This is a genomic window from Phenylobacterium sp., assembly GCF_004299445.1.
Classification (GTDB): Bacteria; Pseudomonadota; Alphaproteobacteria; order Caulobacterales; family Caulobacteraceae; genus Phenylobacterium.
The window spans coordinates 1-57,671 of the sequence record NZ_SCTC01000021.1; the positions used below are offsets into that span (position 1 = coordinate 1).

General features: G+C 68.8%; 43 protein-coding genes. 27 read left to right on the top strand and 16 right to left on the bottom strand.

The features are described 5' to 3' along the window. Positions 1-522 (bottom strand): shikimate kinase (locus tag EPN98_RS05555; protein WP_293361342.1); only part of this gene is annotated, 522 nt, incomplete at its 3' end. A 67-nt stretch (positions 523-589) separates the two neighbouring features. On the opposite strand from EPN98_RS05555, the gene EPN98_RS05560 reads away from it, so the two are divergent. Next, positions 590-1,780: a hypothetical protein gene (locus EPN98_RS05560; protein WP_293361344.1), complete on the top strand. Its 1,191-nt coding sequence runs from the start codon at positions 590-592 to the stop codon at positions 1,778-1,780. Then, positions 1,777-2,691 carry a site-specific tyrosine recombinase XerD gene (locus EPN98_RS05565; RefSeq protein ID WP_293361346.1) on the top strand — a complete coding sequence of 305 codons (915 nt, stop codon included), beginning with the start codon at positions 1,777-1,779 and terminating at the stop codon, positions 2,689-2,691. Before EPN98_RS05560 ends, EPN98_RS05565 begins: the two co-directional genes overlap by 4 nt. Before the next feature lie 86 nt (positions 2,692-2,777). Here EPN98_RS05565 and EPN98_RS05570 read toward each other — a convergent pair whose 3' ends face one another. Then, on the bottom strand, positions 2,778-3,776 hold the full coding sequence (locus EPN98_RS05570) for a glycine zipper 2TM domain-containing protein (protein ID WP_293361348.1): 999 nt from the start codon (positions 3,774-3,776) through the stop codon (positions 2,778-2,780). Between the two features lie 161 nt (positions 3,777-3,937). Here EPN98_RS05570 and EPN98_RS05575 point away from each other — a divergent pair, with 161 nt between their 5' ends. Then, the gene (locus EPN98_RS05575) at positions 3,938-4,900 is read left to right on the top strand and encodes an acetyl-CoA carboxylase carboxyltransferase subunit alpha (RefSeq protein ID WP_293361349.1); all 963 of its coding nucleotides are present in this window, start codon (positions 3,938-3,940) and stop codon (positions 4,898-4,900) included. Positions 4,901-5,026: 126 nt separating this feature from the next. On the opposite strand, the gene EPN98_RS05580 is transcribed toward EPN98_RS05575, so the two are convergent. From EPN98_RS05580 to EPN98_RS05595, 4 genes are all read right to left on the bottom strand, one after another. Next, positions 5,027-7,981, bottom strand: a complete 2,955-nt coding sequence (locus EPN98_RS05580) for a TonB-dependent receptor (RefSeq protein ID WP_293361351.1) — start codon at positions 7,979-7,981, stop codon at positions 5,027-5,029. A 323-nt stretch (positions 7,982-8,304) separates the two neighbouring features. Next, positions 8,305-9,315: a beta-eliminating lyase-related protein gene (locus EPN98_RS05585; RefSeq protein WP_293361353.1), complete on the bottom strand. Its 1,011-nt coding sequence runs from the start codon at positions 9,313-9,315 to the stop codon at positions 8,305-8,307. 84 nt (positions 9,316-9,399) lie between these two features. Beyond that, complete coding sequence (locus tag EPN98_RS05590) at positions 9,400-10,551, bottom strand: epoxide hydrolase family protein (protein WP_293361355.1); 1,152 nt, start codon at positions 10,549-10,551, stop codon at positions 9,400-9,402. Between the two features lie 60 nt (positions 10,552-10,611). Then, positions 10,612-11,214: a TetR/AcrR family transcriptional regulator gene (locus EPN98_RS05595; protein WP_293361357.1), complete on the bottom strand. Its 603-nt coding sequence runs from the start codon at positions 11,212-11,214 to the stop codon at positions 10,612-10,614. Between the two features lie 117 nt (positions 11,215-11,331). On the opposite strand from EPN98_RS05595, the gene EPN98_RS05600 reads away from it, so the two are divergent. The 3 genes from EPN98_RS05600 (at position 11,332) to EPN98_RS05610 (ending at position 14,627) form a co-directional block, all read left to right on the top strand. Next, positions 11,332-12,726 (top strand): carotenoid oxygenase family protein, encoded by a 1,395-nt coding sequence (locus EPN98_RS05600; protein ID WP_293361359.1) that lies wholly within the window; start codon positions 11,332-11,334, stop codon positions 12,724-12,726. A gap of 167 nt (positions 12,727-12,893) precedes the next feature. Then, the gene (locus tag EPN98_RS05605; protein WP_293361361.1) at positions 12,894-13,943 is read left to right on the top strand and encodes a DUF2855 family protein; all 1,050 of its coding nucleotides are present in this window, start codon (positions 12,894-12,896) and stop codon (positions 13,941-13,943) included. Between the two features lie 93 nt (positions 13,944-14,036). After that, positions 14,037-14,627: a hypothetical protein gene (locus EPN98_RS05610; RefSeq protein WP_293361363.1), complete on the top strand. Its 591-nt coding sequence runs from the start codon at positions 14,037-14,039 to the stop codon at positions 14,625-14,627. Here EPN98_RS05610 and EPN98_RS05615 read toward each other — a convergent pair. Continuing rightward, on the bottom strand, positions 14,624-16,132 hold the full coding sequence (locus tag EPN98_RS05615; protein ID WP_293361365.1) for a serine hydrolase domain-containing protein: 1,509 nt from the start codon (positions 16,130-16,132) through the stop codon (positions 14,624-14,626). The two genes, EPN98_RS05610 and EPN98_RS05615, sit on opposite strands and share 4 nt — an antisense overlap. 124 nt (positions 16,133-16,256) lie before the next feature. Between EPN98_RS05615 and EPN98_RS05620 the strand changes: the two genes are divergently transcribed. Continuing rightward, on the top strand, positions 16,257-18,131 hold the full coding sequence (locus EPN98_RS05620) for an alkyl sulfatase dimerization domain-containing protein (protein ID WP_293361367.1): 1,875 nt from the start codon (positions 16,257-16,259) through the stop codon (positions 18,129-18,131). 37 nt (positions 18,132-18,168) lie between these two features. Here EPN98_RS05620 and EPN98_RS05625 read toward each other — a convergent pair whose 3' ends face one another. After that, on the bottom strand, positions 18,169-19,014 hold the full coding sequence (locus tag EPN98_RS05625; protein ID WP_293361369.1) for an NF038132 family protein: 846 nt from the start codon (positions 19,012-19,014) through the stop codon (positions 18,169-18,171). Between the two features lie 366 nt (positions 19,015-19,380). Between EPN98_RS05625 and EPN98_RS05630 the strand changes: the two genes are divergently transcribed. Further along, positions 19,381-20,604 carry a PLP-dependent aminotransferase family protein gene (locus EPN98_RS05630; RefSeq protein ID WP_293361371.1) on the top strand — a complete coding sequence of 408 codons (1,224 nt, stop codon included), beginning with the start codon at positions 19,381-19,383 and terminating at the stop codon, positions 20,602-20,604. On the opposite strand, the gene EPN98_RS05635 is transcribed toward EPN98_RS05630, so the two are convergent. Next, the gene (locus EPN98_RS05635; protein WP_293361373.1) at positions 20,577-21,953 is read right to left on the bottom strand and encodes an NAD(P)-binding domain-containing protein; all 1,377 of its coding nucleotides are present in this window, start codon (positions 21,951-21,953) and stop codon (positions 20,577-20,579) included. The genes EPN98_RS05630 and EPN98_RS05635 overlap by 28 nt on opposite strands. 123 nt (positions 21,954-22,076) lie before the next feature. Here EPN98_RS05635 and EPN98_RS05640 point away from each other — a divergent pair, with 123 nt between their 5' ends. Further along, positions 22,077-22,742, top strand: coding sequence for a hypothetical protein (locus EPN98_RS05640; protein WP_293361375.1), 666 nt, complete (start codon positions 22,077-22,079; stop codon positions 22,740-22,742). Positions 22,743-22,782: 40 nt separating this feature from the next. Then, complete coding sequence (locus EPN98_RS05645; RefSeq protein ID WP_293361377.1) at positions 22,783-24,408, top strand: GMC family oxidoreductase N-terminal domain-containing protein; 1,626 nt, start codon at positions 22,783-22,785, stop codon at positions 24,406-24,408. Positions 24,409-24,421: 13 nt separating this feature from the next. On the opposite strand, the gene secA is transcribed toward EPN98_RS05645, so the two are convergent. Then, a complete protein-coding gene (gene secA / locus EPN98_RS05650) occupies positions 24,422-27,178 on the bottom strand; it encodes a preprotein translocase subunit SecA (protein ID WP_293361379.1) in 2,757 nt (918 codons plus the stop codon). 263 nt (positions 27,179-27,441) lie between these two features. Here secA and EPN98_RS05655 point away from each other — a divergent pair, with 263 nt between their 5' ends. Beyond that, positions 27,442-28,209: a class I SAM-dependent methyltransferase gene (locus EPN98_RS05655; protein WP_293361381.1), complete on the top strand. Its 768-nt coding sequence runs from the start codon at positions 27,442-27,444 to the stop codon at positions 28,207-28,209. Positions 28,210-28,225: 16 nt separating this feature from the next. On the opposite strand, the gene EPN98_RS05660 is transcribed toward EPN98_RS05655, so the two are convergent. Next, entirely contained in the window at positions 28,226-28,828 is a 603-nt protein-coding gene (locus tag EPN98_RS05660) for a hypothetical protein (RefSeq protein WP_293361383.1), read from the bottom strand. Positions 28,829-28,994: 166 nt separating this feature from the next. Then, positions 28,995-30,164 carry an acetyl-CoA C-acyltransferase gene (locus EPN98_RS05665; protein WP_293361385.1) on the bottom strand — a complete coding sequence of 390 codons (1,170 nt, stop codon included), beginning with the start codon at positions 30,162-30,164 and terminating at the stop codon, positions 28,995-28,997. Positions 30,165-30,394: 230 nt separating this feature from the next. On the opposite strand from EPN98_RS05665, the gene EPN98_RS05670 reads away from it, so the two are divergent. After that, positions 30,395-31,339, top strand: a complete 945-nt coding sequence (locus EPN98_RS05670) for a peptidylprolyl isomerase (RefSeq protein WP_293361387.1) — start codon at positions 30,395-30,397, stop codon at positions 31,337-31,339. Beyond that, a complete protein-coding gene (argJ, locus tag EPN98_RS05675) occupies positions 31,336-32,772 on the top strand; it encodes a bifunctional glutamate N-acetyltransferase/amino-acid acetyltransferase ArgJ (RefSeq protein WP_293361389.1) in 1,437 nt (478 codons plus the stop codon). Before EPN98_RS05670 ends, argJ begins: the two co-directional genes overlap by 4 nt. Here the strand turns inward: argJ and EPN98_RS05680 are convergent. Both EPN98_RS05680 and EPN98_RS05685 read right to left on the bottom strand, forming a co-directional pair. Further along, a complete protein-coding gene (locus tag EPN98_RS05680) occupies positions 32,750-34,657 on the bottom strand; it encodes a glycosyltransferase family 2 protein (protein WP_293361391.1) in 1,908 nt (635 codons plus the stop codon). The two genes, argJ and EPN98_RS05680, sit on opposite strands and share 23 nt — an antisense overlap. A gap of 36 nt (positions 34,658-34,693) precedes the next feature. Next, a complete protein-coding gene (locus EPN98_RS05685) occupies positions 34,694-36,118 on the bottom strand; it encodes a DEAD/DEAH box helicase (protein WP_293361393.1) in 1,425 nt (474 codons plus the stop codon). Between the two features lie 292 nt (positions 36,119-36,410). Between EPN98_RS05685 and EPN98_RS05690 the strand changes: the two genes are divergently transcribed. From EPN98_RS05690 to EPN98_RS05715, 6 genes are all read left to right on the top strand, one after another. Continuing rightward, a complete protein-coding gene (locus EPN98_RS05690; RefSeq protein WP_293361395.1) occupies positions 36,411-37,640 on the top strand; it encodes a serine hydrolase domain-containing protein in 1,230 nt (409 codons plus the stop codon). 162 nt (positions 37,641-37,802) lie between these two features. Next, a complete protein-coding gene (locus EPN98_RS05695; RefSeq protein WP_293361397.1) occupies positions 37,803-40,889 on the top strand; it encodes a TonB-dependent receptor in 3,087 nt (1,028 codons plus the stop codon). Between the two features lie 54 nt (positions 40,890-40,943). Next, complete coding sequence (gene ggt, locus EPN98_RS05700) at positions 40,944-42,713, top strand: gamma-glutamyltransferase (protein ID WP_293361399.1); 1,770 nt, start codon at positions 40,944-40,946, stop codon at positions 42,711-42,713. Between the two features lie 13 nt (positions 42,714-42,726). Beyond that, the gene (gene mutT, locus EPN98_RS05705) at positions 42,727-43,140 is read left to right on the top strand and encodes an 8-oxo-dGTP diphosphatase MutT (protein WP_293361401.1); all 414 of its coding nucleotides are present in this window, start codon (positions 42,727-42,729) and stop codon (positions 43,138-43,140) included. After that, positions 43,140-43,556 (top strand): secondary thiamine-phosphate synthase enzyme YjbQ, encoded by a 417-nt coding sequence (locus EPN98_RS05710; protein ID WP_293361403.1) that lies wholly within the window; start codon positions 43,140-43,142, stop codon positions 43,554-43,556. Before mutT ends, EPN98_RS05710 begins: the two co-directional genes overlap by 1 nt. 2 nt (positions 43,557-43,558) lie before the next feature. Beyond that, positions 43,559-44,578 carry a hypothetical protein gene (locus tag EPN98_RS05715; RefSeq protein ID WP_293361405.1) on the top strand — a complete coding sequence of 340 codons (1,020 nt, stop codon included), beginning with the start codon at positions 43,559-43,561 and terminating at the stop codon, positions 44,576-44,578. Here EPN98_RS05715 and EPN98_RS05720 read toward each other — a convergent pair. After that, entirely contained in the window at positions 44,567-45,466 is a 900-nt protein-coding gene (locus tag EPN98_RS05720; protein WP_293361407.1) for a hypothetical protein, read from the bottom strand. The two genes, EPN98_RS05715 and EPN98_RS05720, sit on opposite strands and share 12 nt — an antisense overlap. A 110-nt stretch (positions 45,467-45,576) precedes the next feature. Next, complete coding sequence (locus EPN98_RS05725) at positions 45,577-46,419, bottom strand: methyltransferase domain-containing protein (RefSeq protein WP_293361409.1); 843 nt, start codon at positions 46,417-46,419, stop codon at positions 45,577-45,579. Here EPN98_RS05725 and EPN98_RS05730 point away from each other — a divergent pair. The 8 genes from EPN98_RS05730 to clpB all read left to right on the top strand — a co-directional run bounded on the left by EPN98_RS05730 (position 46,419) and on the right by clpB (position 57,463). After that, the gene (locus tag EPN98_RS05730) at positions 46,419-47,192 is read left to right on the top strand and encodes a ComF family protein (RefSeq protein ID WP_293361411.1); all 774 of its coding nucleotides are present in this window, start codon (positions 46,419-46,421) and stop codon (positions 47,190-47,192) included. The two genes, EPN98_RS05725 and EPN98_RS05730, sit on opposite strands and share 1 nt — an antisense overlap. Positions 47,193-47,225: 33 nt before the next feature. Beyond that, positions 47,226-47,480 carry a glutaredoxin 3 gene (gene grxC, locus EPN98_RS05735; protein ID WP_293361413.1) on the top strand — a complete coding sequence of 85 codons (255 nt, stop codon included), beginning with the start codon at positions 47,226-47,228 and terminating at the stop codon, positions 47,478-47,480. A 141-nt stretch (positions 47,481-47,621) separates the two neighbouring features. Beyond that, a complete protein-coding gene (locus EPN98_RS05740) occupies positions 47,622-48,437 on the top strand; it encodes a carbon-nitrogen hydrolase family protein (protein WP_293361415.1) in 816 nt (271 codons plus the stop codon). Positions 48,438-48,447: 10 nt separating this feature from the next. Next, the gene (locus tag EPN98_RS05745; RefSeq protein WP_293361417.1) at positions 48,448-48,879 is read left to right on the top strand and encodes a DUF1178 family protein; all 432 of its coding nucleotides are present in this window, start codon (positions 48,448-48,450) and stop codon (positions 48,877-48,879) included. Between the two features lie 98 nt (positions 48,880-48,977). Next, complete coding sequence (locus tag EPN98_RS05750) at positions 48,978-50,924, top strand: S9 family peptidase (RefSeq protein ID WP_293361419.1); 1,947 nt, start codon at positions 48,978-48,980, stop codon at positions 50,922-50,924. Positions 50,925-50,935: 11 nt separating this feature from the next. Continuing rightward, positions 50,936-52,840, top strand: a complete 1,905-nt coding sequence (locus EPN98_RS05755) for a S9 family peptidase (protein ID WP_293361420.1) — start codon at positions 50,936-50,938, stop codon at positions 52,838-52,840. Positions 52,841-52,847: 7 nt separating this feature from the next. Continuing rightward, positions 52,848-54,770 (top strand): prolyl oligopeptidase family serine peptidase, encoded by a 1,923-nt coding sequence (locus EPN98_RS05760; protein ID WP_293361422.1) that lies wholly within the window; start codon positions 52,848-52,850, stop codon positions 54,768-54,770. A 107-nt stretch (positions 54,771-54,877) separates the two neighbouring features. Then, positions 54,878-57,463 (top strand): ATP-dependent chaperone ClpB, encoded by a 2,586-nt coding sequence (clpB, locus tag EPN98_RS05765; protein WP_293361424.1) that lies wholly within the window; start codon positions 54,878-54,880, stop codon positions 57,461-57,463. Positions 57,464-57,671 lie beyond the last annotated feature (208 nt).

A 57,671-nucleotide genomic window follows, 5' to 3' on the forward strand; every position in this document is an offset into this window, starting at 1 on the left:
GGTCAACGCCTCGATCACCTGGCCGACGGTGATGTGATGGGCGGCGTCGCCGGTCTCCACGGTCACGTCGGCCTGGGCGTAGACCGGATAGCGGACGGCGGCCTGCTCTTTCAGCACCTCCATCGGGTCCTTGCCGGCGATCAGGGGGCGGCTGTCCTTGCGGCCCACACGACGCGCCAGGATGTCGAGATCGGCCTTCAGCCACACCGAGACGGCGCGCTGCTTGATCAGGCCGCGGGTCTCGTCGTTCATGAACGCGCCGCCGCCGGTGGCCAGCACGTGTGGCGGCCCTTCCAGCAGGCGCGCGATCACCCGGCGCTCGCCGTCGCGGAAGGCGGGTTCACCCAGAGCGGCGAAGATCTCGGGAATCGAGCGGCCGGCCGCAGCCTCCACCTCGGCGTCCGCATCGCGGAAGGGAAGGTTCAGGGCGCTGGCCAGGCGTCGGCCCACGCTGGACTTGCCGACGCCCATGAGGCCCACAAGCGCGATCGTGCGGCGGCGTAGTGGTTCGTAGCGATCCATCGACGGCGCAGCCTTTACACGACCCTGTGTGCTCGCGCCAACGGGACACCGTGAGTAAGCTGTCGTCATGTTGCGTCTGACCCTCCTCGCCGCCGCCCTTACCGTCGCCTGCGCGCCTGCCGTGGCCCAGGTCGAAGTGACCCAGCTCGCCGCCCCCGACGCCTTCTCGGTGCCCGGCCGCGACACCGGATTGCCCCAGGACCTTTGGCGCGGGACGCCGCTGGACACCGCCCGGGTGGTGCTGCCGATGCTGAGCACGCGTCCGCTGTCGCCGGCGGCCGCCGCGCTTGCCCGGCGTCTGCTGGCCACCGGCGCGCCCGGTCCCACCGGGGCTGCAAACGACGAGATGCTGGCCGGAGCCCGGGTCAACACCCTGATCTCACTGGGAGATGTGAAGGCCGCGAGCCGCGTCCTGGAACGCACGCCCGGTCTCGACCGCAGCGCCGAGCTGTCTCGCGCCGCCGCTGAAAGCGCGCTCCTGGCCGGCGATGTCGCCCGCGCCTGCCAGCTGGCCGGCGGCCTCTCGACGGGGCGCGGCGACATCTACTGGCTGCGTCTGCGCGCGCTCTGCCAGGCCGAGGCGGGGCAGGGCGCCCAGGCCCAACTGACCTTCGACCTGGCCCAAGCCCAGGCCCGGGACGCCGTCTACGGCCGGCTGATGTCCGCGAAGCTGTCAGGCACGCCCGCCGGCGCCGCCTCGCTGCGCAATGGCCTGGACCTCGCGCTCTCGCGCGGCCTGAATCTCGATCTTGCGGCTGCGAAGCCTGCGGCAGCGGTGGCGGCCGTGCTCTCCGGCGCCGAGCCGGGCCTACCGACCTACGACACCACCGCCATCGACGCCCAGATCGGCGGGCTGGCCGCCTCGGTCGTGGCGGGCCTGCCGCCGCCGGCGGGCGTCTCGGCCCTGATCGCCGCGGCCAGCGAGGGGGATCCCAAGACCAAGGGCCGGCTGCAGTCCGCCGCCCTGCTGGTCGCCGCGCTGGCCAATGACCTGCCGCCGGCGGATCGGGCGCGGATCAGCGGCTTCCCGATCGGCGAGGGCAAGGCGCCCGTCGGCCGCAACCTCGCCCTCGAGACCGCCGCCGACTCGCGCCGCACGGGCGAGGCTGCGCTCCTGGCGCTGTGGACCTGCGCAGAGGCGGGGGCGAGCGGCCCGGCGCTGGCGGACCGGGTACGAATGATCCGGGTCCTGTCGCGGGTGGGTCTTGTCGACGAAGCACGGCTGCTCGCCCTCGAAGGGCTGGCGGGGCTCAAGTGAGCAAGGGGGCCGACTGGGCCGAGGCCTTCCTGGAGATGATGGCCGTCGAGCGCGCCGCGGCCCGCAACACGCTGTCAGCGTATGCCCGAGACCTGACGGACGCCTCCGGTTACCTGGCGGCGCGTGGCACAGGCCTGGCCGAAGCCGGCGCTGAGCACATCGAAGCCTACTTCGCCGACCTGGGCGTCCGCGGCTTGTCGCCGGCCACCGCGGCGCGGCGGCGCGCGGCGGTGCGGCAGTTCTATCGCTTCGTGCTGGGCGAGGGCTGGCGTGACGACGATCCGTCGCGCCGGGTCGAGGCGCCGAAAAAGGGCCGTCCGCTGCCGAAGGTGCTGTCGCGGGACGAGATGGACCGCCTGATCGCCGCCGCCGGCGCTCGCGACGGGGCCCAGGGGCTGCGGTTCGGCTGCATGGTGGAGCTGGCCTACGCCTCGGGGCTGCGCATCTCGGAACTCACGGCTTTGCCGCTTTCGGCGCTGGCGCGCGACCCAGCCTACCTGATCATCAAAGGCAAGGGCGGCAAGGAACGGCTGGCGCCCTTGAACGATGCGGCGCGCGCCGCCGTAAAGGCCTATATCGCCGCGCGTCCGGCCTTCCTGCCCAAGGGCGACAAGGCCAATCCATGGCTGTTCCCGTCACGCGGCAAAGCCGGTCGCCTCACGCCGCGACGCTTCGCACAGGTGCTGGACGAGGCGGCGGCGCGCGCCGGCATTGATCCCGAGCGGGTAAGTCCGCACGTCCTGCGCCATGCCTTCGCCACTCACCTACTCGAAGGCGGCGCAGACCTGCGCGTGGTCCAGAAGCTTCTCGGGCACGCCGATATCGCAACCACCCAGATCTATACCCACGTCGCCTCAGACCGCCTGCGCGAGATCGTGCAGACCCGCCATCCGCTGGCGAAGAAGCGCTGAGCGGGCGCGGCCAGAGGGGGAAGCCGGAGGCTCCCCCACCCTGATCGCTTCGCGATCCGTCCCTCCCCGGCGGGGAGGGAAAGGACCTAGCCGGTGATCCGATAGCGACCGTCGCTGTCCGGGCAGACCCGGACGTAGCGGACATCGCGGCCATAGGCGTCCACGGGCGCCGCGGCCAGACGGCACCGCTCGCGGGTGTAGTAGCTGCTGTCATAGGCCGACGAGTAGCGGCGGCGGCCCTCGCGGTATTCCACGGTGTCGTCGTAGCTGAAGTACGGGCCGCGGCTGTCGCACTTGTACTTGTCGTTGGCGTTGCCGACGGCGCCGCCGACGACCGCGCCCGCAACGCCGCCCAGCACGGCGCCTTCGGTCCGGTCACCGCGACCGGCGATCTGCGATCCCAGAACCGCGCCGGCCAGAGCGCCGATCAGGCCGCCCGCGACGGTCGAGTTGTTCGAGCGGGCGCCGCTGCCGCAGGGAATCGCCGTGGCCGTGGCTGGACGACCATAGTAGCCCGCGTAGGGCGGCGGCTGATTGGTGGTCCAGTAGGCCTGATCCCACGTCGGGCGCGGATACATGCGAGCATAGGCGCCGTACCCATAGCGGCGGTCGTAGATGGCCCGTGCACGGTTCCATTCCGCCAGGCGTCGATCGTAGTCGGCCCGCGCGGCGCGATAGTCGCGACGCGACTGGCGGGATTCGTATGTGGCCTGGCGATCATAGCGATCGGCGGACTCGGGCATTCGGTCCCATCCGGCGTCGTCCCAGGTCGGTCGGGCATAGACCCGAGCGTAGGCGCCGTATCCGTTGCGGGCGTCATAGGCGGCTCGGGCGTTCTCCCAGTCGGCCAGTCGGCGCTCGTAGTCGGCGCGCGCCACGGCGTAGTCCTGTCGGGCCTCGCGGTAGTTCTCTCGGGCGCCCTCGTTCTGGGCCTTCCGGTCTTCGTACCGCTCGCGCTCGTGATTGTAGTCCTGCTGCTGTCGCTGGTACTCGTCGGTGGGACGATACTGCTGAGCTGCGGCCATCGGCGCGGCGGTCGCGAGGGCGAGCGCCGAGGCCATTCCGATCTTCAGATGCATGTTCATGTGTGGGCTCCGGTCTCCTCGAGGCCACACAAACGGCCAGCAGGCTTGAGTGTTCCGCCGCGCCGGAACCGCTGCGATTTCTCATGCCTTGTGAGCGGGGCCGTTCCCGCCTAATTTCCGCCGCTTCCCGAGGCGGCTCGCCTCCCTGGACGGATCCCTGAATGGCTGCGCACTACCTCGAGTTCGAGCGCCCGATCGCCGACCTCGAAGCGAAGATCGAGGAGCTCTCCAAGCTCTCGGAAACCGCCAGTCCAGGCTCGTTCGACGACGAGATCGAGGCTCTGCGCTCGCGGGCCCAGGACATGCGCCGTGAGGCCTACGCCAACCTGGACGCCTGGCAGAAAACGCAGGTCGCCCGCCATCCCGACCGTCCGCATTTTGTGGACTATGTCGGCGCGCTGATCGACGAATTCCAGGAGCTGCGCGGCGACCGCAAGTTCGCCGACGACCAGGCGATCATGGGCGGCCTGGGCCGCTTCCGGGGCCGCGCGGTCGTGGTCATGGGCAACGAGAAGGGCCGCGACACCCAGAGCCGGGTGAAGCACAACTTCGGCTATGCCCGCCCCGAGGCCTACCGCAAGACGGTGCGCCTGATGGAGTTGGCCGAGCGCTTCACCCTGCCAGTGATCTCGTTCGTCGACACCCCGGCGGCCTATCCCGGCATGGCGTCGGAAGAACGCGGCGTCGCCGAGGCGATCGCGCGCTCCACCGAGAAGGCGCTGATGCTGTCGGTGCCGATGGTGGCCGTGGTGACGGGCGAGGGTGGTTCGGGTGGGGCCATCGCGACCGCCTGCGGCAGCCGCGTGCTGATCATGGAGCACGCCATCTATTCGGTGATCCCGCCCGAGGGCGCGAACTCGATCCTGTGGCGCGGCGCGCGAACCGCGGCCGAGGCGGCCAAGGCGATGAAGATCACCGCCCAGGACCTGCTGCAGATGAAGATCGTGGACCGGATCATCCCCGAGCCGCCGGGCGGCGCGCACTCGGCGCCGGAAGCGGCGATGGCCGCCGTGGGCGACGCCGTGGAGGAAGAACTGAAGGCGCTGGAAGGCCTGTCGGCCGAGGAACTCAAGGTGCGCCGCTCTGAACGCTTCTACGCCATCGGCCGCAGCGGGCTGCAGTAGGGGGCGCGCCCGCTTACATCCCGCCGCTCCGCGGGGAGGCAGACATAGAAAGAGCCGCCGGGGTCGCCCGGCGGCTCTTTCCGTATCTGCAGGAACCGGCCGGGTCCGGAGACCCGGCCGAAGCCCTTAGAACTCCATGTTCGCGCCGACGAAGAAGAACCGGCCGGCGTTGTCGTACTGCGACGAACCGGTGCCCGTGCCCGCGAAGGTCTCGGGCAGTTGCGGGGGCTTCTTGTTGAACGCGTTCACGACGCCCGCGCGGAGGCGGATATCGTCGTTCAGGCGGTAGGTGGCGCGGATGTCGTGACGGAAGTAGTCGCCCGTCTTGAAGGGATCGATGACGCCCGCTTGCTGCGCCTGGTTCGCGATCATGGAGCCGAAGTAGAGAGTGCTCCAGGTGAACGAGAACTTGTCGTAGGTCCAGCGCAGCGAGGCGTTGCCCTTCCACTCCGGCGTGGCGTTCGTGATGGTGTTCGCGAACTGGGTGTAAGCCTGGGTGGGCAGCCCTTGCAGGGCCCACTGGTACATCCAGGTGGCGTCGACGCGCATGGCGATCGAGCCATAGTCCTTGCCGAACAGATCTTCGGTCTGGAAGCCGTAGCTGACCGAGTAGTCCCAGCCCTCGACCTTCACCGACGCCACGTTCTGCTGAACGAGGACGACTTCGAAGATGCCGCCTTGCAGGCCGCCGGTGGTGGCGCCGGTGCGGTCACGACGAATCTGCTGACAGAACTGGTTCTGCTCGATCGGACGCGACGCGTCGTCATAGCAGAGGGCGCCGAGCAGCGTGTTGATCGGGATCGAACCCACCTGGTCGGTGATGTTGTATTTGAAGAAGTCCGCCGAGATCTGCAGGTTCGGCACCCAGCGCGGGTTGATCACGACGCCGTACTGGAAGGTGTGCGCCTTTTCCGCACCGAGGTCCGGGTTGCCGCCTTGCAGAAGGGCCAGCGAGGGACGGCCCGTGCCGATGTTCGACACGAAGGTCGTCGGGTTGTAGCCGGGGATCGCCGCCGCGCAGGTGACCCGGCGGGCCGCCTGTTGGGCCGCCGTGGCGGCACGGAAGTTGGCCGAGTCGCAGGGGTCGAGCGCCGTGGTCGTGAAGTTCCGGCCTTGCGGCGCGAAGAGTTCCACGATGTTCGGCGCGCGGACGGCGGTCGATTCCGTCGCCCGGAAGCGGACGTCCTTCACCGGGGCCCAGGTGACGTTGACGCGCCACTGATCGGTGCCGCCGATCGTCGAGTAGTCCGACACGCGGCCGGCGGCCTCGACGGTCAGTTCTTCGGCGAACGGCACGTCCTTCAGGAGCGGGATGCGGACTTCCGCGTAGGCTTCGCGAACGTCGTACTCGCCCTGACGGGTGCCGATGGCGTTGAAGAACAGCGCGCCCGAGGCCGACAGCGCGTCCTGGACGAACTGGCTCTTTTCCTTGCGGTATTCGCCGCCGAACGCGACGCCCACCGGGCCGGCCGGCAGATCGAACAGGTCGGTGGCGAAGTTGATGCCGGCGACCGTCTGGCTCAGCTTCTGGTCGGACGAGGCGACGCCGTTGGTCCACAGGATCGCTTCACGGCTGGCGCCGTTGACCAGGTCCCAGGGGGTGCAGCCGGCGGCGCGGGCGGCCGCGTCGCGGCAGACGACGGCGCCGTTCAGCAGCACCGCATCGGTCGCCTGCTGGACGCGGGCGACGTTCGGCACGTTGAACGAGATCGTGGTGCCCGTCACTTCCGAGTACTGGACGTAGCTGTCCATGCTCACGTCGCGACCGAAGGTCTGGAACTTGCCTTCGATGCCGCCCGTGTACTTGACCTGCTCGCGCTCGGCCTTCACGTCACGGCCGCCGAACTCCTGCCAGAACTTGCCGACCTGAGCGGTCGAGCCCTGGGTGAAGGTCTTGCCGGCGGCGAGCCATTCCGCACGCAGCGCCGCGGCGGTGGCGCCGGCGCCGTTCAGGTAGGCGTTGTCGCCGCGCAGGACGACCGGCATCGTGCCGCCGCCCGCGGCCGACGAGAACGCCGGCTGGAAGATGCCGTAGCCCGAGCCATGCAGGTACGACAGGTCGACAAAGGCCTTCCAGGTGTCGGTGATCTTGTAGTCGGCATAGCCGCGGATCACCTGGCGGTTACTCTTGCCCTGCAGCGTGTTGTACGCCGGGCCCGAGTAGAACAGCGCGGGGTCCTGGCAGTCCGGCTGGACCGTGGCGGTCGAGCAGGCGGCCGACAGGCGAACCACGTTGGTGGGGTTGCGGGCGTCCAGGGTGACGGAACGCGCGGTGCCCAGGGCGCCGCCGATCAGCTGGAAGGTCGCGAAGGGCGAGGTGTTGGCGCGCGAAGCCGGGATGATCGGCTGCGGCGTCACGCGGGTGTCGCGACGGATGCCCGGATTACCGAAGCTCCGGTCACGCTGCATGATCGTGTCCTGGCTGGCGACTTCACCGCCGATCAGGATGTTCAGCTTGTCGTCGAAGAACTTGGAGCCCCAGTTGAAGCCGGCGCGATACTCCTCGCCGTCGCCTTCCTGGGTGACGCCGCCCTGGATGTCGAGTTCCAGGCCGTCCTGTTCCTTCTTCATGATGAAGTTGACGACGCCCGCGATGGCTTCCGAGCCGTACACGGCCGACACGCCGCCGGCGATCGTCTCGATCCGCTCGACCATCAGCGAGGGGATGGTGTTGAGGTCGACCGCGGGCGAGCTGGCGTCCGAGAACGGCAGGCGGCGGTTGTCCATCAGCACCAGGGTGCGCGTCGGGCCCAGGCCGCGGATGTCGGCGCGGGTCTGACCGGCGAGGAACAGGGTGCCCGACGAGTTTTGCGAGTTCGTCGCGGGGTTGATCACCGGTTGATCGAGCAGGAGGTCGCCCAGCGACACCTGGCCCTGCTCGCGGATGGCCTCGGCCGACACGACGGCCAGCGGCTGCGGCGAAGAGAAGGTGTCGCGGCGGATCCGCGAACCGGTGACCACGATTTCGCCGACGTCGACCGTCGCTTCACCGGCGGTCTGAGCTTGGGCGATGGACGGCGCAGCGAGCAGGCTGGCCGAGGCGGCTGACATCAGCAGCGCGCTTCGAAGCATGGTGTTCATCTGGACTTTCATTGTTACGGCCCCCCGGCCTGGGAAACGTTTTTTGCAAGCGCGCCGGGCGGCGCCGACGCTTGTCCCCGACAGCGCGAATTCCTCCTCGCGGCGCCGCGTGAACGACGACGAATGAAGGGCTTCGCACCAGAAACGGTGAGCGCGGAAGCTGTCACGCAGGGGTCGGGCGAGCAACGAAAAGGCGTCACACTCGCGACGAGTGGTCGGGGAATGTTACGGATTTTCCACGATGTGCGGCGAAAGCGCCACACATTGGCCTGAATTCGGCAAGGGTTTGCCCGTAATCGGTAACAAACGCCGAAGCGTTGCCGTCAGACGATCCCGCGGAGGGCTTCCGCCAGTTCCTCGACCGCCGCTTCGGTTGTCGCCCACGAACACATGAACCGCACCGAGCCGTCGAGGAAACGGTAGACGAACCAGCCGGCCGCGTGCAGCGCCGAGAGCCTCTCCTCGTCCATCTGGACGAAGATCCCGTTGGCCTCGACCGGGTGCAGGATGGGGAACGGCATCGCCGCGGCCAGCTTCTTCGCCATGGCGTTGGCGTGGGCCGCGTGGCGGATATACGCGCCGTCTTCCAGCATGCCGATGAAGGGCGCGGCGTAGAACCGGCCCTTGGACGGCAGCTGGCCCGACTGCTTGAGGCGCGCGTCGAACCGCCGGGTCAGGGACTTGTCGAACAGCACGATGGCCTCGGTGGGCGTCATGCCGGCCTTGGTGCCGCCGATGACCAGCAGATCGACGCCCAGGGTCCTGATGGCCTTCAGGTCGAATCCGGCCGCCGCCGCATTGGCCAGCCGGGCGCCGTCCAGGTGAACGCCGTAGCCCATGGCCTTCACCGGATCGATCAGCGCCTTCAGAGTCGCTGCGTCGTACACCGTGCCGTACTCGGTGGAGTTGGTGACCGACAGCGCCGCCGGCGGCTGCCAGTGCGGCTGGTCGGGGGCGGCGAGGGGGGCGGCGAGGCTCGCGGGGTCGATCCGGCCGGATGCGCCCGGCAGCCCGGCGATCCGCAGGCCGTGCCCGAAGAATCCGGGCGCGCCGGTCTCGTCGGTGGCCACGTGGCTGTGTTCGTGCGCCAGCACCGCCTCGAACGGCCGGCACAGGGTGGCGAGGCAGATGGCGTTGGCCGCCGTGCCCGAGGTCACGAACCGTACGTCGGCGTCGGCGTCCAGCAACGTCCGCACCAGATCAGCGGCCCGCGCGCTGACCGTGTCGCTGCCATAGCCGGAGGTGAAGCCGGCCCCATTGGCGGCGATCAGCGCCGCCATCGCTTCAGGCGTGGCGGGGGCGGTGTTGTCGGACGCGAAATCGTAGCGGGCCATGCGCGCGGTTGTACGGCGTTGGACCGCGCGGACAAGCCGTCGCGATAACGTCCCTCCCGCCGCGGAGGCGGAGGGGGCGGAAGATCAGCCGTGCTCGCGGCCCCAGGCCCGCACCTCGTCCACGAACAGGTCCGGCTCCTCCATCGCGGCGAAGTGGCCACCCTGGGGCATCTCGGTCCAGCGGACGATGTTGTAGGCGCGCTCGGCGAAGGCGCGCGGTGGAGCCGAGTACAGCGGCTCGCCGGGGAAGTTGGCGAAGGCCGTGGGCGTCTCTACGCGCTCGCCAGGGCCGAACGCGACCCCACCTTCCTCGACCAGGCCGCGATAGTACCAGGCGCCAGTCGTGAAGCTGTTGGTCATCACGTAGATCATGATGTTCGTCAGCAGCCGGTCCTTCGGGTAGACCTCGTCCAGCGGCTTCTTCCGCAGGTCGGACCAGTCGTGGAAGCGCTCGGCGATCCAGGCCGCCTGACCCACGGGGTTGCCCGCCGCCATCCAGGCCAGCGACTGCGGCTTGGAGACCTGCAGGCGGAAATAGGCGCCCATCATCTCCATCGCCGCGGCGGATTTCTGGGCCCAGGCCACCTCGTCCTCGGCCTGTGGACCGCCGTGGGGCCGGAAGCCCATCATGTTGAGGTGGATGGCGCGGGCATGTTTGCCGTGGTCGCGACCCAGCCACGAGGTGACCATGGCGCCCCAGTCGCCGCCCTGGGCCAGATAGCTGTCATACCCCAGCACTTGCGTCATCAGCGTGTTGAACAGCCGCGCCGTCGAGCGCTGGCCGATCGGCCGCTTCGGCTTGGACGAGAACCCGAAGCCGGGGAGGGACGGGACCACCAGGTCGAAGGCGTCGGCCGCGTCGCCGCCGAACCGCGACGGGAACGCCAGCTTCTCGATCGATTGCCAGAACTCGTAGTGCGAGCCTGGCCAGCCGTGCGTGACGATGAGCGGGCGCTTGCCGCCGGCCTCGCCCACCACGTGCAGGAAGTGGAGGTCGAAGTCCTCGACGCGGGCCGTGTACTGCGGAAACCGGTTCAGATCGGCCACGGCGGCGCGCCAGTCGTAGGCGTTCGTCCAGTGCTCGCAGAGCCCCTTCAGCCAGGCTCCATCGGTTCCATAGGTCCAGCCGTCCGGCACATCGGGCTGCAGCGGCCACGGATAGGCCCGCACCTGATCCAGGACGCGGCCGACCTCGGCCTCGGTCCAGGTCACTTCAAAGGGTTTGATATCCGCCATGCGCGCCTCCCGTGAGGCCGTCACCCTCACAGGGTTCCCCGTGGGGCGGTCAAGCGGGCTTCACGCCCCCGGCTTCAGCCCCTTCGCCAGGGTCGAGCTGATCTGGTGGTGCAACTGGCGGGCCGCGCCTGGGGGCAGCTTGCCGGCCATCTCCAGCACCACCACCCCATGGGTCGCGGCCCAGAACATGGCGCCGATGGCCTCGGGGTCGCCGGCCATCTCGCCGGCGGCGATCTGGTCCTTGACCCAGGCGGTCTGGGTCTCGTGCGCGCGGCGGCCCGCCGCTTCCAGTTCGGGATAGTGGCTGTCGGCGATCGGCTGGTTCAGATCGAACATCAGCTTGTAGGTGTGGGGGTGGTCGAAGGCGAAACGGACATAGGCCTCGCCCACGGCTGCGGCTTTGGCCCGCGCGCTCTTGGCCCCCGCCCGCGCCGTCTCCAGCGCCGCGGCGAACTGGTTGAAGCCGTTCGTGCGCACGGCGGCCAGGATGTCGTCCTTGTCCTGGAAGTAGCGGTAAGGCGTCATCGGCGAGACGCCCAGCTCGGCCGCCAGCTGGCGCATGGTCACCGCGTCCGGGCCCCGCTCGGCGAACAGCCGCTCGGCCGCCGCGCAAAGGCGTTCGCGGAAGTCGGCGACGTCGGTCTCGGTCAGTACGCGTGGCATTCGACTCAAGCCCCAAGAAAGCCCTTGCCAAGGGGTACGGCCTGCATCATGAATTTACAACGTAAGTTGCACAAGTGCGACGTAACCAGCACGTAGCGACAAGGGAAGGGAACGGCGATGGACGGCGATGCACGCATCAATCCGTATCTGGCGGGCAATTTCGCCCCGATCCGCTCGGAGGACGATTTCGACCTTGTCGTAAAGGGCGAGATTCCGGCGGGCCTGCGCGGCGCCTTGTTCCGTATCGGGCCGAACCCGCAGTTCGACCCCCGCGATCCCAACCACCACTGGTTCGCCGGCGACGGCATGGTCCACGCCTTCTATGTTGCCGACGGCAAGGTGGGCTATCGCAACCGCTATGTCCGCACGCCCAAGTGGGAGCTGGAGCACGAGCACGGCCGCTCGCTGTTCGGCACGTTCGGCAACCCGATGACCACCGACCCGCTGGCCATGGGCAACGAGGGCGGGGTAGCCAACACGAACATCGTCTGGCACGCCGGTAAGCTCTTGGCGCTGGAAGAGGGCCATCACCCGTTCGCCATGGACCCGCATACGCTCGAGTCCAAGGGTTACGACCGCGAGTTCAAGGGCAAGGTCACTGCCCACCCCAAGATCGACCCGGTCACCGGCGAGATGATCTGGTTCGCCTACAACGTGGGCGAGATGCCGTTCTCGAAGGGCGTCAGCTACGGAGTCACCGCCGCCGACGGCCGCCTGGTCAGCCGCCAGGACCTCGAGGCGCCGTTCTCGTCCATGGTCCACGACTTTATGGTCACCCAGAACCACGTGCTGTTCCCGATCCTCCCGCTGACCGGCAGCCTGGAACGCGCGATGACCGGCAAGCCGCCGTTCGCCTGGGAGCCGGAGAAGGGCTCGTGGGTGGGCGTGATGCGCCGTGACGCCGACGTGTCGACCGTCCGCTGGTTCAACACCGAGGCCTGCTACGTCTTCCACCCGCTGAACGCCTGGGAGGAGGACGGCAAGATCCACTGCGACGTGATGCGCTACGACGTGGCGCCGCTGTTCCCGAAGGCCGACGGCTCGCCGGGAGAGAAGGCGGCGGCGCGGCTGGTGCGCTGGACCTTCGATCTGAACGGCGCGTCGGACGCGATCCAGGAGACCAAGCTGGACGACCTGGACGGCGAGTTCCCGCGGGTCGATCCGCGGGTGGAGACGCTGAAGCACCGCCACGGCTGGTACGCGGCCGACCCGACCGGCAGTGGCACGATCCGCCAGTGCGCCATCGCCCACCTCGACCTTTCCACCGGCAAGCGCCAAGTCTACGAGCTCAACGGCGGCGACCTGACCTCGGAACCCGTCTTCGTGCCCCGCTCGGCCGATGCGCCCGAGGGCGACGGCTGGCTGACGGCCACGATCTACCGCGCCGCCGAGAACCGGACCGACCTGGCGATCTTCGAGGCCCAGGACGTGGCCAAGGGCCCCATCGCCATCGCCGAGGTGCCGCGCCGCGTACCGTTCGGCTTCCACGGCAACTGGGCGGCCATCGACTAGGCTTTCGTTTGCGGCCCTCCTCCCCGCCGGGGGAGGGGGACAATGCGCAGCATGTGGAGGGGGCTTCGCCGAGAATGCGAGCTCTGGCCTTGCCCCTTTCCACCCCTTTGGGCGGTCCCCCTCCCCTGTGGCTGAGGAGGGGCCGTCGTCATTCTGGAGACTGTCTGATGCGTGGCTGGGATCTGCTCGTAGACCGGGGCGACCTGACGAAGACGGCCCTGGCCGAAACCGACCTGCAGGTTCCGCTCAGTGAGGGCGAGGCGCTGCTCGAAGTCGAGAGCTTCGCGCTCACCGCCAACAACATCACCTACGGCGCTGTGGGCGACCAGATCGGCTACTGGAAGTTCTTCCCTGCGCCGGCCGGGCAGGGGCGGATTCCGGTCTGGGGTTTCGCGCGCGTTGTGCGCTCCAACGCCGCCGATGCGCCGGAGGGCCTGCGTCTGTTCGGCTACTGGCCGATGTCGAGCCACACCGTGGCCCGGCTCCAGAAGCGGCCGTCCGGCTACGTCGAGACCTCGGCCCACCGCGCCGAGCTGCCCCCGACCTACAACGCCTACCAGGAGGCTGAGCCCAGCGACGACGACGACTGGCGCTCGCTGTTGCGACCGTTGTTCATGACCAGCTTCCTGCTGGACGACCAGCTGTCGGACACTCAGCTCGCCACGCTGGTGCTCTCGAGCGCCTCATCGAAGACGGCGATGGGCCTGGCTTGGCTGGCCCGCCGACGGGGCGTGAAGGTGATCGGCCTGACGTCGCCCGGCCACGCCGGCCTGCTGCGCGGCACGGGACTCTACGACCAGGTCGTGACCTACGAAGACATCGATGGCCTGAAGGGCGCGGGCCCCGCCGGCTACGTCGATTTCGCCGGCCGCGCCGCGGTCACCCGCGACGTGCATGCGGCCCTGGGCGATGCGCTGGTGCTCAGCCTCGGTGTCGGCGTCACGCACTGGGACGCCCTTGCGGCGCCCCGGCCGCAGGTTCCCGGTGTCGCGCCGGTGTTCTTCTTCGCCCCCGACCGCATCCGCCAGCGCGCCCAGGAGTGGGGCATGGCCGAGCTGGACGCCCGCTTCCAGGCGGCGCTGAAGGCCTTCGTCGCCGACAACGCCTGGCTCAAGCTGCGCCGCCACACCGGCCCAGAGGCGCTGCAGGCGCTCTATGCGGACGTCGTGGCGGGGGCGGTGAAACCCGACGAAGGCCACATCGTCCTCCCTGGCTAACGAGGTTCATAAAAACGTATTGCATAATTACTGGACTCGTTGATCGAGCTAAGGCACAGCTCCTCCCACATTCTTTTCCGTGTGTGAGGCTTCATGTCCCTGCTCGTCCTGTCCAACATCGTGTCGTCCGGCCGCCCGCTGCCGGCCGGTGACACCGTGATCCCGGTCGACGCGGTTCCCATGCCGCTGCCCATCGCCGCCGGCGAGCCCAACCCCGGCGGCCGGGTCCGCGCCGTCGTGGGTACGGAGGGCGACGACACGCTCGTCCTCGAGGGTGGCGCGACCGGCATCGGCGGGGGCGGCGACGATACTTTTGTGCTGGTCTCGAACGGCGACGCCAAGGGCGTTGAGCGCCTGGGCGCCATCCTTGATTTCAACGCCGGCGACACGCTGGACCTCAGCCGCCTGGGCGCAAACGCCCGCATCCTGGGCCGCGAGGACGACGACGGCGGCACGCGCATCTCGATCGACTACGACGGCGACGGCAAGGAGGACGGCTTCGTCCTGACCTTCGAGACCGGCCAGATCGCCCCGTCACCCGACGACGGCGAGTTCCACATCCTGCCGTTCCCGATGCCCGGCGACGGCGAAGTCGTCATCCTGCCCGTCGATTTCGATGGCGGCATCGGCGACGGCGAGTTCCACATCCTGCCGTTCCCGATGCCCGGCGACGGCTGGATCTAAGGGGCGATCCGGAACTCCAGGGTCTGCATCGAGGGCTTGGCTGTCGGCGCGAGGATCACCCGCGCCTGCAGCACCCCCTTGTCGCAGGGGAACGACAGGACCGTCGACATCGCGTTGTCGGCCACGATCGGGTCGGCGGCGCGGCAGGCGCCCAATTTGCCCTTCAGCGCCGCGATGTCGGCGTTGCGGCGCGCGGCGTCGCGGTCCAGCAGCATGTTCATGGCGAGCGCATCGCGCGCGGACAGCACGTCGCCTGACGCGTAGATCCGCTGCACGGTCGCCGCCATGGACTGAAGGGCGGGGCTCACCGGAGTGGTGCGAACCGGGAAGGCCCCGCTCTTCACCAGCGACACGGTCGCGGCCCGCACCGTCACGCTGACCGGCGCATAGGTCAGGTTCGAGAACGCGAACACGCCCACGCCCCGCTCAGGCAGCATCAGCACGTTCGAACCATAGCCCGGCAGCCCGCCCGAGTGGGTGAAGTGCGGGCCCAGCACGCAGTCCGCAAAGGCGATGGTGCCCATCCCGTAGGTTCGCGCCCGGTCGCAGTCGTCGGGGTTGCTTCGGTCCGCTCGCGTCACCACGCCGGCGAAGTTCTGCCCGCGCACGATCTCGCGCACGCTGGACCGCTTCAGGATGCCATCCTCGGCGCCGTCGCGCGGGGGCCATGCGGCCAGCTCCCAGGCCATGTAGCGGGCGTAGTCGCTGGCGCTGGTCATCAGCCCGCCCATCGCCCCGAAGGCGCCCGGCCCCAGCGCCGGTTCCTCGACCCAGCGCCCATCCTCCCAGCGATAGCCAACGGCCAGGCGTCCGGCCGGGGCCTTGGCCAGGTCGTAGCCGGTCGAGGCCATGCCCAGCGGCTTCAGGAACGCGCCTTCGATGTAGTCGGCGTAGTTCGCGCCCGAGACGTTGGTCACCACCCGTCCGGCCAGGGCATAGCCGTAGTTCGAGTATTCGAACGCCATCCCCGGCGCCCGCGAGAACGGGACGCCCGCCGCCATGAACCGCGAGAACTCGGCCTCGCTCATCGGCAGCTGCCGGTCGCCCCAAGGGTCGTCCGTCACGAACCCGCCCACGTGGTTGAGCAGGTCGCGCACGGTGATCTTGGGGCTGTCGGTGGTGGGGTACTTCAGTCCCTTCAGTTCGGGGATGATCGTCTCAGCGGGCGCATCAAGCGACAGCTTGCCCTCGTCCCGCAGCTTCAGCGCCGCCAGCGCTGTGAAGTTCTTCGACATCGAGGCGATGCGGAAGACCGTGTCGCGGTTCACCGGCGCGTTCGTTTTCGTATCCTGGACACCCAGGCTGCGCACGTAGGCCAGCTTGCCGTCCACCACGACGCCATAGACCAGGCCGGGCGCATGCCGCTCCTCCATGAAGCTCTCGAACAGCGGGTCGATCGCCGCGAAGGCCGCCTTCTGGGCATCCGTCTGCGCCAGCGCCGGCGGGGCCCACAGGACCAGAGGGAGGGCGCAGGCCAGGCCCGCCCATGACGTTCGCATACCCATCCGCGTCTCCCCCGAAATGTAACCCGCGTTGCGTTTGCGCCGCGACGCACCAGTCAAACTGGGTCGCCGCGCTGTTGCCAAGGGGCCTCGTCGGCGCGACCGATGGTCCGGGGAGGAAACGCACATGAAGTCGACGATTCTGGGGGCGCTGGCCGCCCTGGCTCTCACCGCGCCCGCCGTCGCCGCGCCGGACTTCGCCAACCGCCAGGACTTCGACTTCGCCGAGCGGGGCTTCGTCGGCACGCGCAGCGACCCCAAGATCCTCGCCGCCGACGGCCGAGTGGTCTGGGATCTGTCGGCTTACGATTTTCTGAAAGGCCCGGCGCCGGCCAGCGTGAACCCCAGCCTGTGGCGGCAGTCGCAGCTACTGGCCAAGCACGGCCTTTTCGAGGTGGCCAAGGGTGTGTGGCAGGTGCGAGGCTTCGACGTCTCGAACGCCACCTTCATCGCCGGCAAGACGGGCTGGATCGTCATCGACCCGCTGACGTCGGCCGAGGTCGGCAAGGCTGCGCTCGACCTCGCCAACGAGAAACTGGGCGCCCGCCCCGTGGTCGCGCTGATCTACACCCACAGCCACGCCGACCACTTCGGCGGCGCGCGCGGCATGGTCGCCCAGGCCGACGTCGATGCGGGCAAGGTCCAGGTGATCGCACCCGAGGGCTTTCTGGAGCACGCCGTCAGCGAGAACGTCATCGCCGGCGCCGCCATGCAGCGTCGCGCCACCTATCAGTTCGGATCGTACCTGCCGAGGGGTCCGATGGGTCAGGTCAGCTCGGGCATCGGTCCGGGCGTCTCCGCCGGGACCCAGACCCTGATCCCGCCCACGCTCAACATCGAACGCACCGGCCAGACCCTGACCGTCGACGGCGTGAAGATGGAGTTCCAGCTCACGCCGGGCACGGAAGCCCCGGCAGAGATGAACCTGTATCTGCCCGACCTGCGCATCCTGTGCCTGGCCGAGAACGCCAACCCCTCGATGCACAACGTGCTGACCCCGCGCGGCGCGCTGGTCCGCGACGCCAAGGAATGGGCGAGCTATCTGGGCGAGGCCGGGCGGCTGTACGGCGACCGTTCGGACGTGCTGTTCACCAGCCACGGCTGGCCGCGCTTCGGCCGAGCCGAGATCGCCGACTACATCGACAAGCACCGCGACGCCTACAAGTACCTCCACGACCAGTCGGTGCGGCTGATGAACGAGGGGCTGCTGCCGGCCGAGATCGCCAACCGGATCAAGCTGCCCGAGGCGCTGGATCGCGAGTGGTACAACCGCGGCTACTACGGGACGATGAGCTTCAACAGCCGCGCGGTCTACCAGCGCTACATGGGCTGGTATGACGCCAATCCGGTTCACCTGGCCCCGCTTGAGCCGGCCGACGAGGCGCGGCGCTACGTGGAGATCATGGGCGGCGCCGCCAAGGTCCAGGCCGCGGCCCAGGCCGCCTTCGACGCCGGCGATGACCGCTGGGCGGGAGAGCTTCTGAACCGACTGGTCACCGCCGATGCGGGGAACACCGCCGCGCGTGAACTGCTCGCCCGCGCCTACGAGCGTCAGGCCGCCACCGTCGAGAGCGCCATCTGGCGGAACATGTATCTGTCCGGCGCTCAGGAGTTGCGGGGCGGGGTGCGCACCAGCCCGGCGCAGGGGGCCTCGCTCGATTTCGTACGCAACACGCCCACGCCGATGCTGCTCGACCTGATGGCCGTGCGCGTCGATCCCGAGAAGGCCAAGGACGGCGATGTCGTGGTCGACCTGATCTTCCCCGACCGCAAGGAGCGCTTCCGCATCCGTATCCGGCGATCGGTCCTGACCTATGAAGCGGACCCGCCGGCCGGCAAGGTCGATGCGGTCCTCACCATGCCCCGCGCCCAGTTCCTGTCGGGCGCCTTGGCCGGCGCCGACCTCTCGGGGGCGACGACCTCGGGCGACCGGACCGCGCTGGCCCGGCTCCTCAGTTGGCTCACCCCGCCGAAGCCCGGATTCCCGATCGTGACACGATAGGCGGAGGATCGGGCGCCCGCGGGGCGAGCCGGTAACATCAGAAAGCGCAGATGGGCCGCCGACGACGTAGTATGGCTCCGACACCGCCAAATCCCAGGATCATGAGAGCCCAGGTCCCGGGCTCCGGGACGACGCCCGGACCATCGTCATCGTCGCCCTCGCCCTCGTGATCGGGCACGTCTCTGTCGCCGACCTTGATGCCCGCGAAAGCGAGGCCGGTGTCGTAGACCTCGTCCCCCCAGTTGGAGACCCCGAACAGAAGCCTGTAGTTTCCATCCTCGGTGATCCTGTAGTCCGCGGCCACCCAGCCGGTGAGGCCGCATCCCGGACCCCAGCACTCGCCCGAGAATCCGCCGAGAGGCGACCAGACCGGTCCGCCATTGGCGCCCGTGCCCAGCGTCAGCGGCGACGTGGGCGGGGTCAGGGTGACGCCGGGATCGATGGGAGGCAGCCCCGCGCCCGGGGAGATCAGGCCCGCCGGTTCCGTGCGGGCGTTGAAGAGCATTGCGATCAGATCGCCGCTCACCGCGTCGATCAACTGCACGAAGGCGTAGTCTTCGTAGATGAAGTTCCCCTCGCCGCTCTGGCCGTCCGACGAGACGAAGTTGAAATTGTAATGGAGGTTGTCCCCGGCCGTCGCCGAGAACGGGGAGGTGATGAAGCTGGAACCGTTGGTGCCGCCGACGGACGCGATCTGGCCCTCGCCCGTGACCCCACCGAACGTGGAAATCCACCCGTAACTGCCGCCCCCGGGCGGCGCAGTGACATCTCCGTCCGCGCCCAGTACGCCGCAGGCGCCGACGCAGACTGCGGCTTGGGCGCTGCCGCCGAGCAGCAGGGCCGCGGCGGTTGAGGCGATGATCGATTTGCGCAAGCGTGACATATGACCTCCGTGGGGGGTTCCTAAAATATTTCCAAACTTCTGGAATCTTCGGTCTTATGCCGCGTTGATGTGCATCAAGGTTTCGATTTTTCGGTATGCTCTGGCCAGATATTGATCGGCTCGCCTGTCGAGCTGGATGGCGCAGGGTGTGGCCACTCTGCTCTGACTGGCCCGTGACAACGCCGTTCGGTTTGCCTAGGATGACGTCGATGAGCCCGCGCCACGCCCTCGCTTCGAAGGTAGCCGCCCCCCTTTCCGGGGCTCGCGAGGTCGTGCGCGTCTAGCGACGCAAGCGCCCCGATCCCCGCCAACAGCGGATGGATCGGCCAGCTCCTCTCCATCCGAACATCCCGATGGAGACACCCGATGACTTCGCCCAATCCGCCCAGCCCCTTTTGGGAAGACCGCTTCAGCCCGCGGATGGCGCACGTCCGCGCCTCCGAGATCCGTGAACTCCTGAAGCTGTTGGATCAGCCCGACATCCTCAGCTTCGCGGGCGGCATCCCCGACCCCACGCTGTTCCCGGTGGAGCGGATTCAGTCATTCTATGCCGAGATCCTCGCCGACTCCGGCCAGCAGGCGCTGCAGTACTCGGTGTCCGAGGGCCTGCCCGCGCTGCGCCGCTGGGTGGCCGAGCGGATGACCCGAGCGGGCGCACCCTGCGACGCCGAGAACATCGTCATCACCGCCGGCTCGCAACAGGCGCTGGATCTGCTGGGCAAGCTGTTCCTGGCGGCGGGCGACACGGTGCTGGTCGAGCGGCCCACCTACCTGGGCGCGCTGGGCGCCTTCAACGCCTACGAGCCCACCTATGCCGACCTGGGCGGCGAGACCCCGAGCGGCGCGCGGCTGGCGTACGTGGTTCCCGACTTCGCGAACCCAACGGGCAGGACGCTGACCCGCCTGGAGCGGCTCAAGCTCCTGGACCGAGCCTCCGAGGGCGAGTTCCTGATCATCGAGGACGGCGCCTACCGTGAGCTGCGCTTCGCCGGAACCGACGAGCCGATGCTGCTCGCCCTGGACATCGCCCGCACGGGGTCCATCGAGCATGCCCGGACCATATTCTGCGGCACCTTCTCCAAGACCCTGTCGCCGGCGCTGCGGCTGGGCTGGATCTGCGCGCCTACGCCCGTGGTCGACAGGATCGTTCTGCTGAAGCAAGGCGCCGACCTGCACGCCTCCACCATCAATCAGATGGTCGCAGAGCGGATCGTGTCCGAGGGCTACGACCAGCACCTGGGTCGCCTGCGGGCGGCCTACCGCGAGCGCAATTCGGCCATCCAGGACGCGCTGGCGCGGCACATGCCCATGGGCGTCACCTGGACGAAGCCCCAGGGCGGCATGTTCGTCTGGGTGACGCTGCCTGAAGGCCTTGACGGCGCCCGGCTGCTGGAAGCGGCGCTGGCCGAGGCCCGCGTGGCCTTCGTCCCCGGGGCGCCGTTCTTCGCCGTGGGGGCCCAGGCCAACACGCTGCGTCTCAGCTACTCGCTGCCGCCCCTGGACGCCATCGACGAGGGCGTGCGCCGCCTGGCCCGCGTGATCGAGGACCGCATGGCGTCACGTTACTCGGCTGCGATGGTCGCCGGCTGAGCTGCGCGCGCCGGGACGGGCAGGGCGTTGCCGGCCGCCTTCGCCCGCTTCGCGCCGCGCTCGATCTCCTTCATCAGGTCGTGGACGTAGATGCCGAAGTCGACCTGGATCGTGTGGCGGGCGGCCTTGTAGTAGGGCTCCAGGTGCAGGGCCTCGTCGTCCTTGATCACCTGCGCCATCTCGGCCGGCGACGGCGGCAGGTAGCGGCCCGTCAGGTAGGCGCCTGCCAGCTTGGCCTGCTGCTCGGCGAAGTTCACCAGCGTCGGCAGCGGCTGGGCCAGGCCCATGAAGAACAGGTTCGGGACGCCCGGCTGCATCATCCGCTTGAACAGCGGGAAGCGGTTCTCTGCGTCGGGCGACAGCGCGGGGTCGTCGAAGAAGGGGAAAGTGATGTTGTAGCCGGTGGCGTAGACGATGGCGTCCACGTCCTCGATGCTGCCGTCCTCGAACCGCACCTGCTTGCCCATCAGTTCGGCGATGTTGGGCTTGAACTTCACGTCGCCGCAGCCGGCCCGGGTCAGGAACTCGCCCGAGACGCTGGGATGCGCCTCCAGCGGTTCATGGTCGGGTTTGGGCAGGCCATAGTCCTCCATGTTGCCCAGCGCCCGCTTGATGGCCCGGCGCGCCAGCGCCAGCCCCAGCTTGCGCGGGAACCACGGGGGCATGGCGGCTTTGTCGGCGACCTTGCCGTTCATGTACTTGGGCAACACCCAGACGCCGCGGCGCGCCGCCACCCACAGCTTGCCCGCGATCGGCCGCTGCGACAGCTCGGAGGCGATATCCATCGCCGAGTTGCCCATGCCGACCACCACGATGGACTTGCCGCGCATGTCCACCGGATCGAACGGGCTGCGGTAGTCGTGGGCGTGGAACGCGGGCCCGTCGAACGTCCCGGGATAGTCGGGGATGCGCGCGTCCCAGTGGTGACCGTTGCAGACGAACAGCACGTCGTAGGTCCGCGTCTCGCCGTTCGACAGCCGCACCGACCACAGGCCGTCGGCCGTGCGTCCGGCATGCTCGACGCGGGTGTTGAACGTGATCCGCGAGCGAAGGCCGAAGTGGTCCACGTAGTCGCGGAAGTACTGCAGGAGTTGGCCGTGGTGGGGGAAGTCGGGCCAGTCGGCCGGGACCGGATAGTCCTCGAACGCCAGCCGCCACTTGGACGTGTCGATGTGCAGGCTCTCGTAGCAGGCCGACATCCCGTTCGGGTTCTTGAAGTACCAGTTGCCGCCGACATCGTCCGACATCTCGAAGCAGTCGAACGGCACGCCCAGATCCTGCAGCCGCTTGGCGGTGGTGAAGCCGGAGCAGCCGGCGCCGATGATGCAGGCCTTGGGGAGCGCGGTCATATCGGATCCACTTGATGAGGTCGCGCGGAGTGTGGCCGGCTTGCCGCCACGTCCGGCAAGGCTCCGCGACTTGCCTGTCTCGCTGGGTCAGCCAAACTCGCCGGAATGGGGGAGAACCGCTTCATGTTCCGGACGCTCGTGGTCGCCGCCTTGAGCCTGGGCCTGATGGGCGCCGGGCCGCCGCCTCTGATGCCGGATCGCGTCGAGCCGGTGGGAAACCTGGCGGTCGCGGCGAAGACGTTCCAGGGCCGGGCCGCACTGCAGGTCACCGACCTTGGCCCGCCCAACGGTCACACCGACAAGCTGGTGGTGCTGCCCGGCACTGACTTCGGCGATGGCGAGATCGAGCTGTGGGTGGCGGGCGAGCCCGGGGCGGTGGGCGCGAACCCCGGGGCGCGGGGCTTCGTCGGCGTGATGTTCCGCCTGTCCGACGACCGCAAGACCGGCGAGGCCTTCTACGTCAGGCCGACGAACGGCCGGGCCGAGGACCAGGAGCGGCGCAACCATACGGCCCAGTACATCTCGGCTCCGGACTGGCCCTGGGAGCGGTTGCGGCGCGAGACGCCATCCCGTTACGAAGCCTATGTCGACATGCAACCGGCCCGATGGGTGCGGCTGCGGATCGTGGTGAAGGGCGAGCGCGCCCGGCTCTTCGTCGATGGGGCCGAACAGCCCACTCTGATCGTCAACGACCTCAAGGGCGGCGCCGGTCGCCGGGGCGCCATCGCCCTGTGGATTGGTCCGGGCACCGTCGCGCATTTCGCCGGCCTCACGGTGAAGCCGTCCTAGCGGGCTGGTCCCGTCACGCGGATTCGAGCATGGAAGCGCCATGGCGGCTCAATCCCTCGACGGCGAGTACGACTACATCGTGGTCGGTGCGGGCTCGGCCGGCTGCGTGGTGGCCAACCGCCTGTCGCAGGATCCTCGCAACCGCGTCCTCCTGCTGGAAGCGGGCGGGCAGGACGACTGGATCTGGTTCCACATCCCCGTCGGCTACCTGTTCGCCATCGGCAATCCGCGCTCGGATTGGCTGTACGAGACCGAGCCCCAGCCGGGCCTGAACGGCCGGGCGCTGAAGTACCCGCGGGGCAAGGTGGTCGGCGGCTCGTCGGCCATCAACGCGATGATCTCGATGCGCGGCCAGGCGGCCGACTACGACCACTGGCGCCAGCTGGGCCTGACCGGCTGGGGCTGGGAAGATGTGCTGCCCGCCTTTCGCCGGCTGGATAACCACTTCCTGGGCGAGACCGAGCATCATGGCGCGGGCGGCGAGTGGCGGGTCGAGCAGCCGCGCGTCCGCTGGGCGGTGCTGGACGCCATCGCCCGCGCGGCCGTCGAGATGGGCGTCCCGGCCACCGACAACTTCAACACCGGCGACAACGCCGGCGTCGGCCTCTTCCACGTGAACCAGCGCCGGGGCCTCCGCTGGTCGTCGGCCACGGGGTTTCTCAAGCCGGTGCTGAAGCGGCCGAACCTGCGCCTCGAAACCGGCGTCACGGTCGAGCGCGTGCTGTTCGACGGCCGGCGAGCGACGGGCGTCGCGTTCCGGCGGGGCGGCGTTCACGTCGAGGCGAGGGCAGGGCGCGAGGTGATCCTCTGCGCCGGCGCGATCGGCTCGACCCAGATCCTGCAGCTCTCGGGCGTCGGTCCGGCCGAATGGCTGGGTGCGATGAACGTGCCCGTCGTCGCCGACCGCCAGGGCGTCGGGCGCAACCTTCAGGACCATCTGCAGCAGCGGGCGATCTACAAGGTCAGCGGGGTCCGCACCCTCAACGAGACCTACCACAACCTCATCCGCCGCGGCCTGATGGGCGCGGAGTACGCCCTGTTCCGCACCGGCCCGCTGACCATGGCGCCGTCGCAGCTGGGCCTGTTCACGACCTCGTCGCCCGAGCACGAGCGGGCCAACATCCAGTTTCACGTTCAGCCGCTCTCGCTGGACCGCTTCGGCGAGCCGCTGCACCGGTTCCCCGCCGTGACCGTGGCCGCGTGCAACCTGCGCCCCACCTCGCGCGGGACCATCCGCCTGCGCTCGCCCGATCCCGCGGACGCCCCGCGGATCGCTCCCAACTACCTCGACACCCCCGAGGACCGCCGCGTCGCCGCCGACGCCATCCGCGTCACGCGCCGCCTGATGTCCCAGAAGGCCCTGTCAGGCTTTCGGCCGCAGGAGCACCTCCCCGGACCCTCGGTCGGCGACGACGAGGCCTCACTGGCCCGCGCCGCCGGCGACATCGGCACGACCATCTTCCATCCCGTGGGCACGGCGAAGATGGGCCTGCCGTCCGACCCCCAAGCCGTGGTGGACGCCCGCCTGCGGGTGATCGGCTTGGAGGGCCTGCGCGTCATCGACGCCTCGGTGATGCCCACCATCACCTCCGGCAACACCAACACCCCCACCATCATGATCGCCGACCGCGGCGCGCGGTTCGTGCTGGAGGATGCCGCGGGTTAGGCGGCCGCCCTGATCAGATCAGGGCGCCGTGGCAGTGCTTGAACTTCTTGCCGGAGCCGCAGGGGCAGGGCTGGTTGCGGCCGGTGTCCTGCCAGCCGTCGGGCAGGGCCGACATGGGCAGGGCGGCGCGCTGGTCCGCGGAGACCCCGTCAGGCACGAAGCCACGTTCAGCCTCGTTCTCGCCGGTCAGCGGGTCGAGGTGCACCTCGAACGTCGGGCCGGAGGGGGGCGGGGGCGGCTCCTCGAACTGGAACTCCACCGTCATCAGCCAGCGGGTCACGTTCTGGCGCAGGTCGACCAGAAGCTTCTCGAACAGCGAGAAGGCCTCGGTCTTGAACTCGTTGAGCGGGTCGCGCTGGCCATAGCCGCGCAGGCCGATCACCGTGCGCAGGTGGTCGATGTGCATGAGGTGCTCGCGCCACTGCAGGTCGATGGTCTGCAGCAGGAAGCTCTTCTCGATGTTGCGCATGTGGTCGCCGACCAGCTGGTCGCGCTCGGCGGCCCGGGCGTCGGCCGCCTGGACGATCCGCTCCTCGATTTCCTCGTTGGCGATGCCCTCTTCCTGCGCCCAGTCGGCGACCGGCAGATCGAGGCCCAGCATCGACTTGAGGTGAGAATCCAGACCCGCGATGTCCCACTGCTCGGCATAGGCCTTGGGCGGCAGGTGGCGCGTGACGAGGTCGTTGATGGTGTCGATCCGGAACTCGCGGATGATCTCCTGGAGGTTCTGCGCCTCCATGAACTCCTGGCGCTGCTCGAAGACGGCCTTGCGCTGGTCGTTGATGACGTCGTCGTACTTCAGCAGGTTCTTGCGGATCTCGTAGTTGCGCTGCTCGACGCGCTTCTGGGCGGTGGCGATGGCGCTGTTCAGCCACTTGTGGGTGATCGCCTCGCCTTCCTGGACGCCGAAGGTGCGCATGATCGAGTCGAGACGATCACCGGCGAAGATGCGCAGCAGGTCGTCCTCGCACGAAAGGAAGAACTTGGAGTGTCCGGGGTCGCCCTGACGGCCCGTCCGGCCGCGGAGCTGGTTGTCGATCCGCCGGCTTTCGTGGCGCTCCGTGCCCAGCACGAAGAGACCGCCGGCGGCGAGGGCCTGCTCCTTGAGGTCCTTGATGTCGGCTTCGATCTCGGCCTTCTTGTCCAACGCCTGCTGAGGCGTGACCTCGAGGCCGGCGTCGCGCTGCTCTTCGCGCCACTTGGCTAGGCGCATGTCGACGTTGCCGCCCAGCTGAATGTCGGTGCCGCGACCCGCCATGTTGGTGGCGATGGTCACCGCGCCCGGTACGCCCGCATCGGCGACGATCGCCGCTTCCTGTTCGTGGAAGCGGGCGTTCAGCACGTTGTGCGGGATGCCCTTGATGGTCTTGCCGTCCAGTTCGAACGTGTGGGCCTTCAGGACTTCCGACAGCTGTTCGGACTTCTCGATCGACACCGTGCCGACCAGGATCGGCTGCTTGCGGCGGTAGCAGTCCTCGATCAGCAGGGCGACAGCGCGGTTCTTCTCGGCGGCGGTGCGATAGACCTCGTCGTCGTCGTCGATGCGCTGGACCGGCCGGTTCGTCGGGATCTCGGCCACGTCCATCTTGTAGATGTCGTTGAATTCCTGCGCCTCGGTCGCGGCCGTGCCGGTCATGCCGGACAGCTTGTTGTAGAGGCGGAAGTAGTTCTGGATCGTCACCGAGGCCAGGGTCTGGTTCTCGGGCTGGACGACGGCGCCTTCCTTGGCCTCGATGGCCTGGTGCAGGCCTTCCGACAGGCGGCGGCCATGCATCATGCGGCCGGTGAACTCGTCGATCAGGATCACTTCGCCAGCGCGGACGATGTAGTCCTTGTCGCGCACGTAGATCACGTTGGCGCGCAGCGCCTGATTGATGTGGTGCACCACCGAGATGTTGGCGGGGTCGTAGAGACCTGCGGAGTCCTCGGCCAGGTGGCCGGCCTCGGCCATCATCTCTTCGACGCGCTCCGAGCCGAACTCGGTCAGCATCACCTGACGCTGCTTCTCGTCGTATTCGTAGGTCGTGGTGTCCTTGATCATCTCCTTCACGAGGAGGTCGACGGTCCGGTAGAACTCGGAGCGGTCCTCGGTCGGGCCCGAGATGATCAGGGGCGTGCGCGCCTCGTCGATCAGGATGGAGTCGACCTCGTCGACGATCGCGAAGTTGTGGCCGCGCTGGACCATCTCGCTGACATCATAGACCAGGTTGTCGCGCAGGTAGTCGAAGCCGAACTCGTTGTTCGTGCCGTAGGTGATGTCCGACAGATAGGCGTCCTGGCGCTGGCCCTGGCTCAGCCCGTGCACGATCACGCCGACCGAAAGGCCCAGGAAACGATAGACCTGGCCCATCCACTCGCTGTCGCGCTGGGCGAGGTAGTCGTTGACGGTGATGACGTGCACGCCCTTGCCGGCGAGCGCGTTGAGATAAACCGGGCAGGTGGCGACCAGCGTCTTGCCCTCGCCGGTCCGCATCTCGGCGATGCCGCCCTTGTGCAGGATCATCCCGCCGACGAGCTGCACATCGTAATGCCGCTGTCCCAGGACTCGCCGGGCGGCCTCGCGGACGACCGCGAAAGCCTCCTCCAGAAGCTGGTCCAGGGTCTCGCCTTTTTCCAGACGGGCGCGGAATTCCGCAGTCTTTCCGCGCAATTGCTCGTCGGTGAGCGCCTGGATCGCGGGCTCGAGCGCCGTGATCTTGGCGGCGCGGGCCTGCATGCCCTTGACCTTGCGGTCGTTGGAGGAACCGAAGAACCGTTGGAAAATGCTCAAGGAAGGTATCCGTCCGGCGGCGATGTGGCCCTTCGCCCGCCGGTAAGAAGGCGCTATTTTGGGGCGTGGCTGACTTAAGGACTGCCCCCGCTCAAGTCAACGCAGCGCACCCGTGACGGGTTGACCTGTCCCCAGAGGCGAGTGACCCTTTCGCCACCATGAAGGCCTAGTCGCTCATAAGCGCCGCGGACACCGCCGGCCCCTGCGACGCCCCAGAGCACCATCCGGCGCCGGGGCGACCCATTCCTGTTCCCGAGGTCTTCATGCCCGACACCACGGTCCTGAACCGCTATGGCTCGATAGCGGCTGAAATCTACGACATCGACAAACCCGCCTTCGCGCTGCCGGACACCCGCTTTCATTTGGAGCGGTTCGAAGGCTTCGGACGGCCGATCCTGGAGCCGGCCTGCGGCTCCGGGCGGACGCTGATCCCGTTCCTGCAGGCGGGACTGGACGTGACCGGCTTCGATTCGAGCCCGGAGATGCTGGACCGCTGCCGGGCGGGGGCGGCCGAGGCGGGTTACTCGCCCGACCTTTCCCGTCAGCGCTACGAGGACTTCGCTTACGACCGCCGGTTTGGCGCGATCCTGATCCCGGTGGGGTCGTTCACACTGATCGACGACTTCGCTGTGGCGATGTCTGTGTTGCGTCGCTTCTACGACCACCTGGAGCCGGGCGGAGTGCTGGTCATCGACCTGCAGGGCCTGAACTTCCTGACCGCCCGTGGCGAGGATCGGCGCCGCTGGACCGCGCCGAATGGCGACCTTCTCACGTGCGAGGGCATCCGCACGGGCACGGACCTGCTGCGGCAGCGGGCCGAGACGACCTATCGCTACGAGCGCTGGCGCGACCACCGCCTGATCGAGACCGAGATCGACGTCATGGCCCAGCGCTACTGGGGCCTGGACGAGTTCCGGCTGGCGCTGGAGGCGGTCGGGTTCGGCGGTGTGACGGCATGCGGCGGCTACGATCGGCGCCGCGGTCCGCGCGAGGCCGACCGGGTTTGGACGTTTGAGGCGGTGAGGGCCTGATCCGGCCGCGGCGCGCCTATTTCAGGCGCGTCGCGTCCAGGAAGCGCTTGTGTAGCGCCCGCATTTCGTCGGTGACGTTATTGCCCACGTGGTAGGTGACGGCCTGGACGGTCGATTTCTTGTCCATGGCAATGGTGTTCAGGAATACGAACGACATGCCATCCGAATTGGCCACGTAGATCACTGTTTCGGAGGGCAGGCCGTCCACCTTGGCCGGTTCGATGCCTAGCACGGGGACGTCCTTGCCTTCGCCGCCGGAGAGTTTGGCCGCGTTCTCGAGGATGGCTGAGCGCATCATCTTCGCCGAAATGCCGTCTTCCAGGCCCAGGCCCTCCACGATGAAGAGGCCGTAGGTGCGGTCGTTCAGCCGATACATGGCGGCCGCATCGCCGCTACCGCTCGAGGTGCGTCGCCAACCCGCGTCCTGACCGCAGAACGAGACCTGATCCTGCACCGACTGGCAGCTGGTCCCCGTCTGTGACACGTACTTCCAGCTGAAGTCGGACATCAACTGGACCGGCCGGCCGTCCACCAGTGAAGTCCCGACCACCTGCTGCGCCGCAGCGGGGAACCCCAGCGCCACCGTGGCCAAGCCTGCCACAAGCCACATCCGCTTCAAGTCTTGATCCCCCAATACCCCTTTTACGAGCGATCAGGCTTAGCTGCTCGCGGGACGCGCGGTCAACCTGGGCGAAGCTTGACGCCGGACAACGCGAAGCCGTGCCTCGCAAAGCAAAACGGGGCGCCGAAGCGCCCCGTCCGCAAAGTCGAATTGTCGGTTGTCCTTAGAAGACCTCGAACAGGCCCGCGCCGCCCATGCCGCCGCCGATGCACATGGAGACCACCACGTGCTTGGCGCCGCGGCGCTTGCCTTCCTGCAGCACGTGGCCCGCGAGGCGCGCGCCGGTCATGCCGAAGGGGTGACCGATGGCGATGGAGCCGCCGTTGACGTTGTACTTGGCCGGATCGATGCCCAGCTTGTCGCGGCTGTAGAGGCACTGCGAGGCGAAGGCCTCGTTCAGTTCCCAGAGGTCGATGTCGTCGACCTTCAGGCCGTGGCGCTCCAGCAGGCGCGGGATCGCGAAGACCGGGCCGATGCCCATTTCGTCGGGCTCGCAGCCGGCGACAGCCCAGCCCTTGAAGACGCCCAGGGGCGTCAGGCCGCGGCGCTCGGCTTCCTTGCCTTCCATCAGCACGACGGCGGCGGCGCCGTCCGACAGCTGCGAGGCGTTGCCGGCCGTGATGAAGTTGCCGGGGCCCTTCACCGGCTCGAGCTTGGCGAGGCCTTCGGCGGTCGTGTCGGGGCGATTGCACTCGTCGCGGTCGACCACGTAGTCGACGATGGACTCGGCCTTCGTCGCCTTGTCGACCACCTTCATCTTGGTCTTCATCGGGACGATCTCGTCCGCGAACTTGTTGGCCTGCTGGGCGGCGGCCATGCGGCGCTGGCTCTCCAGCGAGTACTCGTCCTGGTACTCGCGGCTCAGATTGTAGCGCTTGGCCACGATGTCGGCCGTGTCGATCATGGCCATGAAGATATCCGGGGCCACCTTGAGCAGCTCGGGATCGAAGTTGTCCTTGCCGACGCCCGGGTTCGGCATGGAGATCGACTCGACGCCGCCGGCGACCACAGCGCTGGCTCCGTCGTTGCGGATGTAGTTGGCCGCCATGGCGATCGTCTGCAGGCCCGACGAGCAGAAGCGGTTGACCGTCACGCCCGAGGTGGTGATCGGCAGGCCGCCAAGCAGGCCCGCCTGGCGGGCGACGTTGCCGCCGCCGTGCGCGACGTTGCCCATGACCACGTCTTCGATATCGGCCGGGTCGACGCCCGACTTGGCCACGGCGTGCTTCACGGCGTGCGCGGCCATGGAGACCGTGGGGGTCATGTTGAACCCGCCGCGTCCCGACTTGGCGAGACCCGTACGGGCATAGGAAACGACAACGGCTTCACGCATAGGGCAATCCTCCCAACGAAATGGATTTTTTGAGCCCTCGGTCGGGCCCGGAAATACGCGGGCGCAACCTTTGCATCCCGAGATGCGATTGACCAGCGTGCCGCGACAGCCGCACGCAAACTCTTGCAGGAAACAAGCGCGCCGAGGACGCTTGAAAAGTGGCTTCCACTTTGCTGGACCGCGCTCTAGGGACGGGCTGCGCTGCCTCGCCGATTTCAAAGGACGATCGCATGACGGCCAAGAGGCCCTTCCGCATCGCCGTCATGGCCGTCGTCGTCGCGCTGAGCGTTACGGCCTGCGGTCGCGACGCCGGCGGGGACAGTCCGCCCGAGCGGGGCGACAAGGCGGTGGCCAAGGTCGACGGCAAGATCATCTGGGCGTCCGACGTGAAGCATGAGGCGGTGGCCCAGGGGCTGGTGGGCGAGGGCGAGCCGCTGGACACCTCGTCGGACCTGTTCCGCCGGATGATGGACGAGGTGATCGACCAGAAGCTGCTGGCGGCCGAGGCGCGCCGGCGCAAGCTGGACAAGGATCCGGCGGCCCAACGTCGGCTGATCGCGGCCGAAGACCGGGTCCTGGGCGACATGCTGGTCGAGAATCAGGTGGCCGATGCGGTCACCGAGAACGCCATCCGCGGCCTCTACGAGGAGCAGCAGAAGCTGTCGCGCCGGTCGATGGAGATTCGGGCGCGTCAGATCGTTCTCGCCACCGCCGCCGAAGCCGACCAGGTCAAGAAGCTGCTGGCCGCTGGCGCCGCCTTCGAGGCGCTGGCGATGGAGCGTTCGCGCGATGCGGCCACGCGGTTCAACGGCGGCGACCTGGGCTACTTCACCACCGACGTGATGCCCGAGGCCTACGAGACGGCGCTGAACGGCGCGCGGGTCGGCCAGGTGGTGGGGCCTGTGGCGGTCGAGGGCGGATTCGCCCTGGTGAAGGTTGAGGACGTGCGCGAGGAGCAACCGATCGCTCTGGACGCCGCCCGCCCGCAGATCGTTCGCTTCCTGACCTACGACCGCATCCGCGACCTGTTGGAAAAGCTGCGCGCCAAGGCCAAGGTCGAGACCCTGATCAAGCCCGAGGCCGGCGCGCCGAAGGCTGTTCCGCCCGCCGACGCGCCGAAGGTCGCGCCAGTCCCGGCCGCCGCCCAGCCCCAGACCAAGGGAACAGCCAAATGAGCCGCAAGCCCGCCAAGCCCGCGGCCAAGACGCCGGCCGCCAAGTCCGCCAAGCCGGTTGAGGTCGTGGGTCATACGATCGAGCGCGCGCTCGAGCCCCTGACCTCGGCCGTGAAGCGCGCCGCCGACAAGACCTCGCGGGCTCTCGACCATGGCAAGCCGGCCGCCAAGGCTGCGCCGGCCAAGGTCGACAAGGCGGCTATGCCCGTCTCGCCGCTGGCCGTGCCGTTCCCGCGGATGAAGCCGATCCGGGGTGTGACGCTGGGGACCGGCCGGGCCGGCTTCTACAAGCACGATCGCGAAGACCTGCTGGTCATGAGCTTCCCCGAGGGCGCCAGCTGCGCGGGGGTCTTCACCCGCCACGCCGTGGGCTCGGCGCCGGTGGACTGGTGCAAGCGCCAGCTGGAGGCGACCAAGGGCGAGGGCGTGAAGGCGCTGGTGGTCAACGCCGGCTGCGCCAACTCCTTCACCGGCCGCCCCGGCGCCGACGCGGTGCGGCGCGTGGCTTCGGCTGTCGGCAAGCGCTTCGACTGCCGCCAGCGCGACGTCATGGTCGCCTCGACCGGCGTCATCGGCGTGCTGTTGGACGACGCCAAGATCACCGCACGCCTGCCCGAGGTGGAGGGCCGGCTGGAGGCCGACGGCTGGGGCGGCGCAGCGCGCGCCATCATGACTACCGACACCTTCCCGAAGGGCGCCTACGCCGAGGCCAAGATCGACGGCGTGACGGTGCGCATCGGCGGTATCTGCAAGGGCTCGGGCATGATCGCGCCCGACATGGCGACCATGCTGGCCTTCGTGGTGACCGACGCCAACATCTCGCCGCGCGCCCTGCAGGCCCTGGTCAGCCTCTACACCCGCAACACCTTCAACGCGGTGACGGTGGACGGCGACCGTTCGACCAACGACACCCTGTTGCTGTTCGCGACCGGCCAGTCGGGGGCGCCCAAGATATCCCGCGCCGGCGAGCACCGCCTCGCCGACTTCCGCGACAAGCTGGAGGCGGTGCTGATGAACCTGGCCCACCAGCTGGTCCGCGACGGCGAGGGCGCCACGAAGTTCATCAAGATCACCGTCACGGGCGCGCAGAGCGCCGCCTCGGCCCGCAAGATTGCGCGGTCGGTGGCTGACAGCCCCCTGGTGAAAACCGCCTTCGCCGGCGAGGACGCGAACTGGGGCCGCATCGTGATGGCCGTGGGCAAGGCCGACGAGCCGGTGGATCGCGACTCCCTGAGCGTGAAGTTCGGCCCGCACTGGGCGGCGCAGGACGGCCTGATTGCGGCCTCGTACGACGAGGCTAAGATGAGCGCCTACATGAAGAAGGCCGAGCTGGAAGTGACCATAGACGTGGGGGTCGGCCGGGCCAGCTCCACCGTCTGGACCTGCGATCTCACGAAGCGGTACGTCGAAATCAACGGCGACTATCGCTCATGACCCACGGCGGCTTGCGCGGCGGCGGACTTGCCAGCTTGTAGTCGCTGTACCGGAGGTCGAAGAGCGGGTTGTGGAAGGGGTCCTGGTCCAGCGCCCGGCCCCAGCGGGACTGCATCGCGGCGATCTCGGCGTTGAAGCGCGCCTGCGCCTCGGGTTCGCGATCCTCGCCGCGGGAGGCGGACTCGTGGTGGACCAGCTCGGCGTGGGGCGTCCAGACGATGTCGTAGCCGGCGGCGCGCACTTTCAGGCACAGGTCGACGTCGTTGAAGGCCACGGTCAGGCGTTCCGCGTCGAGCCCGCCAACCTCATCATAGACGGACTTGCGGATGGCCAGGCAGGCGGCCGTCACGGCCGTGACGTTCCGGGGCGTGAGGAGGTGGCGGTAGTAGCCGCCGTTATCGCCCGGCGCGCCGTAGCAGAGGTGGCCGGCCACGCCGCCCATGCCGATCACCACGCCGGCGTGCTGCACGGTGCCGTCGGGAAACAGCAGTCTCGCACCGACGGCGCCGACATTCGGCCGCACGACCTGGGCCACCATCTCGTCGAGCCAATCGTCGCGCAGCATCGAGATGTCGTTGTTGAGCAGCACCAGGATTTCGCCGCGCGCCTCGGCGGCGGCCAGGTTGTTCAGCGCCGAGAAGTTGAAGGGGCCGGGCGCGGGGAGGATCCGTACGCGCGCGTCCTTCCGCAGACGCTCGAACAGGGCCGCGGTCTCGGGTTCGACGCTGCCGTTGTCGACGATCAACAGTTCCAGCGGGGCGTAGGCCGTCTTGGTCAGCACGCCGTCGGCGCACTGGGCCAGCAGTTCGGCGCGGTCGCGTGTGGGCACGATGATCGAGACCAGCGGCCGGGGTTCCGGCGGCGCGCGGCGCACGCCGACCCAGCCGGGGGAGTCTTCGAGGTTCGCAACGGTCACTCGCGTTTGTCCCGTGCGGACCAGGTGTTCGTCCACGGCCCGACGGGCGGCGTCGGCGCAGCGGTCCATGAAGGCCTGCGAGAAGGTCTCGGGCCCGCCCTCCTGGCGCCAGTGATAGAGCACCCAGGGAATGTGATGGATGCGCGAGGCTGACGATTGCTCGCTGACCCGCAGGGCCAGGTCATAGTCCTGGCTGCCTTCGAAACCGACCCGAAGCCCGCCGATCGCCTCCACGATGCTGCGCCGATAGACGCCCAGATGGCTGACGAAGTTCTGGCTGAGGATCAGCTCGGGATTCCAGGCGGTCTTGAAGTAGGGCTCGTAGCGTCGCCCGCTCGTGTCGATCTTGTCCTCGTCGGAGTAGATCAGATCGGCGTCGGGATGCTCCTGCAGCAGGGCCGCGACCTCGTAGAGCGCGCGTTCGGGCAGGATGTCGTCATGATCCATCAGGGCCACGAACTCGCCGGTCGCCAGCGTGAGGGCCGTGTTGGTGGCGGCGCAGATGTTGCCGTTCTCGGGGCGGCGGACCACCTTGATCCGAGAGTCGGCGGCGGCCTGCTTCTGTAGCGCCTTCCAGACCGCCGGCTCAGGCGACGCGTCGTCGGCGATGCACAGCTCCCAGTGCGGATAGAGTTGGGCGCGCACCGAGGCGATGGCCTTGACGATCAGGTCGGGCGATTTCGCATAGACCGGCATCACCACCGAGATCAGCGGCGTGTACGTCATCCGCGCCACGTGCGCGCGGATGGACTTGCGGTCGGTGGGGGACAGCGTGTCGTAGGTCGCCACCCAGTCCAGGTAGTCGCCGTAACTCAGCGCCTCGGGTTCCAGCACCGAGCGGATGTAGCGCGCGCCCCAGCGTGTCTTGGCCATACGCTCGGCGGCCGCGTGCACGACCCGGTGGATCAGCGGCACGCGGCGCACAGCATTCAGCGCATGGATGGACAGGGTGCGGACGAGGGCGTGCATGGACTGCGTCTTGTCGCCCGCGTCACGCCCTCTCGTCTAGCGGTTGCTCCAGACGCCCGTCGGGCGGTCGCCGCCGCCCGCGTTACCCCCGCCGCTACGACGGCGCCGGCTCGGACCCTTGAAGCCCGGCTTGGCGTTCTCGCCCTGGGGCCGGCCCTCGGAGCGGCCGCCGTCCTGGCGGTGAGCCGGCTTGGCGTCGGCGTGGTTGCGGTTGCGCTTGGCCGCGTGAGCCCCGCGATGCGGCTGGGCCTTGCCCTGCGGGCGCGCGGCCTGCGAGCGCTCGGGCTTGCCGGTGTCGGGCATGGCCGCGGTGGCCGCGCCCAGGTGACGGTCGTTGCGGCGGTCGAAGCTGGGGATCCGCTGACGGGTCACCTTTTCGATGTCCTTCAGCAGGTTCCGCTCATCGTCGGCGCAGAACGCCACCGCCGAGCCGTCAGCGCCGGCGCGGGCCGTACGGCCGATCCGGTGGACGTAGCTTTCCGGCACGTTGGGCAGTTCGAACTGCACGACGTGGGTGACCGCATCGACGTCGATGCCGCGCGCGGCGATGTCGGTGGCCACCAGGGCGCGGACTTCGCCGGCCTTGAACGCGGCCAGGGCGCGTTCGCGCTGGCCCTGGCTCTTGTCGCCATGGATCGAGGCCGCCTCGACGCCGGCCTGCTCCAGGCCCTTGGCGACGCGGTCGGCGCCGCGCTTGGTGCGGGTGAAGACGATGACGCGCTTGAAGCTGCCATCATCGAACAGTTCGGCCAGCAGGGCGCGCTTGCGTTGCTGCTCGACGAACACGACGCGCTGGTTGACGCGGTCCACCGTGGTGGCCTGCGGGGTCACCGAGACCTTCAGCGGGTTCGGGTTGAGGATTTCGGCCGACAGCTTTTCGATCTCGCTGGGCATGGTGGCCGAGAAGAACAGGTTCTGGCGGACCCGCGGGACGAACTTGATGATCTTCCGGATGGGGACGATGAAGCCCATGTCCAGCATCTGGTCGGCTTCGTCGAGAACCAGGATCTCGACGCCCTCGAGGGTCATCGATTTCTCGCCAAGGTGGTCGAGCAGGCGGCCGGGCGTGGCGACGAGGATGTCGACGCCGGGCGCCATGGCGCGCATCTGGCCGCCATACTTCACGCCGCCGAAGATCACCGCGACGGTGACGCCGATGTGCTTGCCATAGGTCTTGAAGCTCTCGCCGATCTGGGTCGCCAGCTCGCGGGTCGGCGCCAGCACCAGCACACGGGCACTGCGGCGCGGGGCGGGCTTCTTGTTCTCGGCCAGGCGGTGGAGGATCGGCAGGGCGAAGGCGGCCGTCTTGCCGGTGCCCGTCTGGGCGATGCCCAGAAGATCCTTGCCCGACATCACGCCGGGGATGGCCTGCGCCTGGATCGGCGTCGGCTGGGTGTAGCCCTCGTCGGCCAGCGCCTTGAGCAGCGGCTTGGCCAGGCCAAGGTCGATAAATTGGGTCAAACGAATAGTCTTTCGCGTATGCGACGAACGCGCCGGCTCGGAACCTTCCGAGGGCGCGGGGATCGCTGTCTTTGGGGAGCGCCCCGCGTGATGGGCGATCTATGAGAAGTCTCTCACTGCGCTCGACAGGCTGGGTCTTCGGAAAGACCCCACGCGGCTGGAGCGTCGCTAGCACTCAGGAGGAGCGCAACCCGCAAATCGGGGTTCCGGGCGTTAATGTCAACCCACGTGGTCGGAATGGGGCCCGGCTGGCCCCGATTGCCATTCGGCGGCCGGTGGGGGAAACCAGACCATGATCAGGCTTCTGCTTCTCGGGGCCACGTTGTCCTTGAGCCTGGGCGCGGCCGCCGCGGCGGCGATCGCGCCGGTCGATCGGGCGGCGATCGAGGCCTATGAAGTCCGGCTGCCGGCCGGGCCGACGGCAGCGCCCGGAGCGCCCCCCAAGACGCTGGCGGCCCGCATGGCCGAGCTCAAGGTCCCGGCGGTCAGCGTGGCCTTCTTCGAGAACGGCAGAGTGAAATGGGCGCGGGCCTACGGGGTTGCCCAGGCGGGGGGCGGGCAGGCCGTCACACCTCAGACGCTGTTCCAGGCCGCCTCGATGAGCAAGGCGCTGGCCGCCGTAGCCGCGCTGCGGCTGGTCGAGCAGGGCCGGTTGGACCTCGACGGCGACGTCAACGGACGGCTGAAGGCCTGGACGGTTCCCGCCAGCGACTACACCGGCGAGCAGAAGGTTACGCTGCGCCGCCTGCTCAGCCACACCGCCGGCCTGACCGTGAGCGGTTTCCCAGGCTATGCGGCCGGCCGGCCGGTCCCGAGCACCGTGCAGATCCTGAACGGCGCGCCGCCTTCGAACACGCCCGCCGTTCGATCGTTCGAGGCGCCCGGCGGCGCCTACGCCTATTCCGGCGGCGGCTTCACGGTCGCCCAACTGCTGATCGAGGAGGCGCAGGGCAAGCCCTATCCGGATGTGCTGCAAGCCCTGGTGCTACGGCCCGCCGGCATGCGCCGCTCCACCTTCGACCAGCCCTTGCCGGCCCGCCTGGCGCGTCGTGCCGCCAGCGGCCACGACAGCAAGGGCGCGTTGATCCTCGGCGCCCGAAACACCTATCCCGAGTACGCCGCCGCCGGCCTGTGGACGACGCCGTCCGACTACAGCCGGTTCATGATCGCGCTTCAGGACGCCTACGCCGGCCGCCCTGGCGTGGTCCTCAGCCAGGCCAGTGCGCGGACGATGATGACGCCCGTCGATGCTGGCTACGGTCTGGGGGTCGTGCTGGGACGGCGCGGGGGGCATGGCTACTTCCAGCACAGCGGCAGCAATATGGGTTTCCAGTGCGCCTCGTTCGCGTTCCTCGACGGGTCGCGGCAGGGCGTGGTGGTGATGACCAATGGCGACCTTGGCGGGCGGCTTGCGGGAGAGATTCTGTCGGCCCTGGGCGACGCCTATGGCTGGGGCCCCTACGACCCCGCCAATAAGGTCTCGCCCCGCCGCGCTCCGATGGCGCCGCCGTCGCCCCGGTGACTGTCAGGTCGCCTTTCCGGCCTCCACCCGTGCATCCGGGACACAAAAGGTCGCAGCCGCACCGACCGGGCGCCCCGCAGGCTTGACGGTCTGGGCGGGAACCCGAAGAAGAGGCGCGGGGGACCGGGCGCAGCGCGTCTGGCGAAGGAGGGGGTTCACAACATGAGGTTTTCGCCAACCCGCGGGCGCGTGCGCCTGCTGGCCACCAGCGCGCTCTGCGCCGCCGCGGCGCTCTCGACGCAGGCCTGGGCCCAGGACGCCAAGACCGATACCGAAGTCGGCGAGATCGTCGTGGTCGGCTCGCAGATCCAGGGCTCGAAGGTCACCGCCGCGCTGCCCGTGACCCTGCTCACGACCGACCAGATCCGGGGCGCCGCCGCCGGTTCGGGCGACGAGCTGTTCCGCACCATCCCGCAGGCCGGGAACGTGACGTTCAACTCGAGCTTCCTGCCGGGCTCGTCGAATTCCGCGCGGGGCGACGTCAACTCGGTCAGCCTGCGCAACCTCGGGGCGGGCAATACGCTGGTGCTGATCAACGGCCGGCGCACCGTCTACCATCCGACGACCCAGGCGGAATCGCTGGTTCCGACCTTCACCTACAACACCAACGCCATTCCCGTGGCGGGCCTGAAGAGCATCGAGGTGCTGCGCGATGGCGCGGCGGCGATCTACGGGACCGACGCGGTGGCCGGCGTCATCAACACAGTCCTGCAGGACGACCTGGACGGCGGCTCGGCCGAGTTCCAGTACGGCACGGCGCCGGGCACCAACCTGCGCGAGGGCCGCCTGACCGGCGTCTACGGCGAGAACTTCGCCGACGGCCGCGGCAACATCACGATCTTCGGGTCGCTGGAGCGGCGTTCGGCCCTGCTGGCGTCCGACCAGGACTACACCGCCTCGTCCAACCGCCAGTCGCTGTTCGCCGGGACCGAGTTCGCCACGGCGGTGGGCCTCGACAATCGGGCGACCACGTCGGGCTTTGGCGCCTTCCAGGCCGTCGGCGTGACCAGCGCGATCCGCCAGGGAACGACGGCGATCACCGGCGCGACCGGCATCTTCCACACCTCGCCGCAGTCGGTGAGCTGCACCGTGGTGATCGGCCCCGGCCTCTGCGTCGTACCGGGCGCCTTCAACACCACCACCGACCGGGCCTTCCGCCCCGACACCGTGGCCCAGACCAAATCCTCGGTCATCCCGCAGGCGGCCCGGACCAACATCTTCCTCACTGGCCATTACGACATCGCCGAGGGTCTCACGGTGTTCGGCGAGGCCGGCTACTACCACGCCCGCACCGAGGGCAATGTCTCGGGCTTCAATGCGCTGGGCACCTCGCCCGCGATCAGCATCGGGCCGAACGCCTTCTACAACCCCTTCGGCGCGGCGACGCTGGCCAACGGCCAGCCCAACCCGAACCGCCTGCCGAACCTTGTCGGCGTGCCCGCGGGTGGCCTGCGGCTGACCTTCAACGCCTACGGCCTGCTGGACCTGGGCGCCTCGCAGGTGATCGTCAACAACGACCAGTATCGGATCCTGGGCGGCCTGAAGGGCCGCAAGTTCGGCTTCCGGTGGGAAAGCGCCGCCCTCTATTCCGAAGCGACCGTGGACGACCTGTCCTACGCGCTGAACGGCACGGCCTTCTCGGCGGCGGTCAACCGCACGACGGCCGACGCCTACAACCCGTTCAACGGCATCGGCGCGGGCACGAACCTGGTCACCGGCGGCGACCAGACCCCGTCGAGCGCCGCGGCGATCGCCGGGCTGATCATCCCGATCACGCGCTCGAACAAGACCACGCTGGCGCTGTGGGACTTCAAGATCAGCCGCCCCGACCTGTTCACCATCTGGGCGGGCGATATCGGTCTGGCCGCCGGCATTGAGGTGCGCCGCGAGACCTATCGCGACAACCGCGACGACAACGTCGACGGGACCATCCCGTACATCGACGCGATCACCGGTCCCATCGTCGGCGGCACGGTGGCGCTCAGCAACATCCCGGGCACCTCGGTGTCGCCGGACGTGAGCGGCCACCGCACCGTGAAGTCGGCCTACGCCGAGCTGGCCATCCCGCTGGTCTCGCCCGAGATGAACATCCCGCTGGTCGATCGCGTCGAGGTGCAGCTGGCCGGGCGCGCCGAGGACTACAGCGACGTCGGCAGCGTGGCCAAGCCGAAGGTCGCGGCGGCCTGGGACATCATCCCCGGCTTCCGTCTTCGCGGGTCATGGTCGAAGGGCTTCAAGGCGCCGAACCTGGAACAGATCAACGTCAGCCAGGTCAGCCGCACCAACAACCGGCAGGACTACTACTTCTGCGAGGCCGACCTGCGCGCCCGGCGGATCACCAGCTTCACCCAGTGCGCCCAGTCGCGCACCACCCGCGCCGTGCGGGCCGGCAATCCGGACCTGAAGCCTGAAACGTCGGAATCCCTGTCCTACGGCATCGTTCTGCAGCCCGAGTTCATCCCGCCGGAATTCGGCCGCCTGACCCTGACCGCCGACGTCTGGAAGATCCGCCAGAAGGGCATCGTGGGCCTGTTCGGCGAGGGCAACGCGGTGATCCTCGACTACCTGCTGCGCCTGCAGGGCTCGTCCAACCCGGCCGTGCACCGCCTGGCGCCGACGCCGGACAACATCGCGGTGTTCGCGGGCACCGGCCTCGCGCCGGTCGGCTTCGTGGACTTCGCCGACGACAAGTACGTGAACCAGCTGCCGCAGGTGGCCCAGGGCGTCGACCTCGGCCTCAACTACCGTTTGGGTACCGATCGCCTCGGCGACTTCACCCTCGACGTGAACGTCGCGCGTCTGGACAAGCTCTATCAGTCGCCGACCGAAGGTCTTGCGGCCCTGCTCGCGGCCCGCGCGGCCGGCCAGATCAACGCCGGCACCATCATCACCGGCGGCCAGGATATCGTCGGCCAGAACGGCACGCCCGAATGGCGCGGGACGGGGTCGTTCACCTGGCGCAAGGACGGCTTCGCGGTGAACTGGTTCTCGACCTACACCGGCAAGTACTACGACACCGGCCTGACCTACGCGGCGGGCGGCTTCTACAACGTGCCCTCGACGATGGTGCACAATGTGTCGCTGGCCTACACCTTCGACGAGGGCAAGTACCTGGAGGGAACGCGCGTGCTCGTGGGCGCCCGCAACGTGTTCGACAAGGACCCGCCGCTGGTGCCGGGCGGCTACACGGCCACGGTCTACAACCCCTACGGCCGGTACCTCTATTTCAACGTCAGGAAGTCCTTCTAGCCACGGTCAAGGCGGCGTCCGGCCCTTGGTCGGGCGTTCGCCCCGGAGTTCCGCATGAACCTTCGCAAACTGGTCCGGCACGCGGTGGTTCGCGTTGCGCTCTCGGGCGCCCTGGCGCTGTCCCTGGCGGTCGGTGCTCCGGCCCTGGCGCAGGACGAGACGGCTGCGCCCGATATCTCCCGAACGGGCGGCGACCTGATCGGCTATCGCTCGATCCACCACCCCGTGATCGGACGTGACGGCATGGTGGTGGCCCAGAGCCGCTCCGCCGCGCGGATCGGGGCCGATATCCTGGCCCGGGGCGGCAACGCGGTAGACGCGGCGGTGGCGGTGGGGCTGGCCGAGGCCATGACCCTTCCCAGGGCGGGCAACATCGGCGGCGGCGGCTACATGCTGGTCTATGACGCCGCCTCCAAGAAGACAGTCGCCATCGAGTACTACGGCCAGGCGCCGCTGGGCGTGACGCCGGACTTCCTGCTGGGACCTGACCAGAAGGTCTCGGAGGCCAAGGTCATGTCCTTCAAGGGCGTGACCGTGCCAGGCACGGTGGCCGGGCTCTATGAGGCTCACAAGCGTTTCGGGCGGCTTCCCTGGGCCCGGCTGGTCCAGCCGGCCATCGACCTGGCCGCGAAGGGCGTGGTCATGACCGACGACGAGGCCGCCGCCCTGGCCCAGCGTAAGGCCGTTATGGCCCAGGACCCGGGCGGCGCCCGGAAGGTCTATTTCAAGGCGGACGGCTCGGCCTACCAGCCCGGCGACGTGTTCCGGAACCCGGACCTGGCGTGGACCCTGAAGCAGATTCAAGCGCGCGGCGCCGACGGTTTCTACAAGGGGCCCGTCGCGGACCGGCTGGTCGCCGGGATCAAGGCCGGCGGTGGCATCATCACTCGCGAGGACCTGGCGGCCTATCGCGCCAACGTGCTGGAGCCCGTCTGGTCCGACTACCGCGGCCACCGCATCGCCTACATGCCCCCGACGTCGGCGGCGTCCAGCGTGGCCGAGGCCATGAACATCCTGGAACAGTTCCCGGTCGCCGACATGGGGCAGGGCAATGTCGCCACGATGCATCTCCTCGCCGAGACGATGAAGATCGTGAATGTCGACCGTCGCTACTCCGGCGGCGGCCCGCAGTGGACGACGCCGGCCCGGGGGATCGCCAGCAAGGCCTTCGCCGCCGAACGGGCCAAGCTGATCTCGATGTACAAGTCGCTGGACAGCAAGTCGCTGCCTGGCCTCGACCCGCGCCCCTACGAGAGCCCCGACACCACCCACTATTCGATCGCTGACAAGGACGGGAACGTCGTCGCCAACACCTACACCCTGACCGCCTCGTTCGGGGCGCATGTGGTGGCGCCCGGCACCGGGTTCCTGCTGAACAATTCGCTGGGCAACTTCGACTGGAGCCCCAAGCCGACCAGCATCGGCAACCGGATCGAGCCGGGCAAGCGGGCCATATCGACCATCTCGCCCATCATCGTGTTCAAGGACGGCAAGCCCTGGGTGGCCACCGGCACGCCCGGCGGCGGCACCATCATCGCCACCATGACCCAGATGCTGAGCAACCTCATCGACTTCCGGCTGAACGTCGCGGAGGCCGCCCAGCGCCCGCGGATCTATCAGGCCGGCGTCGACGGGCCGCTGCAGGTGGAGGAGTCCATTCCCCAGGATCTGGTGGCCGGCCTGCAGGCCAAGGGGCACAAGGTGGAACGCTCGCAAATCCTGGGCAGCACCCAGTCGATCATGATCGGCCCCGACGGGGTCATGTACGGCGCCGCCGACACCCGCCGTCCTGACGCGGGCGTCGCCGCCGTCCGGCAGTACTAGACAGGCCGCCTTCGTGAATGAGACCGGAAAGCCGATCGTGCTGGTGGCCGCCGCGGCGCTGGTGGACATCGACGGCCGCGTGCTGATCTGCCAGCGGCCCGAAGGCAAGCAACTGGCCGGCCTGTGGGAGTTTCCCGGCGGCAAGGTCGAGTCTGGCGAGACGCCCGAGGCCTGCCTGATCCGCGAACTGGACGAGGAGTTGGGGATCAAGGTGAGCCATGCGTGCCTCGCGCCCTTCGTGTTCGCGAGCCACGAGTACGAGACGTTCCACCTGCTGATGCCTCTGTATCTGGTCCGGCGCTGGGAAGGGACGGTGCGGGCGCTGGAGCACAAGGGGCTGGCCTGGGTGAAGCCCAAGGACATGGACCGCTACCCGATGCCGCCGGCCGACGCGCCGCTGGTGGCCTGGCTGCGCGACCTGCTGTGATGCGCCAGGCGGCCCAGACGCTGAGCCTTCAGACGCCGGGCCCGGGGTTGCACGAGATCACCCGCGAGGTCGTGGCGTGGACCGCCGCGCAGGGTATGACGACGGGCCTGCTGACCCTCTTTTGCCGCCATACCTCGGCGTCCCTGACCATCCAGGAGAACGCCGACCCGGACGTGCGACGCGACCTTGAGGACTGGGTCGCCGCGGTGGCGCCCGAGAGCGCGGCCTACCGCCACCAGGACGAGGGCCCCGACGACATGCCCGCCCATCTGCGCAGCGTGCTGACCGGCGTGCAGCTGTCCGTGCCGCTGATCGGCGGGCGGCTGGCGCTGGGGACCTGGCAGGGGATCTACCTGTTCGAACACCGCCGCCGGCCCCACCGGCGCGAGGTGGCCCTGCACCTGTTGGGGGACTGACGATGCGCTGGATCCTGCTCGCCGTCGCCCTGCTTGCCACGCCGGCTGAGGCGAGTTGGACGCCGATCAGCCTTTCGAACGAGGTCACCCTGCGGGCGGTGGCGGTGGTCGACGCCAAGACCTTTCACGTTGCGGGTTCGAAGGGCACCCATGCGGTCACCGAGGACGGCGGCAAGACCTGGCGCAACCTGGCGCCCACGGATGGCGCGGCGCTCGACTTCCGGGGCGTGGCCACGCCGGGCCCGCGCACGACGGTGCTGATGAGCGCCGGCGACGGGCCGGCCGGGCAGGCGCGGATCTATCGATCCTCTGACGCCGGGAAGACGTGGACGCTGGCTTTCGAGACGAAGCTGCCCGGCAGCTTCCTCGACGCGGTCGCCTTCCGTGACGCCCGGCGCGGGTTCGTGCTGGGCGACCCGATCGACGGTCGCTGGTTTCTGCTGACGACGTCCGACGGCGGGCGGACCTGGACGCGGCTTGAAGGGGCCGCCGTGGAGAAGGGGGAGGCAGCCTTCGCCGCCAGCAACTCGGCCCTTTTCGTGGGGCCCAAGAAGGACGTCTGGATCGTGTCGGGCGGCCTCGCCCAGGGTCGCGTCTTCCGTTCACGCGACGACGGCAAGACCTGGACCGTGACCGAAACTCCGATCGCGGGCGGATCGACGTCGGGGCTGTTCGGCGGCTTCGCGGTCGGGGCGCGTGCTGTGATCGTCGGCGGTGACTACAAGGACGAGCTGCGGAGTGGGCCCAACCTCGCGCTGACGGATGGGCGAACGACGACGATCCCGCCCAACGATGGGACGCCGCGCCTGATCGAGGGCGTCGGCCGCCTTGACGCCACAACGCTGCTGGCCGTGGGACCCCGCGGGACATCCTTCAGCCCGGACAACGGCAGGACCTGGCATCAGTCCGACACCGAGGCCCTTCACGCCATATCGTGCTTGCGGAAGACCTGCGTGGCCGTCGGCGCTAAGGGCAAGGTCGCGGTCTGGACTCCGCCCGGGAAGCTGTCGTCAATCGAGTGACGCCCGCCGCACCCGCGCGGGCTTCGTCGCCTCGACCACGCACTGGCCCGGGTCGCTCATGGCGTGGACGCCCAGGCAGTAGATGTCCTCGTAGTGCGTGCCCGAGGCGGCGAGGCACTGGTGGTAGTTGAGCTTGGCCGAGCGCAGGCACATGCCGGCGTTGCGCTCGCTCATCAGACCCCGCGCGGCGGCGTCCTGGCCCAGGACCGTCAGCGCGGCTACCGCGACGCCGCGCGAGATCACGGGACTGGTCCCGCCACGTCGGCCGCTCTCGGAGATGGCCGCCGAGAGCCGGGCGCGGTCGGCGGGTTCGGCGCGGTAGCCCGCCGCCTGCTTCACGGCCGCCAGCCGTTGCGGGCCGTTGGGGATGCGGGCGCGCGACCAGGCCTGGCGCTGGATTGAGTAAGAGGTCTTCTTCACCCGCGCGCCGGCGGCGGCCAAAGCCTCGCCGCGACGGGCGAGGGCGGCGTTGGCCCGCGCCGCCGCCGCCGCGCCGCCCGGCAGGTCCACGGCGGCGTTCGGGTCCGCGGCCAGCCGGCGGCCCAGGTCGCGGCCCCCCGCCTTCACGGTCTGCACGAAGCGCGGCTCCTGCATCGCGGCCATGGCGGCATAGGCGATCATCGCCGCCTCCAGCTGCCGGGGCTCATACCCTGCGGCGGTGCGCAGCTGGACCCCGATCTCGGACGGATTGGCGAACTCGGCGTCGATGTCGGCGGCGCGGCGCGTATAGGCCTCGAACGCGGCGGCCTGCCCGGCGAGGCCCACGTCGAACACGCCAGTCGCAGCGGTGCTGCTGCCGCGAAGCGGCGGTGCGGAGCTCGAGGCGCAGCCGGCGAGCACGATGGCGATCATGGCGGCCGTGAAGCCGCGGGCAGTCCCTGGGCGCATGTCAGTTCCCCCTGACGAATCCGCCCCCCAGCAGACGCGAGCTTAGCCGGAAGGCAGCGACCCGCGCCGCGGCGGACTGTCACACCCTCAATATTATCAAAGGCTTATGGCTAAGCTTGCGGCGAGGCCTGCGGCGCCCATCCGGTCAGGGTGATGATCTCGAAGCTGGCCGGGACGCGGCCGTCCGGCGTGCCGAAGCGCTCGAAGTAGATTTCGGCCATGCGGTTCAGGAGCTGGCGGGTCAGCTTCTTCGGATGACGGTCAGCCAGGACGCCGGTCTCGCCCATCTGGCGCAGGTCGAGGAGCAGCTTGAGCGGGTGGTCGTAAGTCACGGTCACCTTGTCGACGTCGCTCACCGTCTGGACGAAGCCGGCGCGTGACAACAGGCCCGCCGCGTCCTGCAGGTCGGCGAAGGGTGAGACCCGGCTGCCGGCGCCGCCCAGGATCTCGCTTTCGGCCGCCACCAGCGACTGGCGCAGTTCGGTCAGGGTGACGCCGCCCAGGAATGCGGCGATGAACAGGCCGTCGGGCTTCAGCACCAGCCGCGCCTGGATCAGCGCGCCCACCACGTCGTTGGTCCAGTGCAGGCCCAGGGTGGAGACGATCAGGTCCAGGCTGCCCGGCGCGAACGGCAGCCGCTCCTCATCGGCCACGACGCGCAGGCCGCCCCGTCCCGCCAGCATCCGACCCGACAGGTCGGCCTCGATCAGCGTCTCGACCTTGCCCGGCGTCTCCTCAACCAGAGCCTGTGCAAACGCCCCGCCACGCGCGGAGAGGTCGACGGCCAAGCTGAAGGTGCGCATGATGGGCGCCAGGCGCTCGGCGATGTCATAGGCCGCGCGTCGCTGGAGGAAGTCCGCGCCCGCGTAGCCGCTCGCCGCCCGGTCCAGGCGCTTGCGGTGCAGGTCGCGGTCGAAGAGCCGTGGAGGCGCGTGATGGGAAGGGGCGGGCATTGAGCGCGGATGAAGCGGATTTCGTCGCGCGATGGAAGCCGAAAGCCCAGGCGGGCCTGCGCACCGCCCTTGATCTGCTGTTCCCGCCCCAGGCCATCGATGGCGGGCCCCGGCCGATGGCGGGCGGCTTCTCGGCCGACGCCTGGGGCCGAATCCGCTTCCTGGACGGGCCGGTCTGCGACGGCTGCGGCGTGCCCTTCGAGTTCGATCCGGGCGACCGCTGCGCCGCCTGCCTGGCCAAGCCGCGGGCGTTCGACGCCGCCCGCGCGGCCTGCCTCTACGACGAGACCTCGCGCGATCCGATCCTCAAGCTGAAGCACGCCGACCGGCTGGACCTGGCGCCCATGCTGGCCCGCTGGATCAGCCGCGCCGCGCGCGACCTGATCGAGGACGCCGACGCCATCGCGCCGGTGCCCCTGCACCGCTTCCGCCTGCTGCATCGCCGCTACAATCAGGCCGCGGAGATCGCTCGCCCCTTGGCGGCGATGACCGGCACGCCCTACTTGCCCGACGCGCTGGTCCGGCGGCGCGACACCGCCACCCAGGCGGGCAAGTCGGGGTCCGGCCGCAAGCGAAACGTGGCGGCGGCGTTCGAAGTGCCGGCTTCGCGGCGGAAACAGGTGGACGGTCTGCGCATTCTGTTGATCGATGACGTGCTCACCACCGGCGCCACCGCCGAGGGTTGCGCCAGGGCCCTCAAGGCCGCAGGCGCCGCCCGCGTCGATCTGGCCGTCGTCGCCCGCGTGCAGGCCGCGGCAGGACTCACCATATGATCTGCTAACCCAGACCGTGTTATCTGAGAGGCCATGACCCAGGTCACCATCTACACCAAGCCGTACTGCCCCTACTGCATCCGCGCCGTGGATCTGCTGGAGAAGAAGGGCGTCGCCTTCACCGAGATCGAGGCGGCCTTCGACGCCGAGAAGCGGCAGGAGATGATGCGGCGCTCGGGCCGCGCGACGTTCCCGCAGATCTTCGTGGGCGACCGCCACATCGGCGGTTGCGACGACATGATGGCGCTGGAGCGCGAGGGAAAGCTGGACCCGCTCCTGGCGGCCTGATCCCTCCCCTTCATGGGGAGGGTGGCTCGCACAGCGAGCCGGGTGGGGAAGTCACGATCCTCACCCACCTCAGAGTTCCGGCCCACACTTCCCCACCCTGGCCGCTGGCGCGGCCTGTCCCTCCCCATTAAGGGGAGGGAGATGCGCGTAGCCCTCATCCAGACCCGCACGCCCGCCACCCATGCCGCGGCGCTGGCTCATGTCCTGCCACTGGTGAGGGACGCCGCCGCCCAGGGCGCGCGGTTCATCCTGACGCCCGAGGGCACGAACATCCTGCAGAAGGATCGCGGGACCCTGCTGCCGCAGCTGACCCTTCTCGCGGACGATCCCGTGGTGAACGGCCTGCGCGAGGCGGCCCGAGATCTGTCGGTGTGGATCGATGTCGGTTCGGCCCTGGTGAAGCGTGAGGATGGCAAGGCGGCCAACCGCCAGGTGCTGATCCGCCCGGACGGGACCATCGCCGCCACCTACGACAAGCTGCACATGTTCGACGTCGACCTGCCCACAGGCGAGACGGCGCGCGAGAGCGAGACCTACGAGCCGGGCGACCGGGCGGTGGTCGCCGACGTGGACAGCGTCCGGTTCGGCCTGACCATCTGCTACGACCTGCGCTTCGCCGCGCTCTACCGCGCCCTGGCGCTGGCCGGGGCCGAGGTGTTCACGATCCCGGCCGCTTTCACGCGGCCGACCGGTGAGGCCCACTGGGAGGTGCTGATGCGCGCCCGGGCCATCGAGACCGGCGCTTACGTGCTCGCCGCCGCGCAGGGCGGGTTCCACGAGGACCGGCGCGGCACGTGGGGGCGTTCGCTGGTGGTCGGGCCCTGGGGCGAGGTGGTCGCCAAGCTTGACCATGACGAGCCCGGCGTGCTTCTGGCCGAACTTGATCCGGCCGCGCCCGCCAAGGCTCGCGCCGCCATTCCGGCCCTGGCCAACGCGCGCGCCTTCACCGGCCCGTAGAGCAGCTTTGATGATCCGCTACGCCCTGACCTGCGACCACGAGCACGAATTCGAAGGCTGGTTCGGCTCGTCCGACGACTACGACGACCAGCAGGCTCGCGGGCTCGTGGAATGCCCGGTCTGCGCCTCGAAGCAGGTGCGCAAGCAGATCATGGCGCCCGCCGTGACCGGGACGAAGCGCACGGTGAAGGACATCGAGCCCGCCAAGATGCAGGCGATGATGATGGAGGCTGCCGGCCGCATCCGCCGCCACGTGGAAGAGAACTTCGACGACGTCGGCGACAGCTTCGCCAGCGAGGCCCGCGCCATCCACGAGGGCCGCGCCGAGGACCGGGGCATCTATGGCCAGGCCACCCCGAAGGAGGTGCGCGAGCTCGTGGAAGACGGCGTCCCCGTCGCCCCGCTGCCAGGCGAGCCCCCGAAGAAGACCGAGGTCAACTAGCCCGATCTTTTCCCGATCCGGACGGTCGGTCCCCTCGACGTCCTTGCGGCGCAGCCTGCCGCGCGGCAATTTCAGATTGCATCGGGGGAAGGGTGTTCATGCGCGTTCTTGGCGTTCTGGCTGCGCTCGCCGTGGCCTTTGCGGGTGTGTCCGCCATGGCCGCGCCGCTGGCCGCTTATGGCGGCCTGCCGAGCATCGATGCGATCGAGATCTCGCCGGACGGCTCGACCCTGGCGGTCATCGTCTCAGACGGAAAGAACCGCGGCATCGTCCTGCGGCCGACGGCGGGCGGACCCCAGAAGACCTATCCTGTCGGCGCCTCAAAGGTCCGGCGGTTGGACTGGGTGGGGTCGGACCACCTGATCGTCACGACGTCCCAGACCGAGCGACTGATCGGATGGACGGGGGACAAGGGCGAATTCTCGCTGGGCTACGTGCTCGACGTGAAGGCGCAGAAGGTCTCTCCGCTATTCGAGGAGTCGCTGGAGAAGATGCAGACCGGCACCCACTTCCGTGGCGCCTCGACGCAGATCACGGATCCTCTGAACATCCTGGCCGGGCCGCCCGAGGTGCGGGTCATCGACGGAAAGCCCACGGTCTTCGTCGAGAAGATCACCTTCAAGGAAGGTTGGGGCGTGATCACGGTGGTCCGCGCCGACCTGAAGAGCGGTCGCCGCGACATCGTGGAATTCGGCGAGCGGGACACCCGCGCGGTCCTCCTCGGGCCGGAGGGAACGATCATTGCGCGCTCCGACTACGACGCGAAGTCGGGGCGCTGGGCGCTGAAACTGCGTCAGGGTGGGGGGTGGTTCGATGCGCGGACCGCCGTCGCGAAGCTCGACCGACCCTACATGGTCGGGCTGGGCCGTGACGGGACCTCGGTGCTGATCGGCGAACTTGAGGCTGGCGGCTACGTACTTCGCGAGGTCAGCCCGGATGGCAAAGCCAGCGAGCCGCTCGACGTTCGTAACGGCGACGACGTCATCTTCGACCCTGAGACGCGTCGGCCGATCGGGCTCTACGCCCTGGTCGGAGACGAGGGGCGCTACACCTTCTTCGCTGAGCGTGACCAGAAGGTCTGGGCGGCGGTGAAAGCGGCGTTCAAAGGCGATGCGGTCGACTTGGCGTCCTGGTCACACGATCGCCAGAAGATCGTCGTGCTCGTCGACTCCGCGGCCGAGGGGCCCGCCTACGCCCTGGTCGACCTGGCGACGCGCAAGGCCGAATGGCTGGGGCCTCAGTATGAGAAGCTGATGCCCGAGGACCTCTCCAAGGTGCAGCCGGTGCGCTTCAAGGCCCGGGACGGTCTGGACCTCACAGGCTACCTCACCCTGCCGAACGGCCGCGAGGCCAGGAACCTGCCGCTCGTGGTGCTGGCGCACGGGGGCCCGGAGTCCCGCGACACGCCGGGCTTTGACTGGTGGTCGCAGGCGATCGCGTCACGAGGCTATGCGGTGCTGCGGGTGAACTATCGCGGGTCGGACGGCTTTGGCCGCGCCTTCGTCGAGGCCGGCTACGGGCAGTGGGGCCGCAAGATGCAGACCGACCTGTCCGACGGCGCGCGCTATCTCGCGGCCCAGGGGATGATCGATCCGAAGCGCGTCTGTATCGTGGGCGCGAGCTACGGCGGCTACGCGGCGCTCGCCGGCGCCACGATCGACACGGGCGTGTATCGCTGCGCCGTATCGGTGGCCGGGGTCTCCGACCTGCGTAAGCTGGTCGAGGACGAAGGGCGCAGCGCCAAGCGCTACTGGAAGCGCTTCATGGGGGTCGAGCGCCTGTCCGATCCGGCCCTCGCCCAAATCTCGCCCATCACGCACGTGGACAAGGTGTCCATCCCCGTCCTGATGGTCCACGGCCGCGACGACACCGTGGTGCCGCTGGAGCAGAGCGAGATCATGGCGGACGCCCTGCGCAAGGCCGGCAAGCCGGTCGAGCTGATCGTCCAGAAGGGCGAGGACCACTGGCTCAGCCGCGGCGAGACCCGCAGCGCGATGCTGGAGAGCACCATGGCTTTCGTCGAAAAGCACAACCCGCCGAATTGAGGATGCCGCTCATGTGGATCGTTGCGCGCCTTGGCGCCCTTGTCCTGATCCTGATCGCCGCGCCTGCGGCGGCGGCCCCGCTGTCGTCCTACGGCAAGCTGCCGTCGATCGAGGCGGCGACGGTCTCGCCCAGCGGCTCGCTGCTCGCGGTGGTGACCTCCGACGGAGTTAAGCGGACGATCGTCGTCCAGGACCTGGCGAAGGGCGCCGTCCTGCTCAGGGGCTTCGTCGGCGCCGAGAAGATACGCAACGTTCAGTGGGCCGGCGATCTGCATCTGCTCGTGACCACGTCGAAGACGGATACCTCGTTTGTGATCCAGGACGGCCGACGCGAGTGGTTCTTCGGCAATGTGATCGACGTCGCCGGGAAGAAAATCCGCCCCCTCATGGGGGCGTCGAAGCAGGCGGATCTTCAAGCGATCCTGGGCGTGCCGGTAGTGCGCGTGGTGGGAGGCAAGCCCTTCATCTTCGCGCGGGGCGTGATCTTTTCCGGCCCGCGCGGCTACGTCTCGTTGTTTCGGATCGATCCCGTGACCGGGGCGAGCCGTCTGATCGAGCAGGGCGGGGCCGACACGATCAACTGGCTTGTCGACGCCGACGGCGAGGTCATGGCGCGCGAGCTCTACAACTCCGGTTCGGGGGAATGGACGCTGCGAATCCGCTCCACGAGCGGCTGGCGGGATCTCGCCTCGAAGACTGCGCCGCTCGATCGCCCGTATCTGCTGGGCATGGGCCGCACGACGACGTCGGTGCTCTACGCCGACCGGGACGGCGAGGATCGCTGGGTCTGGAAGGAGGCTCCGCTGGATGGAGGTGCGGTCCGCGAGATTTCGCCGTCCGTGGACAGCCAGGCCACGGTGCGGGCGAGAGACGGCCGCCTCGTCGGGCAGGTCTCGCTGGTCGGCGATGAACCGCGCTATGTCTTCCACGAGGCCGCCGACGCAGAGGCCTGGAAGCTGGTGACCGACGCCTTCAGCGGCGCCGTACTCGGCCTGCAGTCCTGGTCGAACGACCGCCAGAAGATCGTGATCTACGTGGACTCGCCGACTGACGGTCCAGCTTACGTGCTCATCGACATGGCCAATCGCGAGGTGACGCGGATCGGGCCCGAGTACGCCGGGATCGAGGCTCGTGACATAGCGTTTCGCACGCCCGTGCGGTTCAAGGCGTCGGATGGGCTGCCGCTGAGTGGCTACCTCACCGTGCCGCGCGATCGGGCCGCGACGCGTCTGCCCCTCATCGTCTTTCCGCACGGCGGCCCTGAGGCCCGCGACACGCCCGGCTTCGATTGGTGGGCCCAGGGCATGGCCTCGCGGGGCTATGCGGTGTTGCAGGTGAACTACAGAGGCTCGGCGGGCCTGGGCCGGCCGCACCTCGAGGCGGGCTACGGTCAATGGGGTCGCAAGATGCAGACGGACCTCTCCGACGGCGTCCGCCATCTGGTCGGACAGGGAACGGTCGATCCCAAGCGCGTCTGCATTGTCGGTGCCAGCTACGGCGGCTATGCGGCGCTCGCGGGGGCGACCCTTGACCCGGGAGTCTATCGCTGCGCCGTCGCCGTCTCCGGGCTCTCCGACCTTCGGCGACTCGCCGAAAGCGAAGATCCGGGGGCGCGCCGCTACTGGAAGCGCTTCATGGGCGTCACATCGCTGAATGATCCGGCGCTGTCGCAAATCTCGCCCATCACGCACGTGGACAAGGTGTCCATACCCATCCTGATGATCCATGGCCGTGACGACACGGTGGTGCCGCTGGAGCAGAGCGAGATCATGGCGGACGCTCTGCGCAAGGCCGGCAAGCCGGTCGAGCTGATCGTCCAGAAGGGCGAGGACCACTGGCTCAGCCGCGGCGAGACCCGCGGCGCGACGCTGGAGGCCACCATGGCCTTCGTCGAGAAACACAACCCGCCGAACTGAGGACCGGATGAAGTCACTCGTTGCGCGCCTTGCGGCGGTGTGGATTGCCGGAATGGCGTGGCCGGGGTGGGCAGCGCCCCTCGAAGCCTACACCCAGCCGCCGGCGATCCATGCCGCCACGCTGTCTCCCAGCGGGCGGCAGATCGCTTTGATGATCCACCTGGACGGGGAGACCTCGCTCGTTGTTCAGGATGCGACGAGCAAGGCGCTGATCGCGCGGGCCAGTTTTGGCAAGATCCCGACGACCTCGGCTCGATGGGTCGGCGAACGTGGGCTTCTCGTAACCACACAGGTTGACCACGATCCTGCCGCCGCGAAGGGCGGGGCGATGAGTTGGCGCCGCGTGCATTTCTTCGATGTCGCGGCATCGAGACTGACGCCGCTGCACTCGAACGCTGAAAGCGGGATGAACAACATCGTCGGCGCTCCGATGATCCGCGTCGTCGATGGCGAGCCAGCCGTGTTTCTCGAGGCCTTCGAGTTCATCGACCAGCGTGGCAGTGTCGCCCTGTTTCGCGCGGACCTCGACACCGGCAAGACGAGTCCTGTGGCGCACGCCGAACAGGGTGTGCGGCGTTGGATCGTAGACGCCTCGGGGAAGCCGGCGGCTCAGGAGGTGTTCGTCGATCGAACGCGGCAAACCAGCATCAAGGTGAAGACGGTGGAGGGGTGGCGGACAGCCTATTCGAGCGCTCCAACCGAGAGCGTTAGGCTGGTGAGCCTGAGCGCGGACGGGCGCGGCGTGGTCTACTCCGTAAGGCGTCCGAATGGTCTCGACGAATGGCGCGAGGCGCGGCTGGACGGTTCACTCGACAAACCGCCGGTCGTGGCCGCGGACGGCCAGGTTCCGTTGACGGACCCCCAGACCGGTCAACTGATTGGCCACTACGTTATGGACGGGGATGCCGAGCGCTACAGCTACCTCGACAAAGCGTATGAGCAAGTCATTGCAGAGGTTACCTCGGCCTTCGAGGCTGTGACCGTCGAGGTCAAGTCATGGTCAGCGGATCGTCGCGCCGTGATCGCGTGGGTCGACAGGCCGCGCGAGAGCCCGGGCTACGCCCTGGTTGATGTGGCCGCACGGAAGGCGTCCTGGATCGCGTCGATGTACCCTGGCCTGTCCACGGCCGACGTCGGGCTCAAGACACGCGTGCGCTTCAAGGCGACAGATGGACTTGAGCTTGTAGGATATCTTACGCGCCCGCCTGGGAGTGAGCACCGGAAGAACCTGCCTCTGATCGTTCTGCCTCACGACGGGCCCTGGGGGCGCGACACGGTTGACTTCGATTGGTGGGCGCAGGCCATGGCGTCTCGCGGGTACGCCGTCTTGCAGTTGAACTATCGCGGATCGGACGGCTTCGGGGACGCATTGCGCGAGGCCGGGCGGGGCCAATGGGGCCGCAAGATGCAGACAGACCTTTCCGACGGGGTGGGCGCGCTCGCTTCTGGCGGGCTCATTGACCCGAAGCGGGTCTGTATCGTTGGCGAAGGGTACGGCGGCTACGCCGCATTGGCGGGCGCGACGATCAATCCCGGCGTCTATCGCTGCGCCGTGTCGGTCGACGGTGTTTCTGACCTCGCCAAGCAGATTGCCTACGCCAAGACGAGTGTCGGTGGGCGGCCGCTGACCCTGCTGAACTACTACATTGGACGCGAGGTGGTTGATGATCCCAGCCAACTCGCTGCGCTGTCCCCCGTGCGGCGGGCGGAACAAGCCGACGTTCCCATATTGCTGCTCCACAATTCCAAGGATCGCGAGGTCGCGTCCTCACAGAGCCAGGCCATGGCCGACGCTTTGCGTCGGGCCGGGAAAGAGGTGGAACTTGTGCTTCTGCCCGGAGATGGAGACTGGCAGGACCGCGCCGACGCTCGCCACTACGTCGTGGCCGCCACCATGGCCTTCCTCGAGAAGCACAACCCGCCGAATTGATCCTGCGCAAGGTCCCTTGTGTGGCGCATCTGCCACACTACATCGGGTGAGCCGGACGCCGTGCTTCGAAGAAGGCGGCAGCCGAGTTCCGCCTTGATGGGGATCCTATGAACATCGACATCTATTCCGACCGCGCCAAGCAGGCGATCCAGTCGGCGCAGAGCCTTGCGCTGGCCCGGCGCCACCAGCACCTGGCGCCCGAACACATCCTGAAAGTCCTGCTCGAGGAAAAGGACGGGCTTTCGGCCGCCCTGATCCAGAGCGCGGGCGGCCGGCCCGCCGAGGTCGACAAGGCTGTCGAGGCGACGCTCTCGCGCACGCCCAAGGTCGAGGGCGGCTCGGGCCAGCTCTACATGAAGCCTGAGACGGCCCGCGTCTTCGCCGAGGCCGAGGCCGGCGCCAAGGCGGCCGGCGACGCCTTCGTCACCACCGAGCGGCTGCTGATCGCGCTGGCTAAGGAGGGCGGCGAGGCGGCCAAGGTGCTGAAGGACGCCGGCGTCACCGCCAAGGGCCTGGAGGACGCCGCGACCGCGGTGCGCAAGGGCCGGACGGCCGACAGCGCTTCGGCGGAAGAGGGCTATGACGCGCTGAAGCGCTATGCCCGCGACCTGACCCAGGCCGCCCGCGACGGCAAGCTGGATCCGGTGATCGGACGCGACGAGGAGATCCGCCGCACGATCCAGGTCCTGCAGCGCCGGACCAAGAACAACCCCGTGCTGATCGGCGAGCCCGGCGTCGGCAAGACCGCCGTGGTCGAGGGCCTGGCCCTGCGCATCGTGAACGGCGACGTTCCCGAGGGGCTGAAGGACCGCAAGCTGCTCAGCCTCGACATGGGCGCCCTGATCGCCGGCGCGAAATACCGCGGCGAGTTCGAGGAGCGGCTGAAGGCCGTGCTCAACGAGGTCACCGCCGCCGAGGGCTCGATCATCCTGTTCATCGACGAGATGCACACGCTGGTCGGCGCCGGGAAGTCGGACGGGGCGATGGACGCCTCCAACCTCCTGAAGCCCGCCCTGGCGCGCGGCGAGCTGCACTGCGTCGGCGCCACCACGCTGGACGAGTACCGCAAGCACGTCGAGAAGGACGCGGCGCTGGCGCGGCGCTTCCAGCCGGTGATGGTGGACGAGCCCACGGTCGAGGACACCATCTCGATCCTGCGCGGCCTGAAGGAGAAGTACGAGGTCCACCACGGGGTGCGCATCTCGGACAGCGCCATCGTCGCGGCGGCCACGCTCTCGAACCGCTACATCACCGACCGCTTCCTGCCGGACAAGGCCATCGACCTGATGGACGAGGCCGCCAGCCGGGTGCGCATGGCCGTGGACTCCAAGCCTGAGGAGCTCGACGAGATCGACCGCCGCGTCGTGCAGCTGAAGATCGAGCGCGAGGCCCTGGCGAAGGAGCCCGACGCCGCCTCGAAGGCGCGGCTGGTGAAGCTGGAGGAAGAACTCGCCGAGCTGGAGGCTCAGGGCCAGGAGATGGGCGCGCGCTGGAAGGCCGAGAAGGAGAAGGTCTCCTCGGCCGCCCAGGCCCGCGAGGCCCTCGATCGCCTGCGCGCCGAGCTGGTGAGCGCCCAGCGCCGCGGCGACCTGCAGCGCGCCTCCGAGATCGCCTACGGCGAGATCCCGCAGCTGGAAAAGCGCCTGGCCGAGGCCGAGGCCGCCGAAGGCCAGGACGAGGCGATGGCCCCTGAGGTCGTCGACGCCGAGCAGATCGCCGCCGTCGTCAGCCGTTGGACCGGCGTCCCGGTGGAGAAGATGCTGGAGGGCGAGCGCGAGAAGCTGCTGCGCATGGAGGACAGCCTGCGCGGCCGCGTGGTCGGGCAGGAGGAGGCCCTCGTCGCGGTCTCGGATGCGGTGCGCCGCGCCCGCGCCGGCCTGCAGGACCCGAACAAGCCGATCGGCTCCTTCCTGTTCCTGGGCCCCACGGGCGTGGGCAAGACCGAGCTCACCAAGGCGCTGGCCGAGTTCATGTTCTCGGACGAGCAGGCGATCACGCGCCTCGACATGAGCGAGTACATGGAGAAGCACTCGGTGAGCCGGATGATCGGCGCGCCGCCCGGCTACGTCGGCTACGACGAGGGTGGGGCGCTGACCGAGGCGGTGCGCCGGCGGCCCTACCAGGTGGTGCTGTTCGACGAGGTCGAGAAGGCCCACCCGGACGTCTTCAACGTGCTGCTGCAGGTGCTGGACGACGGTCGCCTGACCGACGGCCAGGGGCGCACGGTCGACTTCCGCAACACGCTGATCATCATGACCTCGAACCTGGGCTCACAGCACCTGGCCGAGCTCGCGGACGGCGATGATGTGGAGAAGGCCCGGCCCGGCGTCATGGACGTGGTGCGCCACCACTTCCGGCCCGAGTTCCTGAACCGGATCGACGAGATCATCCTCTTCAAGCGGCTGGGCCGCAGCGAGATGGACGGCATCGTGAAGATCCAGCTCCAGCGGGTCGAGAAGCTGCTGGCCGACCGCCGCATGACGCTCAGCCTCGACAACGGCGCCCTGCACTGGCTGGGCGACCGCGGCTACGACCCCGTCTACGGGGCCCGGCCGCTGAAACGGGTGATCCAGAAGGAACTGATCGACCCCATCGCCCGCAAGCTGCTGGCGGGCGACCTGGCGGACGGCTCGGTCATCGACGTCCACGCGGGCGACGGCGCCCTGTCGATCGGCCGGGCGAAGGTGCACTAGGCGCAGGCCCAATCCGACCTCCCCGCCGCGGCGGGGAGGTCGGCCACCGCGCTCCGAACATCCGCCAGGGGGGTGGCGGACTTTACCTCCCCGCGAAGCGGCGGGAGGGGGACCGGCCGCCGAAGCCGGCGCCGCCGGCTGAAGAGCGGTTGGTGGAGGGGGCGGGCTCCACCTGCTGAGCCAACTACGGCCAATCGTTCCGCTGAGC

Excerpts from the sequence above, each read along its gene's own strand:
- EPN98_RS05560 (WP_293361344.1), top strand. The coding sequence starts at position 590 with ATGTTGCGTCTGACCCTCCTCGCCGCCGCCCTTACCGTCGCCTGCGCG.
- EPN98_RS05570 (WP_293361348.1), bottom strand. The coding sequence starts at position 3,776 with ATGAACATGCATCTGAAGATCGGAATGGCCTCGGCGCTCGCCCTCGCG.
- EPN98_RS05575 (WP_293361349.1), top strand. The coding sequence starts at position 3,938 with ATGGCTGCGCACTACCTCGAGTTCGAGCGCCCGATCGCCGACCTCGAA.
- EPN98_RS05580 (WP_293361351.1), bottom strand. The coding sequence starts at position 7,981 with ATGAACACCATGCTTCGAAGCGCGCTGCTGATGTCAGCCGCCTCGGCC.
- EPN98_RS05585 (WP_293361353.1), bottom strand. The coding sequence starts at position 9,315 with ATGGCCCGCTACGATTTCGCGTCCGACAACACCGCCCCCGCCACGCCT.
- EPN98_RS05590 (WP_293361355.1), bottom strand. The coding sequence starts at position 10,551 with ATGGCGGATATCAAACCCTTTGAAGTGACCTGGACCGAGGCCGAGGTC.
- EPN98_RS05595 (WP_293361357.1), bottom strand. The coding sequence starts at position 11,214 with ATGCCACGCGTACTGACCGAGACCGACGTCGCCGACTTCCGCGAACGC.
- EPN98_RS05600 (WP_293361359.1), top strand. The coding sequence starts at position 11,332 with ATGGACGGCGATGCACGCATCAATCCGTATCTGGCGGGCAATTTCGCC.
- EPN98_RS05605 (WP_293361361.1), top strand. The coding sequence starts at position 12,894 with ATGCGTGGCTGGGATCTGCTCGTAGACCGGGGCGACCTGACGAAGACG.
- EPN98_RS05610 (WP_293361363.1), top strand. The coding sequence starts at position 14,037 with ATGTCCCTGCTCGTCCTGTCCAACATCGTGTCGTCCGGCCGCCCGCTG.
- EPN98_RS05615 (WP_293361365.1), bottom strand. The coding sequence starts at position 16,132 with ATGGGTATGCGAACGTCATGGGCGGGCCTGGCCTGCGCCCTCCCTCTG.
- EPN98_RS05620 (WP_293361367.1), top strand. The coding sequence starts at position 16,257 with ATGAAGTCGACGATTCTGGGGGCGCTGGCCGCCCTGGCTCTCACCGCG.
- EPN98_RS05625 (WP_293361369.1), bottom strand. The coding sequence starts at position 19,014 with ATGTCACGCTTGCGCAAATCGATCATCGCCTCAACCGCCGCGGCCCTG.
- EPN98_RS05630 (WP_293361371.1), top strand. The coding sequence starts at position 19,381 with ATGACTTCGCCCAATCCGCCCAGCCCCTTTTGGGAAGACCGCTTCAGC.
- EPN98_RS05635 (WP_293361373.1), bottom strand. The coding sequence starts at position 21,953 with ATGACCGCGCTCCCCAAGGCCTGCATCATCGGCGCCGGCTGCTCCGGC.
- EPN98_RS05640 (WP_293361375.1), top strand. The coding sequence starts at position 22,077 with ATGTTCCGGACGCTCGTGGTCGCCGCCTTGAGCCTGGGCCTGATGGGC.
- EPN98_RS05645 (WP_293361377.1), top strand. The coding sequence starts at position 22,783 with ATGGCGGCTCAATCCCTCGACGGCGAGTACGACTACATCGTGGTCGGT.
- EPN98_RS05655 (WP_293361381.1), top strand. The coding sequence starts at position 27,442 with ATGCCCGACACCACGGTCCTGAACCGCTATGGCTCGATAGCGGCTGAA.
- EPN98_RS05665 (WP_293361385.1), bottom strand. The coding sequence starts at position 30,164 with ATGCGTGAAGCCGTTGTCGTTTCCTATGCCCGTACGGGTCTCGCCAAG.
- EPN98_RS05670 (WP_293361387.1), top strand. The coding sequence starts at position 30,395 with ATGACGGCCAAGAGGCCCTTCCGCATCGCCGTCATGGCCGTCGTCGTC.
- argJ (WP_293361389.1), top strand. The coding sequence starts at position 31,336 with ATGAGCCGCAAGCCCGCCAAGCCCGCGGCCAAGACGCCGGCCGCCAAG.
- EPN98_RS05680 (WP_293361391.1), bottom strand. The coding sequence starts at position 34,657 with ATGCACGCCCTCGTCCGCACCCTGTCCATCCATGCGCTGAATGCTGTG.
- EPN98_RS05690 (WP_293361395.1), top strand. The coding sequence starts at position 36,411 with ATGATCAGGCTTCTGCTTCTCGGGGCCACGTTGTCCTTGAGCCTGGGC.
- EPN98_RS05695 (WP_293361397.1), top strand. The coding sequence starts at position 37,803 with ATGAGGTTTTCGCCAACCCGCGGGCGCGTGCGCCTGCTGGCCACCAGC.
- ggt (WP_293361399.1), top strand. The coding sequence starts at position 40,944 with ATGAACCTTCGCAAACTGGTCCGGCACGCGGTGGTTCGCGTTGCGCTC.
- EPN98_RS05710 (WP_293361403.1), top strand. The coding sequence starts at position 43,140 with ATGCGCCAGGCGGCCCAGACGCTGAGCCTTCAGACGCCGGGCCCGGGG.
- EPN98_RS05715 (WP_293361405.1), top strand. The coding sequence starts at position 43,559 with ATGCGCTGGATCCTGCTCGCCGTCGCCCTGCTTGCCACGCCGGCTGAG.
- EPN98_RS05720 (WP_293361407.1), bottom strand. The coding sequence starts at position 45,466 with ATGCGCCCAGGGACTGCCCGCGGCTTCACGGCCGCCATGATCGCCATC.
- EPN98_RS05725 (WP_293361409.1), bottom strand. The coding sequence starts at position 46,419 with ATGCCCGCCCCTTCCCATCACGCGCCTCCACGGCTCTTCGACCGCGAC.
- grxC (WP_293361413.1), top strand. The coding sequence starts at position 47,226 with ATGACCCAGGTCACCATCTACACCAAGCCGTACTGCCCCTACTGCATC.
- EPN98_RS05740 (WP_293361415.1), top strand. The coding sequence starts at position 47,622 with ATGCGCGTAGCCCTCATCCAGACCCGCACGCCCGCCACCCATGCCGCG.
- EPN98_RS05745 (WP_293361417.1), top strand. The coding sequence starts at position 48,448 with ATGATCCGCTACGCCCTGACCTGCGACCACGAGCACGAATTCGAAGGC.
- EPN98_RS05750 (WP_293361419.1), top strand. The coding sequence starts at position 48,978 with ATGCGCGTTCTTGGCGTTCTGGCTGCGCTCGCCGTGGCCTTTGCGGGT.
- EPN98_RS05755 (WP_293361420.1), top strand. The coding sequence starts at position 50,936 with ATGTGGATCGTTGCGCGCCTTGGCGCCCTTGTCCTGATCCTGATCGCC.
- EPN98_RS05760 (WP_293361422.1), top strand. The coding sequence starts at position 52,848 with ATGAAGTCACTCGTTGCGCGCCTTGCGGCGGTGTGGATTGCCGGAATG.
- clpB (WP_293361424.1), top strand. The coding sequence starts at position 54,878 with ATGAACATCGACATCTATTCCGACCGCGCCAAGCAGGCGATCCAGTCG.